The organism is Flavobacterium cupriresistens (assembly GCF_020911925.1).
Classification (GTDB): Bacteria; Bacteroidota; Bacteroidia; order Flavobacteriales; family Flavobacteriaceae; genus Flavobacterium; species Flavobacterium cupriresistens.
In genome coordinates this window covers 4,670,233-4,727,903 of record NZ_CP087134.1, presented here as the reverse complement: position 1 = coordinate 4,727,903, position 57,671 = coordinate 4,670,233, and the positions used below count along the sequence as shown (strand labels likewise).

47 protein-coding genes, 1 other RNA gene and 1 pseudogene (2 of these 49 only partly in view) are annotated in these 57,671 nt (G+C 34.3%); 28 read left to right on the top strand and 21 right to left on the bottom strand.

Translation table 11 applies throughout. The features are described 5' to 3' along the window. Positions 1-2,660, bottom strand: the 5' end (the start) of a protein-coding gene (locus LNP23_RS18955) for an HYR-like domain-containing protein (RefSeq protein WP_230002417.1). The gene continues 13,279 nt to the left of window position 1, outside the view; the window shows 2,660 of its 15,939 coding nt (coding positions 1-2,660); it begins with the start codon at positions 2,658-2,660; its stop codon lies beyond the left edge, outside the window. 624 nt (positions 2,661-3,284) lie between these two features. Here LNP23_RS18955 and LNP23_RS18950 point away from each other — a divergent pair. The 7 genes from LNP23_RS18950 (at position 3,285) to LNP23_RS18920 (ending at position 10,168) form a co-directional block, all read left to right on the top strand. After that, the gene (locus LNP23_RS18950) at positions 3,285-3,776 is read left to right on the top strand and encodes a SixA phosphatase family protein (RefSeq protein WP_047779003.1); all 492 of its coding nucleotides are present in this window, start codon (positions 3,285-3,287) and stop codon (positions 3,774-3,776) included. Continuing rightward, positions 3,776-5,857, top strand: coding sequence for a polyphosphate kinase 1 (ppk1, locus tag LNP23_RS18945; protein ID WP_230002416.1), 2,082 nt, complete (start codon positions 3,776-3,778; stop codon positions 5,855-5,857). The genes LNP23_RS18950 and ppk1 overlap by 1 nt, the downstream gene beginning before the upstream one ends. Positions 5,858-5,895: 38 nt before the next feature. Further along, positions 5,896-6,786, top strand: a complete 891-nt coding sequence (locus tag LNP23_RS18940) for a Ppx/GppA phosphatase family protein (RefSeq protein WP_047779005.1) — start codon at positions 5,896-5,898, stop codon at positions 6,784-6,786. Positions 6,787-6,974: 188 nt separating this feature from the next. After that, complete coding sequence (locus tag LNP23_RS18935; RefSeq protein ID WP_230002415.1) at positions 6,975-7,571, top strand: TMEM175 family protein; 597 nt, start codon at positions 6,975-6,977, stop codon at positions 7,569-7,571. A gap of 348 nt (positions 7,572-7,919) precedes the next feature. Beyond that, complete coding sequence (locus LNP23_RS18930; protein ID WP_230002414.1) at positions 7,920-8,480, top strand: Crp/Fnr family transcriptional regulator; 561 nt, start codon at positions 7,920-7,922, stop codon at positions 8,478-8,480. A 59-nt stretch (positions 8,481-8,539) separates the two neighbouring features. Next, positions 8,540-9,583, top strand: coding sequence for a saccharopine dehydrogenase family protein (locus LNP23_RS18925; protein ID WP_230002413.1), 1,044 nt, complete (start codon positions 8,540-8,542; stop codon positions 9,581-9,583). A gap of 6 nt (positions 9,584-9,589) precedes the next feature. Further along, complete coding sequence (locus LNP23_RS18920; RefSeq protein WP_230002412.1) at positions 9,590-10,168, top strand: NAD(P)H-dependent oxidoreductase; 579 nt, start codon at positions 9,590-9,592, stop codon at positions 10,166-10,168. Between the two features lie 577 nt (positions 10,169-10,745). On the opposite strand, the gene LNP23_RS18915 is transcribed toward LNP23_RS18920, so the two are convergent. Next, a complete protein-coding gene (locus LNP23_RS18915) occupies positions 10,746-11,162 on the bottom strand; it encodes a hypothetical protein (protein WP_047779010.1) in 417 nt (138 codons plus the stop codon). Between the two features lie 16 nt (positions 11,163-11,178). Between LNP23_RS18915 and LNP23_RS18910 the strand changes: the two genes are divergently transcribed. After that, positions 11,179-11,385, top strand: coding sequence for a hypothetical protein (locus LNP23_RS18910; protein ID WP_230002411.1), 207 nt, complete (start codon positions 11,179-11,181; stop codon positions 11,383-11,385). A gap of 28 nt (positions 11,386-11,413) precedes the next feature. Here LNP23_RS18910 and dnaX read toward each other — a convergent pair whose 3' ends face one another. Continuing rightward, positions 11,414-12,499, bottom strand: coding sequence for a DNA polymerase III subunit gamma/tau (gene dnaX / locus LNP23_RS18905; RefSeq protein ID WP_047779012.1), 1,086 nt, complete (start codon positions 12,497-12,499; stop codon positions 11,414-11,416). 412 nt (positions 12,500-12,911) lie between these two features. Here dnaX and LNP23_RS18900 point away from each other — a divergent pair, with 412 nt between their 5' ends. The 4 genes from LNP23_RS18900 to LNP23_RS18885 all read left to right on the top strand — a co-directional run bounded on the left by LNP23_RS18900 (position 12,912) and on the right by LNP23_RS18885 (position 15,109). Then, positions 12,912-13,307, top strand: a complete 396-nt coding sequence (locus tag LNP23_RS18900; protein WP_230002410.1) for an NIPSNAP family protein — start codon at positions 12,912-12,914, stop codon at positions 13,305-13,307. Between the two features lie 9 nt (positions 13,308-13,316). Next, a complete protein-coding gene (locus LNP23_RS18895) occupies positions 13,317-13,760 on the top strand; it encodes a GNAT family N-acetyltransferase (protein WP_230002409.1) in 444 nt (147 codons plus the stop codon). 13 nt (positions 13,761-13,773) lie between these two features. Then, positions 13,774-14,487 carry an endonuclease/exonuclease/phosphatase family protein gene (locus LNP23_RS18890; RefSeq protein ID WP_230002408.1) on the top strand — a complete coding sequence of 238 codons (714 nt, stop codon included), beginning with the start codon at positions 13,774-13,776 and terminating at the stop codon, positions 14,485-14,487. A gap of 112 nt (positions 14,488-14,599) precedes the next feature. Then, on the top strand, positions 14,600-15,109 hold the full coding sequence (locus LNP23_RS18885) for a hypothetical protein (protein WP_230002407.1): 510 nt from the start codon (positions 14,600-14,602) through the stop codon (positions 15,107-15,109). A gap of 400 nt (positions 15,110-15,509) precedes the next feature. On the opposite strand, the gene LNP23_RS18880 is transcribed toward LNP23_RS18885, so the two are convergent. Beyond that, positions 15,510-15,803: a hypothetical protein gene (locus LNP23_RS18880; protein WP_047779017.1), complete on the bottom strand. Its 294-nt coding sequence runs from the start codon at positions 15,801-15,803 to the stop codon at positions 15,510-15,512. A 124-nt stretch (positions 15,804-15,927) separates the two neighbouring features. Between LNP23_RS18880 and rnpB the strand changes: the two genes are divergently transcribed. The 3 genes from rnpB (at position 15,928) to LNP23_RS18865 (ending at position 18,635) form a co-directional block, all read left to right on the top strand. Further along, positions 15,928-16,243, top strand: an RNA gene (gene rnpB, locus LNP23_RS18875) — RNase P RNA component class A. Between the two features lie 31 nt (positions 16,244-16,274). Continuing rightward, positions 16,275-17,525: a cation:dicarboxylate symporter family transporter gene (locus LNP23_RS18870; RefSeq protein WP_230002406.1), complete on the top strand. Its 1,251-nt coding sequence runs from the start codon at positions 16,275-16,277 to the stop codon at positions 17,523-17,525. Positions 17,526-17,705: 180 nt separating this feature from the next. Beyond that, the gene (locus tag LNP23_RS18865) at positions 17,706-18,635 is read left to right on the top strand and encodes a ketopantoate reductase family protein (RefSeq protein WP_230002405.1); all 930 of its coding nucleotides are present in this window, start codon (positions 17,706-17,708) and stop codon (positions 18,633-18,635) included. Positions 18,636-18,763: 128 nt separating this feature from the next. Here the strand turns inward: LNP23_RS18865 and LNP23_RS18860 are convergent, their stop codons facing one another. Next, positions 18,764-19,453, bottom strand: coding sequence for a response regulator transcription factor (locus LNP23_RS18860; protein ID WP_230002404.1), 690 nt, complete (start codon positions 19,451-19,453; stop codon positions 18,764-18,766). A 10-nt stretch (positions 19,454-19,463) separates the two neighbouring features. Then, the gene (locus LNP23_RS18855; RefSeq protein WP_230002403.1) at positions 19,464-20,822 is read right to left on the bottom strand and encodes a sensor histidine kinase; all 1,359 of its coding nucleotides are present in this window, start codon (positions 20,820-20,822) and stop codon (positions 19,464-19,466) included. A gap of 137 nt (positions 20,823-20,959) precedes the next feature. Between LNP23_RS18855 and LNP23_RS18850 the strand changes: the two genes are divergently transcribed. Next, entirely contained in the window at positions 20,960-23,074 is a 2,115-nt protein-coding gene (locus LNP23_RS18850) for an outer membrane beta-barrel family protein (RefSeq protein ID WP_230002402.1), read from the top strand. 234 nt (positions 23,075-23,308) lie between these two features. On the opposite strand, the gene LNP23_RS18845 is transcribed toward LNP23_RS18850, so the two are convergent. Continuing rightward, the gene (locus tag LNP23_RS18845; protein ID WP_230002401.1) at positions 23,309-23,914 is read right to left on the bottom strand and encodes an RsmD family RNA methyltransferase; all 606 of its coding nucleotides are present in this window, start codon (positions 23,912-23,914) and stop codon (positions 23,309-23,311) included. Continuing rightward, a complete protein-coding gene (locus tag LNP23_RS18840) occupies positions 23,911-24,732 on the bottom strand; it encodes a DUF3822 family protein (protein WP_047779024.1) in 822 nt (273 codons plus the stop codon). Before LNP23_RS18840 ends, LNP23_RS18845 begins: the two co-directional genes overlap by 4 nt. A gap of 253 nt (positions 24,733-24,985) precedes the next feature. Between LNP23_RS18840 and LNP23_RS18835 the strand changes: the two genes are divergently transcribed. Next, entirely contained in the window at positions 24,986-26,410 is a 1,425-nt protein-coding gene (locus LNP23_RS18835; protein ID WP_230002400.1) for an ATP-dependent DNA helicase, read from the top strand. Between the two features lie 75 nt (positions 26,411-26,485). Here LNP23_RS18835 and LNP23_RS18830 read toward each other — a convergent pair whose 3' ends face one another. Next, positions 26,486-27,838, bottom strand: coding sequence for an outer membrane protein assembly factor BamB family protein (locus tag LNP23_RS18830; protein ID WP_230002399.1), 1,353 nt, complete (start codon positions 27,836-27,838; stop codon positions 26,486-26,488). Positions 27,839-28,009: 171 nt separating this feature from the next. Here LNP23_RS18830 and kdsB point away from each other — a divergent pair, with 171 nt between their 5' ends. After that, on the top strand, positions 28,010-28,744 hold the full coding sequence (kdsB, locus tag LNP23_RS18825) for a 3-deoxy-manno-octulosonate cytidylyltransferase (RefSeq protein WP_230002398.1): 735 nt from the start codon (positions 28,010-28,012) through the stop codon (positions 28,742-28,744). A gap of 344 nt (positions 28,745-29,088) precedes the next feature. Next, entirely contained in the window at positions 29,089-29,862 is a 774-nt protein-coding gene (locus LNP23_RS18820) for a carbonic anhydrase family protein (RefSeq protein ID WP_230002397.1), read from the top strand. A gap of 182 nt (positions 29,863-30,044) precedes the next feature. On the opposite strand, the gene LNP23_RS18815 is transcribed toward LNP23_RS18820, so the two are convergent. The 8 genes from LNP23_RS18815 to LNP23_RS18780 all read right to left on the bottom strand — a co-directional run bounded on the left by LNP23_RS18815 (position 30,045) and on the right by LNP23_RS18780 (position 44,850). After that, positions 30,045-32,456: an alpha-ketoacid dehydrogenase subunit alpha/beta gene (locus tag LNP23_RS18815; protein ID WP_047779029.1), complete on the bottom strand. Its 2,412-nt coding sequence runs from the start codon at positions 32,454-32,456 to the stop codon at positions 30,045-30,047. 188 nt (positions 32,457-32,644) lie between these two features. Beyond that, the gene (locus LNP23_RS18810) at positions 32,645-35,395 is read right to left on the bottom strand and encodes a gluzincin family metallopeptidase (protein WP_230005168.1); all 2,751 of its coding nucleotides are present in this window, start codon (positions 35,393-35,395) and stop codon (positions 32,645-32,647) included. 306 nt (positions 35,396-35,701) lie between these two features. Continuing rightward, positions 35,702-36,430, bottom strand: a complete 729-nt coding sequence (locus tag LNP23_RS18805; RefSeq protein WP_047779031.1) for an LOG family protein — start codon at positions 36,428-36,430, stop codon at positions 35,702-35,704. A 346-nt stretch (positions 36,431-36,776) separates the two neighbouring features. Then, complete coding sequence (uvrA, locus tag LNP23_RS18800; RefSeq protein ID WP_230002396.1) at positions 36,777-39,608, bottom strand: excinuclease ABC subunit UvrA; 2,832 nt, start codon at positions 39,606-39,608, stop codon at positions 36,777-36,779. Positions 39,609-39,709: 101 nt separating this feature from the next. Next, complete coding sequence (locus tag LNP23_RS18795; protein ID WP_230002395.1) at positions 39,710-40,663, bottom strand: Fic family protein; 954 nt, start codon at positions 40,661-40,663, stop codon at positions 39,710-39,712. Positions 40,664-40,724: 61 nt separating this feature from the next. Continuing rightward, a complete protein-coding gene (locus LNP23_RS18790) occupies positions 40,725-42,509 on the bottom strand; it encodes a chloride channel protein (protein ID WP_230002394.1) in 1,785 nt (594 codons plus the stop codon). Between the two features lie 74 nt (positions 42,510-42,583). Next, complete coding sequence (gene ggt, locus LNP23_RS18785; protein WP_230002393.1) at positions 42,584-44,269, bottom strand: gamma-glutamyltransferase; 1,686 nt, start codon at positions 44,267-44,269, stop codon at positions 42,584-42,586. Next, positions 44,266-44,850: an acyl carrier protein phosphodiesterase gene (locus LNP23_RS18780; protein ID WP_230002392.1), complete on the bottom strand. Its 585-nt coding sequence runs from the start codon at positions 44,848-44,850 to the stop codon at positions 44,266-44,268. Before LNP23_RS18780 ends, ggt begins: the two co-directional genes overlap by 4 nt. 207 nt (positions 44,851-45,057) lie before the next feature. Between LNP23_RS18780 and glmM the strand changes: the two genes are divergently transcribed. Then, complete coding sequence (gene glmM / locus LNP23_RS18775; protein WP_230002391.1) at positions 45,058-46,446, top strand: phosphoglucosamine mutase; 1,389 nt, start codon at positions 45,058-45,060, stop codon at positions 46,444-46,446. A gap of 170 nt (positions 46,447-46,616) precedes the next feature. On the opposite strand, the pseudogene LNP23_RS18770 reads toward glmM, so the two are convergent. From LNP23_RS18770 to LNP23_RS18760, 3 genes and pseudogenes are all read right to left on the bottom strand, one after another. Then, positions 46,617-46,721: pseudogene (locus LNP23_RS18770) on the bottom strand (transcriptional regulator); the annotation flags it as partial. A gap of 66 nt (positions 46,722-46,787) precedes the next feature. Further along, positions 46,788-47,525 carry a DUF3108 domain-containing protein gene (locus LNP23_RS18765; RefSeq protein ID WP_230002390.1) on the bottom strand — a complete coding sequence of 246 codons (738 nt, stop codon included), beginning with the start codon at positions 47,523-47,525 and terminating at the stop codon, positions 46,788-46,790. A 301-nt stretch (positions 47,526-47,826) separates the two neighbouring features. After that, positions 47,827-48,702 carry a lysophospholipid acyltransferase family protein gene (locus LNP23_RS18760; RefSeq protein WP_230002389.1) on the bottom strand — a complete coding sequence of 292 codons (876 nt, stop codon included), beginning with the start codon at positions 48,700-48,702 and terminating at the stop codon, positions 47,827-47,829. A 112-nt stretch (positions 48,703-48,814) separates the two neighbouring features. On the opposite strand from LNP23_RS18760, the gene LNP23_RS18755 reads away from it, so the two are divergent. The 3 genes from LNP23_RS18755 (at position 48,815) to LNP23_RS18745 (ending at position 50,676) form a co-directional block, all read left to right on the top strand. Then, positions 48,815-49,453 carry a rhomboid family intramembrane serine protease gene (locus LNP23_RS18755; RefSeq protein ID WP_230002388.1) on the top strand — a complete coding sequence of 213 codons (639 nt, stop codon included), beginning with the start codon at positions 48,815-48,817 and terminating at the stop codon, positions 49,451-49,453. Positions 49,454-49,505: 52 nt separating this feature from the next. After that, on the top strand, positions 49,506-50,201 hold the full coding sequence (locus tag LNP23_RS18750; RefSeq protein WP_047779040.1) for an SIMPL domain-containing protein: 696 nt from the start codon (positions 49,506-49,508) through the stop codon (positions 50,199-50,201). A gap of 187 nt (positions 50,202-50,388) precedes the next feature. Beyond that, positions 50,389-50,676, top strand: a complete 288-nt coding sequence (locus LNP23_RS18745) for a hypothetical protein (RefSeq protein ID WP_230002387.1) — start codon at positions 50,389-50,391, stop codon at positions 50,674-50,676. Between the two features lie 312 nt (positions 50,677-50,988). Here LNP23_RS18745 and LNP23_RS18740 read toward each other — a convergent pair whose 3' ends face one another. Then, the gene (locus tag LNP23_RS18740; RefSeq protein WP_047779042.1) at positions 50,989-51,519 is read right to left on the bottom strand and encodes an AidA/PixA family protein; all 531 of its coding nucleotides are present in this window, start codon (positions 51,517-51,519) and stop codon (positions 50,989-50,991) included. A gap of 376 nt (positions 51,520-51,895) precedes the next feature. Between LNP23_RS18740 and LNP23_RS18735 the strand changes: the two genes are divergently transcribed. The 5 genes from LNP23_RS18735 to LNP23_RS18715 all read left to right on the top strand — a co-directional run. Continuing rightward, positions 51,896-52,372 (top strand): hypothetical protein, encoded by a 477-nt coding sequence (locus tag LNP23_RS18735; protein ID WP_230002386.1) that lies wholly within the window; start codon positions 51,896-51,898, stop codon positions 52,370-52,372. 21 nt (positions 52,373-52,393) lie between these two features. Further along, complete coding sequence (locus LNP23_RS18730) at positions 52,394-54,229, top strand: tetratricopeptide repeat-containing sensor histidine kinase (protein WP_230002385.1); 1,836 nt, start codon at positions 52,394-52,396, stop codon at positions 54,227-54,229. Positions 54,230-54,256: 27 nt separating this feature from the next. Beyond that, positions 54,257-54,889 carry a response regulator gene (locus tag LNP23_RS18725; protein ID WP_047779045.1) on the top strand — a complete coding sequence of 211 codons (633 nt, stop codon included), beginning with the start codon at positions 54,257-54,259 and terminating at the stop codon, positions 54,887-54,889. Positions 54,890-55,831: 942 nt separating this feature from the next. Then, complete coding sequence (locus LNP23_RS18720) at positions 55,832-57,514, top strand: sensor histidine kinase (protein WP_230002384.1); 1,683 nt, start codon at positions 55,832-55,834, stop codon at positions 57,512-57,514. A gap of 89 nt (positions 57,515-57,603) precedes the next feature. Continuing rightward, positions 57,604-57,671, top strand: partial view of a response regulator transcription factor gene (locus LNP23_RS18715; protein WP_047779047.1) — the 5' portion only. It continues 583 nt past the right edge of the window; the window shows 68 of its 651 coding nt (coding positions 1-68); its start codon is at positions 57,604-57,606; the stop codon falls past the right edge of the window.

Here is a 57,671-nt window from a genome sequence, read left to right as displayed (position 1 = left end):
ACGGTTAAAGTATAAGTTCCAGCAGGAAGATTTGATACTGTTGCTGTTGTTCCTACTACTGTATTAGAGCTGTTTTTCCAAGAGAAAGTTACTGTTCCAACGGAGTTTGTCACCGCACCCGCAGTTATTGTTCCCGTACTCGCTCCGAAACAAACGACATCAGTTTTGGAGGAAGCTGCTAATGCCAAAGCTGCACTCGGTTGTCCGATAGTAACAGAATTAGTTTTAGAAGAGCAAGAATCTGTAACAGTTAAGGTATAAGTTCCAGCAGGAAGATTCGAAACTGTTGCTGTCGTTCCTACTACTGTATTAGAACTGTTTTTCCAAGAGAAAGTTACAGTTCCAACGGAATTTGTAACCGCACCCGCAGTTATAGTTCCGGTACTGGCACCAAAACAAGTAACATCTGTTTTAGAAGAAGCTGCCAAAGCCAAAGCCGCACTCGGTTGCCCGATGGTAACGGAATTGGTTTGAGAAGAACAAGAATCTGTAACAGTTAAGGTATAAGTTCCGGCAGGAAGATTTGAAACTGTTGCTGTTGTTCCTACTACTGTATTTGAGCTATTTTTCCACGAGTACGTTACCGTTCCAACGGAATTTGTCACCGCACCCGCAGTAACTGTTCCGGTGCTTGCGCCAAAACATGCTGCATCCGTTTTAGATGAAGCTGCTAAAGCCAAAGCTGCACTCGGTTGTCCGATGGTAACTGTATTGGTTTTAGAAGAACAAGAATCCGTTACAGTTAAAGTGTAAGTTCCCGCAGGAAGATTGGACACTGTCGCTGTCGTTCCTACTACTGTATTAGAACTGTTTTTCCACGAGTACGTTACCGTTCCGACGGAGTTTGTAACCGCACCTGCAGTTATAGTTCCGGTGCTGGCACCAAAACAAGCTGCATCTGTTTTAGATGAAGCTGCCAAAGTCAGAGCGGCAGTCGGTTGCCCGATTGTAACGGAATTGGATTGAGACGAACAAGTATCTGTAACAGTTAAAGTATAAGTTCCGGCAGGCAAATTTGATACTGTTGCTGTTGTTCCTACTACTGTATTAGAGCTGTTTTTCCAAGAGTACGTAATAGTTCCAACTGCGTTTGTCACGGCGCCTGCAGTTACGGTTCCGGTGCTGGCACCAAAACAAGTAACATCTGTTTTAGAAGAAGCTGCCAAAGCCAGAGCGGCATTTGGCTGCGTTATAACTACAGAAATAACACCTTTACATCCGCTTGCATCTGTTACAGTTGCTTCGTATGTTCCAACTCCTAAGTTGGTTATGGTTTGAGTTGTTCCTGCAAATGCAGCTCCATTTTTTTTCCATGAATAAGTATAAGGAGCAACACCACCGGTAGGATTGTTAAGTGTAATAGCCCCCGTGCTTTGCCCAAAACATTTTACATCAACATGTGAAGCAACGTTTTCTGTTACAACAATATTACTAACAGTTACCACTACAGGTTTAATGTCTGAACAACCTGACACAAGGTTTTGTCCTTTAATATAATAAGTACCTGCAGTTGCTGCAGTAGGAGTAGTGTAAGGAATTGTAGCAGCTGCATCTCTCCAATACGTATAGGTTAGTCCGGCAGTGCTTCCTGCAGTTACTGCCGCAGCAGTAATATTTACGGTGTTTGGAGAACATACACCTGCAGGATTTGTAATTACTAAAGTATTTGTGGCAAAACTTCTTGCTTTTAGAAATACACCTGCATCATATAATTGATCTGATGCATCGGCGATAGCCATTTTAATTTTATAAGTTTGACCAGGTGTAACCGGATATGTTGCGGTAAGAACTGTTGTAGATCCATCATACTCCATTACTAGTGAAGCAGGTGGATTGTTTAGGTAATAAGCGACATTTTTATCAGGGAAAGCAACACCGTTCACATTAACTCCGGAAGAGTGAATGTTGTTGATCGTAACGGTATCACCATTTGGTAATTGAGAAAGGTTTACAGCATTATTGGTGTAAGTTCCGGCTATTCCGGGTCCGCTTAAGAAAAAACCAAAAGCATCGTTAAATTGCGTATTAACATATTCCAGATATTCCTCTGAGGCAAAAACAAATTTGAACTCAACCAAATTTCCATCAGGAACAAAATTAAATTCCAATATAGCAGCATCACGCATGGTCTGACCTGATATATTAGTTAAATCAGGATCGCTGGCCTCGCTAACCATTGAATCTGATTTATTTGTAAACGTATTAGGCCCCATAGCAGAGCTTATTTTTCCTGTTGCAATTAAAAGACCTTCATCAATAGGAAATGTCGAAGTAGATTTATTAAAGTATCCCAATTGTCGGTCACCGGCGGTTGAAGACCACGTATGATTAGTCCAATCCCAATTGTTTCCATTTTTTTTATAATAACCGAATCGGACATTGCTAATGCTTAAACAGCCCGAAGTTAGTATGTTACGCACTAATCCATCTGCAGTATAACCATTATTTCCGGCAGCGGGATTTGCTACATCTATAGATCCAACTGCAGCCAGTGCCGCCAACGCAGTCGCACTACTTTTAGCAGTTACATTACTCTTAGCAGCAGATTTATTTTTGGTAATAGTATTTCCGATTCTGATAGGAACATTTATTTCTTGGGCAGATAGCTCTGTAAAGAAAAATAGTAATCCCAAAATAGTGGTTAAAGTAATTTTTTTCATGGTCTTTAATCTTTAATTTCAAAAATTGTTTGTTCCTCTACAGTACTATTTTTAGTAAAATTTTATTTCGGCTCTTTTATAAGTATAATTTGCTATCTCTATTACCTACGATTTTTGAGCCTCCATAGATTTGACTTCGTATTTTGTGAAATTTTTATAGTTTTAACAGAATCAAAGTTATATAGTCTCTTTTTAATAGATTTTTTTTCTCTGTAACTAACCTAAAAACTCGTTGAAATGTCTTTTTTTGGTCAGAATTTGTGAAAATAGGGGGTGTTTTTTGTAGTTTTTGGCAAAAATTAATGTACGATTTCTTTGCTTTTTTGGTTAAAAACATAAAAAAATAACCTTTAAAAATATTCAATAATCAATTAATTGGCTGATTTTATGTGATATGTATAATATCGACTAAGTGACAGTTTTGACGGATGAAGTGCACTTTTTGTTAAAGGGAAAAAGAAGCATGTTTTTTCTATGATGGATTTAACTGATTTTTTTTCGTGTTAAAATTTTCTTCAAATGTTAACAGAATTAAAAAAAAGTTAGTGTTTAGAATTTCTTTTGTAAATTAGAACTTCAATAAAAATGAATCTCTTTTTATGATGTTTGTAAATCCTTCCGCTTATGAAAAATTTAATTTTGATACGACATGCAAAATCCAGTTGGGAAGCTCCTTTAAAAGATTTTGACAGACCTTTAATGAAAAGAGGAATTTTAGATGCTCATGAAGTATCTGGAATTATTTCTAATTTTTTGCCCAAGACTTATATTATTTGGAGTAGTACGGCCGCTCGTGCTTCTGAAACGGCTCTAATTTTTGCTCAAAACATCTCCTATCCCATAGAAAGTATCGTGTACAAGGACGATCTTTATACTTTTGATGATAAACAACTTGAAAAAGTGATCAAATTGTGCGATAATAGTTTCGAAAGTGTTATTCTTTTCGGACATAACGAGGCTATTACAAATTTTGTTAATAAATTTGGGGATGTTTTTATAGAAAATGTTCCCACCTCAGGATTTGTATCGCTAAAGTTTGATTCAGAAAGCTGGGATACGATCAATAAAGGCAGAACACATAAAACAATTTTCCCCAAAGATTTAAAAAAAATATAGTGTACGAACAGAAATATATCGATAGAGAAAAAAGTTGGTTAGCGTTTAATGCAAGAGTACTTCAGGAAGCAGGAGATAATACCGTTCCACTTTTAGACAGGTTGCGTTTTGTTGGAATTTTTTCGAACAATTTAGATGAATTTTTTCGAGTTCGTTATGCCGCAATCAGAAGACTAAGTCTTTCGGGTATTTCTGGTGAAAAATATCTAGGCGGAGTCTCTGCCCATCAGTTAATTAAGGATATCACTGAAATTGTAATTCAGCAACAATCAGAAAGTTTACGCATTTTAGGAAATATTGAAGCCGAACTGGAAGCCGAAAATATCTTTATTATCAACGAAAATCAGATTACAGAAGCACAGGAACATTTTCTGAGAGACTTTTTCACTCAAAAATTAAGCCCCGAATTAGTTACTATTATCCTGAATGATTTAGCAGAGTTTCCGGTTTTGAAAGATACTTTAGGGTATTTGGCCATTCGTTTAGAGATGAACACCAATGATGAAGTTCGATATGCGGTTGTTGAAATTCCTAAAACGATAAACAGATTTGTGGTATTACCTTCCAATGACGATAAACAATATGTGATCTTAATCGATGATGTAATCCGTCATAACCTGAGTAATATTTTCAATATTTTCGATTATAAAAGTGTCTCTGCCCACATGATCAAAATTACGCGTGACGCGCAATTAGACATCGATAGTGATTTGAGCAAAAGTATGCTCGAAAAAATTGCTACATCGGTAAAAGACAGAAGAATAGGAGAACCGGTTCGTTTTATTTACGATAGTTTAATCGAAGACGATACATTACGTTTCTTCTTAGATAAAATGAAAATTGTGGAAACAGACAGTATAATTCCCGGTGGAAGATATCATAATCGCCGTGATTATATGAGTTTTCCAAATCTCGGAAGATATGATTTGTTGTATAAAACCAATGATCCTTTGCCCATTCCGGGATTGAGTCTTGAAGGAAGTATACTGCAGAAGATTGGTAAAAAAGATTATTTGTTGCACGCTCCTTATCAGTCGTTTTCGTATCTGACTAAATTTTTGCGTGAAGCCGCATTAGACCCAAAAGTAGTAAGTATAAAAATTACGTTATATCGTTTGGCTAAGAATTCGCAGATTATTAGTTCCTTGATCAATGCGGCAAAAAACGGTAAGAGAGTAGTAGTACAGATTGAACTTCAGGCTCGTTTTGATGAGGCAAGTAATATCTCGTACGCCGAACAAATGCAGACGGAAGGCATCGAACTTATTTTCGGTATCAAAAGTCTTAAAGTGCACAGTAAAATATGTGTCATCGAGAGAGTTGAAGAAGGTAAAACCCGTCGTTACGGATTTATTTCTACCGGAAATTTCAACGAATCGACGGCAAAAATTTATACCGATGTAACGTTGTTTACCTGTCATCCCGGTATTTTGAAAGACATTTCAAAAATATTCGAATTTTTTGATATCAATTACAGAGTTCACCGATACAAACATTTAATTGTATCACCACATTATACAAGGACAAAATTTATAAAATTGATAGACCGTGAAATTTTACATGCGTTAGCCGGTAGAAAAACACATATCAAGTTAAAAATGAATAGTTTGTCGGACTTTAAAATGATCGATAAATTATACGAAGCAAGTAATGCAGGTGTGAAAATTCAGCTTCAGGTAAGAGGAATTTGCTCATTAATACCGGGGATTCCGGGAATGAGTGAGAATATCGAAGCAATCAGTATTGTAGATAATTATTTAGAACATTCAAGAGTTTATATTTTTGGAAATGCAGGATTAACAGAGGTTTACATTTCATCAGCAGATTTTATGACCAGAAACCTCGATGGACGAGTAGAAGTAACTTGTCCGATTTATGATCTTGAAATCAAAAAAGAACTAATTGATAATTTTAATATTGCCTGGAAAGGAAATGTAAAAGTGAGATATCATTCCTATAAACTAGACAATAAGTATAAAGCTCGTAATCACCATGCTCCATTCAGAGCACAGCTTGAAACCTATAAATATTACCAGCACAAAATTGAGAAAATCGAAAAAATTCCGCAAAAAATTAGTTAACACAAAACACAAAAACAATTTCAAATCATAAAGGGAGCATGATTAGTATAAAAAAATACGCAGCGATTGATATTGGATCGAATGCCATGAGGCTTCTGATATCGAATGTTGTAGAACAAGATGGCAAAGAACCACAATTTAATAAAAGTTCGCTTGTTCGTGTTCCGATTCGTTTGGGACAGGATGCTTTTACAGTTGGAGAAATTTCAGAACAGAATATAGATCGAATGGTAGATGCTATGAAAGCATTTAGTCTTTTGATGAAAGTACATAAAGTAGAACGCTATATGGCGTTTGCAACTTCGGCAATGCGTGAGGCCTATAATGCCAAAGAAGTTGTGGCTTTGATTAAGAAAAAAGCCGATATAAAAATCGAGATTATAGACGGTAAAAAAGAAGCAGCCATAATTGCTTCGACAGATTTGCACCATTTATTAAAAACAGATGAAACCTATCTTTTTGTAGATGTGGGCGGTGGTAGTACAGAATTCACATTATTTTCTGATGGAAAAATGATTAATTCAAGATCATTCAAAGCAGGAACCGTTCGTTTGCTGAATAATATGGTTTGCGATGTCGTTTGGGATGAAATCGAAAAATGGATCAAAACCAATACCGAAGGTTACGAAGAAGTTACACTTATCGGATCCGGTGGAAACATCAATAAATTGTTTAAAATGTCCGGAAAGCAACAGGAAAAACCGCTTTCGTATATTTACATCAATTCACAATACGCCTTTTTAAATTCATTAACGTACGAGCAGAGAATTGCAGAATTAGGATTAAACTCCGATCGTGCCGACGTAATTATTCCCGCAACAAGAATTTATCTGAATGCAATGAAATGGAGTGGTGCCCGTCAAATCTATGTCCCAAAAATCGGACTTTCTGACGGAATCGTAAAAGCAATGTACTACGGTAAAATTTAGTGCGTAATAGGTCAGTTTTTTTAAAAAAAAAGACGCAAGTAAAAAGAAGTAATAGTATAATTTAGAAAATGCCAATTTGTAAAAATTGGCATTTTAAATTAAACAAAAAATTAGTGTAAATTCGCGAAATTCGTGGCGAAATTTTTAAAAACATCAGTAAAATAAGATAACCCAAAACCTATATGGCAATGAATAAAACAAGACTGGAAGCTTTTAGTGATGGTGTGCTGGCCATTATTATAACGATTATGATTTTGGAAATTAAAGTTCCCGCTGGCCATGAGTTTGCAGATTTAAAACCACTTATTCCAAAGTTTTTAAGTTATGTTTTAAGTTTTATCTATGTCGGAATTTATTGGAACAATCATCATTATTTAGTGCATGGATTGTCGAAAGTGAATGGAAAAGTGCTTTGGAGCAACCTGCATTTGCTTTTCTGGTTGTCATTGATTCCGGTTTCAACGGGTTGGATGGGAGAACATAATTTTGCAAAAGCTTCCTTAGCATTATACGGAGTCATTCTGATGCTCTGTGCGATAGCGTACAACATACTTCAAAATAATATCATTCAGGTAGAAGGAAAAGATTCTTCGTTAAGTAAAGCGCTGGGAAAAGATTTAAAAGGGAAAGCTTCTGTAGTTTTATACTTCATCGGTATAGTTTCTTCGTTTTATAGCGAATGGATTTCCGGAGGGTGTTATCTGACGGTAGCTTTTTTATGGTTGATTCCGGACAGAAGAATTGAGAATGTTTTTAACTCAGCCGAAAAAACAATAGACTCATAACGCCTGTTTAAATTTTATTAGAAAGAACTTTAAACTCGCTTTAATTCGTGTCTTCGCTATAACGAATCTGTTTAATCCATGTATAAAATTAAGTGGCAACAGCTGTTTGAATTGGACGCGGATCATGCGGATTTGCAATGGTAAAAACGCTGATAAAAACGGATTTTTTGTATTTAAAAAAAGATAGAGCTCATTTTGTAATATAAACATAGATGCCATTGTTTACCTGAAGAAAATCTGTTTAATTTTGATCAAAATCAACTGTAACTTTTCTGTAATTTGAAACTTAAACAGACCAGCAAGCGTTGATTATTTTTTAGGAAAATCTTTTACTCACAATTCGATACCATGAAATCAACATTTCAATCTCTTCAGATTTTACCGCTACACGAATTGGACAAGCTGGACGATTTAATTACCAAAAAAAGATTAAAAAAGGGAGACTTTTTAATTCAGGAAAATCAAATTGCTAAAGAAATTGTTCTTATAAAATCAGGAGCTTTACGCTCGTTTTATATCAACACAGAAGGTGAAGAAATCACCAATTGCATTACATTCGAGAATGAATTTATGACTGCTTTTACCAGTCTTATTACGCAGCAACCAACAGAAGAAAATATTCAGGCCTTATTTGATACTGAACTCGAAGTGATAAGTCACGATACTATAGAACAGCTTTATGAAAATAGTATTCATTGGCAAAAAGTCGGACGCATTATTGCTCAAATGCAGTATATAAGTTTAGAACAACGCATTTTATCTTTTCAAAAACTTACCGGAAAAGAGCGTTACGAAACACTTTCTAAAAACCATCCCAATTATATCAAGTTAATTCCATTACAGTATTTAGCTTCTTTTTTAGGAGTTACGCCAAGGCATTTAAGTCGCATTCGGAAAGCGGTTTTATAGGACATTTGTCCAGTAGATGAGGTATAGTTCGCCATTATTTTTGTTCAAAACAATAAGTAATGATGAGAAAAAACATTTTAGTAATTGGTGGAACAGGATTGGTAGGCAAAGTTATACTGCGCATTCTTCAAAAGAGAAATCCTGATTATAACCTGTTTGTAGGAAGCCGCCAATTAGGAAATACCACGCAGGATTTGGTTATTGATGTGACCAATCCAAAAACTTTTAAATGTGTTCTGGATAATAAAATCGATTTGATTGTATTGTGTACAAAAGATCGTAACAATGAAATTTTAAAGTTTGCAATAGCAAACAAACTGGATTACATTGATATTACAAAACCAACTCCGGATTTAATTGTGGCGCATGATTTAGCTCAAGACGATAACCAAAATACAAATAGCCATATTGTTTTTAGTTCCGGCTGGATGAGTGGAATTGTGGGGAGTTTAGTCGATTTTATAGCGCCGGATAAGCGTGAAATCACAGAAGTAAATTTGTATATTTATTATTCCATAAAAGATTTAGCTGGGAAAAGTTCTGCCCATTTTTTGGCTGAAAATGTATGTAAGCCATTTACTTCTTATAAAAATAATGAACCTCAAAAAGTCAAGCATTTTCTGGATGCTGAAAAATTTAATTTCTCATTCGGATTAGGAAAACGGATGGTTTATAATCTGGACGTTCCGGATTTGTTTATCTTAAATCAAATCGAAAAAATACCAACCGTTTCCGTAAAAATGACTTACAGTTCTAAGTTTGTTACCAGTTTAATGGGGTATTTTCAATCGCTAAAGATTTTTAACATCCTGTCTTTAAAAGAAAGACAATTGCTGTTTGGATCTAGTGGTAACGGAGATCAAACTGTTTTTGAAATCAATGTCCGAACAAATACCGGAACAAATACCGGAACAAAAAAAGTCAGTTTGCAAAGTGTTAAAGGTCAGGCCGAGTTGACTGCATTTTCTACCGTTTTACATATAGAAAAGATGTTGAGTACCGCTTTGCCCAATGGAATTTACTTTAGTCATCAAATACATTCGCCACAAGAAGTTTATGAGGCATTACATAATTACAGTACAATTAATATAAAAATAAGCTAATCAAAGATGAAAAATATACTTATTATCAACGGACACCCCAATTCCAAGAGTTTTAATTTTGCAATCGCCGATGCTTACGAAAAAGGAGCGTTACAATCTCAAACTTCAGTAGAAACCATTACAATTGCCGATTTAAAGTTTAATCCAAACCTGCAATTCGGTTATCAGAAAAGAACCGAATTAGAACCGGATTTACTCGAAGCCTGGAAGAAAATTCAAAAAGCAGACCATCTGGTTTGGGTACATCCTGTTTGGTGGGGAGGTTTACCTGCGATCACAAAAGGATTTATTGACCGATTGTTTTTGCCGGGAATGGCTTTTCAATACAAAGAAAATTCCGTTTGGTGGGATAAACTCCTAAAAGGGAAAACGGCACATATCATCACAACTCTGGATCAGCCGGGTTGGTATTACCGCTTGTTTTACGGAAGACCAAGTGTCAATCAGTTGAAAAAATCAACACTGGAATTCTGCGGAGTAAAACCGGTAAAAGTTACTTATATAGGAATAGTAAAATCTGCCAATGAACTTCAAAGGGCAAAATGGCTCCAAAAAGTTTATGATTTAGGAGTTAAGAATAGATGATTTGGGTTTAGAGGAAAAAGGTTTGACACGAATTTCACGAATTAGCACTAATTTTTTTGCTTATGAAAATTACACGAATTTGCGCTAGTCTTTTACTCGAAAAGAGGAAGAAATAATTCGCGAGAATTGGTGTAATTCGTGGCGAAAAAGTCTAACAGATTTCTATATTTAGCAAATCTACTGAGTTTGACACGAATTTCACGAATTAGCACTAATTTTTTTGCTTATGAAAATTACACGAATTTGCGCTAATCTTTTACTCGAAAAGAGGAAGAAACAATTCGCGAAAATTGGTGTAATCCGTGGCGAAAAAGTCTAACAGATTTTTATATTAAGCATATCTATTGAGTTTGACACGAATTTCATGAATTAGCACTAATTTTTATACGTAAAGATTAAAAAAACAATTCGAGGAAATTGGTGTAATTCGTGGTGAAAAACCTTAACGGATTTTTACATTAGGCATATCTACTGAGTTTGCCGCGAATTTCACGAATTAGCACTAATTCTTATGCGCAAAGATTAAAAAAAAACAATTCGTGAAAATTCGTGAAATTCGTGTTCAAAAAAAAATATACTAAGTGTGTAAATCCAATCCAAATGTAGAACGTAAAAGTTCGATGTTTGGGTTTATTTCTAATAAACGATTGTATCGATCCTGATCGTTAAAACTACGTTTGCTTTCGATTGTTTCGTTTACTACAACTTCAATTGTAATATCGTGATTGTGTAGATGTCCTTTTAAATGCCCTAAAAGCCCATGAATCTGACCTTCAAAATCTAATTTTGAACCTTCGTTAGGCAATTCAAGCGTAATTACTGTTCCGTTTAAAGTCGGATCGTTAATTAACAATAACGATTCCATGATTTTAAGACCTTTACTACCCAAACGTTCTGCATATTTGTTCCAATGCAATAACATTTCGGTTTCTGTGAATTCTTCTGTCGGTAAGGTTGTAGAAGGTTTTACATAAGATTTACTGCTTTCTTCCATTTCCTTTTTCTTGCGAATGCTGGATAATGAAAAAGCAGAAACTTTAACTTCAGTGTTGGCCTCCGTTTTCGGAACTACAGGAGGTGTGTTGGCAGTATTGCCTTCAGCTTTAGGAGTTTCGATACCAACAGTGTCAGTGCCAATTTTCTCCTCAGAATTTGGAATTTGGGATTTATTATTTGGAATTTCAGCCTTAGCTGATGGAACTTCAACAATAGAATAACCTCCGTTTTTAAAGTAAACGGGTGGAATTATGAATTGCTCAGCTTTTTTTTTTCTCCATCAAAGTTGATAGAGGCCAATTGCATCAAGCATAATTCAACTAAAAGACGTTGATTCTGACTTAGTTTGTATTTTAAATCACAGTCGTTTGCAATGTCAATTCCTTTTAATAAAAAGTCCTGAGAACATTTTTGAGATTGTACGCCATACATTTGTTGTGCCTGTTCACCCACTTCAAGTAAAGCGATGGTAGCCGGAGTTTTACTTACCAGTAAATCTCTGAAATGCGAAGCCAATCCCGCAATAAAATGATGTCCGTCAAAACCTTTTGCAAGGATGTCGTTGTAAGCTAATAAAAGTTCCGGAATCTGATTCTCTAAAAGTAAATCGGTAATCGAAATATACGTTTCGTAATCTAAAACGTTTAGGTTTTCGGTTACAGCCTGACGTGTTAAATTCGTTCCGCAAAAAGAAACCACACGGTCAAAGATAGATAAAGCGTCACGCATTGCACCATCTGCTTTTTGAGCAATAATGTGCAAAGCATCATCTTCAAAATTGATTCCCTGACTTGCGGCTACTTCTGCTAAATGTTCTTTGGCGTCTTTAACCGTAATTCTTTTGAAATCAAAAATCTGACAACGCGATAAAATCGTTGGAATGATTTTATGTTTTTCAGTTGTTGCTAAAATAAAAATAGCATGTTTTGGGGGTTCTTCTAATGTTTTCAGGAAAGCATTAAAAGCTGCCGAAGACAACATATGAACCTCGTCAATGATATAGACTTTGTATTGTCCGGTTTGTGGCGGGATTCGAACCTGATCAATCAGACTACGAATATCGTCAACCGAGTTGTTTGAAGCCGCATCTAACTCAAAAACGTTAAAAGCAAAATCTTCGTTAGGATCATCATATCCGGGCTGATTGATTTTTCGGGCCAGGATACGGGCGCAGGTTGTTTTACCAACTCCACGTGGTCCGGTAAACAATAAAGCAGAAGCTAAGTGATTGCTTTCTATGGCATTCAGCAAAGTGTTGGTAATGGCTTTCTGTCCCACAACATCCTTAAATGTCTGCGGACGGTATTTACGAGCCGATACTACAAATTGTTCCATATTCCTTTATTATTCGATAGCAAATATAGGGTATAATTTAATGATTTAAAAATTTAAAAATTGAAAGATTTTAAGTGTTTGAACGACTGTAGGTTTTATCATTTGTCAGCAAGCGAATTAGATAAATTCAAGTTTGTTTTTAGAGGTAAATTCAGTTTTACAAGATTAAAAGCAATGTTTTTTTGAATAGCCGTTGGTTTTAACCTAACGGAAAGGAGATGAAAGAATTCTTGGCTTTAGCCAAATTTTCGAAAGCGAGATTTAGGAAAAGCTGGAGCAACTTTATTTCTAAATCAGTTGATTATGGTGGGCAGTAATTCAAATTTGGATTTGTTATTGTAATGAAAAAAGGATTAATTTTATTGTCTAATAGCCCGGGTTGTTTTAGAAACTAAATTTTAATAAGAACGAAATGAAACTACATCTTTTGATTTTAGTATTCCTGATCTCTTTTGGAGTAAAAGCACAAAAAGCAAATGCAAGTCCAATTTACCAATTGCGTGTTTATGAAATTTTTGAAAAAAATAAAAAAGATTTTCACGATCGTTTCAGAGATCACGCGATGGTGATTATGAAGAAATATAATTTTAAGATCAATTCAATCTGGGAATCAAAATCGGATAGTAAAACCGAATTTGTTTATCTTTTGGAATGGCCCGATGAAGCTACAATGAAAAAAGCATGGGAAGGTTTTAAAGCCGATAAAGAATGGATTGAGATAAAAAAACAAACCAGTGCTAAGTTTGGAGATTTACTCGGAAATATTGAAGACCGGACGATGGTAAAAACAAGTTACTCGCCCAATTAATGTTTTTTTATGACAGATAGATTAAATATTATCGAATTCAGGAAAGGGGATTTAGACGCATTACGCCAATTATTTATGAAAGTGCGTCAGGAAACTTTTGTTTGGGCCGATCCCGAAACATTCGATTTATTGGATTTTGATGCTCAGACGAAAGGAGAATATATTTTGACTGCCTTGTACGACGAAAAAGTAATCGGATTTATTTCGGTTTGGATGCGAGACAATTTTATTCACCATTTATATATCGATGTGGCATTTCATAAACTTGGAATCGGAAAAAGACTTTTGAATGAAGTGGTAAAGAAAGCCAAATTTCCACTTGTACTAAAATGTCTGGAGAAAAATACTGAGGCAATTTCGTTTTATAAAAAAGTAGGGTTTGTTGAAAAAGCTTGGAATGAGAACGAAAACGGACCTTATATTTTATTTGAATTGAATCAAAAAATAGAATAAAAACAAAGTTGAAATGAAAATCATAACCTGGAATTGTAATATGGCTTTCAGAAAAAAAGCGGAATTTATTTTGGTTCATCAACCGGATATTCTGGTAATTCCCGAATGTGAAAATATCGAAAGATTAAAATTTCCCAAAGACGTTCCGATTCCGACTGATATACTTTGGTACGGTACAAATCAACACAAAGGACTTGGCGTTTTTTCGTATAGTGCGTATAGATTTGAATTGCTGGATTGTCATAATCCTGATTTCAAAAATGTGTTGCCCATTGCAGTTACCAAAGGAAAAGTAGATTTTGTTTTATTTGCTGTTTGGGCAAACAACCCCCAAGATAAAGACGGGCAATATGTAACTCAGGTTTGGAAAGCGATTAATTATTATGAAAAACTATTGTCTGGAACCAAAACGATGTTAGTTGGAGATTTTAACAGCAACACCATTTGGGATAAACCAAGAAGAGAAGGGAATCACTCAGCTGTTGTGAGTAAATTGGCTTCCAAAAATATATTTAGCGTATATCATAAATTCTTTAATCAGGAACAGGGAAAAGAAATACATCCGACTTTGTTTTTGTATCGTCATGAAAATAAACCGTACCATCTGGATTATTGTTTTGCTTCGAATGATTTTATAGAAGTTTTAGAAAGTGTTGAAGTAGGAAGTTATGAAGATTGGAGAATGTATAGCGATCATAAACCTTTGATTGTGAAGTTTGGGGTATGATTTTTTTAAGAGATGTAGTATTTGTAGCTAGACAAAAAAGTAAATGTAGTTGTCATGCTGAGCGAAGTCGAAGCATGGGTTACCATAAATTAACTAAAAAAAATATTTTTAAATGAAAGTTGTATTAGAGCGTAATTTAGATTTCAAGCAATTTCAAAATTTGATTATTCTAACTTTTTGTTGTGTAATGGTTTTGCTTGTAATGCTTAATTCATTGCAGTTAGGAAGTTACGTTTATGGAAAAGTTGCTTTGTTTCTTTTCATTATTTTATTCTTTGCCCTGTTGCTTACAAGGAAAGGCTTGTACATAAAAAATAATAATTTGTATACAGCGATCTTTTTGTTTGGGTTGGTTTTAAAGGGAGAATTATTGCAAACAGCGGAAGACGATGGATTATCAGTAAGAGAAGGAAAGCTTTCAACGAGCTATAATTATTCGAATAGAAGAAGGGGATTAAATAATTGGGAGCCAAACTTAAATTATTCCGTCGCTTGTTTTACGATTAATATGATAGATGAAAAAGGAGATTTTAAAAAGAAAATTATAAGATTGACAAAACCGGAAAAAGTTAAAATTGCAATTGATTTTATTATTGAAAATTTAAGTTTGAAGTATAATTGAGTTAAATAGAAATTTTGGTTTCATGAGCCTTCGACTTCGCTCAGGGTGACACTTGTGTAGTGGTGTAGTTGGAGTTAAAAAAAAAAGATCTGATTACTGATTTTTACATTTCGAATTTTACTCTTGATCTTCAACTTTTGATTTTCAACTTTTAATTTTTTGCATTACCACATTCTCACATTGCCACATTGACTCATTCGCACATTGCCACATTTTACGTCCCTTGCGAAATCTTCGTGCTCCTTGCGGTTTAAATAACTATACAAAAAACTTTTTCTCCTGAAAACAAGAAGCCTTAGCCCTGATGGGAGCGGCATCCTTTTGTGGCGGGGTTCGACACAAAAGATACAGCAGACAGCGGGAATAGCTTCTGAAAATTATAATAATGGTTCTTTTAAAATCACCTGCCTTTTATGCTTAAATCGAGTAAGATCTGTACGGTTTCGGAATCGGAATCCGCCGAAAACCCGGATACATATACTCCTTTTTTACCTGAATTTGATTTTATTCCGTAAACAACTGCCTCATCGCCCGGGTCAGATTCCCCTTCGTATCGATACACATGTACAATTTCAAATTTTTCAGGATTTTTTTTAATTGCGTCTGAGTTTAGATTAAAGTCAAAGGTGAATCCTTTTTCATTCAATTGATCTAAAGCTTTTGAAACAGTTGCGTAATGATACATTCTAATCATGATAACTGAATTTAAAAATTATGGATTTTAAAGATAACCAATTTAAAATTAAAACATTGTGAATTTAGTGTGAAAATCTAAATTTTAAAAGCGGGATTCTTCGATTATAAATCGCTACTTTTGCCCCGCAGACCGCCTTATCGTCGCTCGCTTAGGTGAGGGGAGGAAAGTCCGGACACCACAGAGAAGCATAGCGGGTAACACCCGTCGGCGTTAGTAATAACGTTAGGACAAGTGCAGCAGAAAGTATGTACAGGTAATGCTGTAGTGAAAACAGGTAAACTCTATGCGGTGAAATACCAAGTATATCAGCATTTAAGGGCTTCTCGTCCGTTGTTGAAGGGTAGGTAGCTCGAGCTTATGAGTAATTGTAAGCCTAGATAAATGATAAGGCTCTGATTTATCAGAGACAGAATCCGGCTTATAGGTCTGCATTTTTTATATATTTGTGAAACTATCTAACTAAACTTCATGAATATAATTACTCCGAATCTTCCAAATAAACCTAAAAAAAGTACTTTTTTTGCCATTGTAACCAATCTGACCTTTTGGGTTTTGATTGCCATTATTGCCGGAGTTTTACTCGGTCATTTTTCACCGCAAAACGGAATGAAAATGGAAATTGTCGGCAAGACTTTTGTCGATATTATTAAACTTTTTATAGGTCCGATTATATTTTTGACGATCGTTTTGGGGATTTCCGGAATGGGGAATCTTAAAAAAGTCGGTCGGATTGGTGTGAAAGCATTAGCTTATTTTGAAGTAGTTTCAACCGTTGCTTTGGCCATTGGTGTTGCGATTGCTTATATTTTTAAACCGGGTAAAATAGATAAAACCGGATTGGCTTTGCAAGATGCAAGCCAGTATACCAATCATGCGGCGGAAAACTTTTCGTGGTTAAAATTTTTCCTTTCAAATTTCACACTTCAGGTTTTGGTAGCTGCCATTGTTTGTGGTATTGCCTTGAATTTTTACCAAAAACGCGAACAGACCATTTTGGTTTTAGAACGATTTTCAAAAGTAGTTTTTACCGGTTTGAAATATGTGATGTATCTCGCTCCGCTAGGGGCTTTTGGAGGAATGGCATATACAATTGGTAAATTTGGATTACAAACGCTGATCCCGCTTGGGAAGTTGATGTTGTGTGTTTATACGACGATGTTTTTATTTGTGTTTTTGATTTTGGGGAGTATATTGAAATATTATAAAATCAGTATTTTATCAATTTTAAAATACATTAAAGAGGAACTTTTATTGGTTCTTGGAACTTCGTCTTCGGAGGCTGCTTTGCCTAGTATTATGGTTAAACTGGAACGAATGGGTTGCAGTAAATCGGTGGTAGGATTGGTGATTCCGACGGGATATTCTTTTAATCTGGATGGGACTTCGATTTATTTGTCGATGTCTGTAATTTTTTTGGCGCAGTTGTACGATGTTCATTTGAGTTTCTTTGAGATTCTGAGCGTTATCGGTATCCTGATGATTACGTCTAAAGGTGCTGCCGGAGTGACCGGAAGTGGTTTTATCGTTTTGGCATCGACGTTGACAGCGATTCATAAAATTCCGGTGGAAGGGCTGGCTTTTTTGCTAGGGGTTGATAAATTTATGAGTGAAGCCAGAGCGATTACTAATTTAATCGGGAATACGGTGGCAACAATAGTGATTTCTAAGAGCGAACGTGATTTTATGGAGTTGAATTTGGAGCCTTTTTTGGAGGAATGATGATGGGACGCGGATGAGGCTGATTCGCTGATGCGAAAACGCGGATTTAGTACGGATTTTTTTCTTTCTTTTTTCTCATTCTTTTAATTTTGATAAAGGAAAGTTTACGGTAAGCGTTAAGTGTTATTTGGAATTTAATTCGTTTAATTAGTGCAATTCGTGGCATAAAAACAAACAATAATGAAAACAAGAATTGGAATTTTAGGACTGGGTGGTGTAGGAGGTTATTTCGGGGGACTTTTGGCGAAAGCGTATCAGGACTCTGAAGAAATAGAAATAGTTTTTATTGCCCGTGGAGAAACACTTAGAGTAGTGGCGGAATCGGGATTGAAAATTATTACGAAGGAATCTGAAACGGTTGTTTTTCCGAAAGTGGTCTCCAATGATCCTGAGCTTATTGGCAAACTGGATTATTTAATTTGCGCCACAAAGACTTATGATATTGAAGAAAGTCTTCTGGCTTTAAAAAAGTGTATTACTAAAAACACCGTTATTCTTCCCTTGTATAATGGTGTTGATGCTCCGGAACGCATTAGTGCTCTTTTTCCGGACAATGAAGTTTTGGAAGGCTGTGTTTATATTTTTTCGATGATTGTTTCGCCCGGTGTTGTTCAGAATGTTGGCTCTCTGCAAAGATTGCTTTTTGGTTCTTACAGTGTTTCTGTTTCTAAAATGAAAGCCTTACAGACGATCTTTAAAAACGCGTTGATAGACAGTCATTTGGTTGAAAATATTGAAGATGCCGTTTGGGAGAAGTTTGTGTTTATTTCGGTATTGGCTTCGGCAACCTGTTATTTAGATTACAATATTGGACAGATTTTAGAAAACCGCGAAGCAAGAAATATATATGTCTCCCTGATGAATGAAATTACAATGATAGCAGCGGTAAAAGGACTAAATCTGCCGGATGACATTATCATGCAAACCATTCTGAAACTCGAAAAAACACCACCAGATACTACTTCCTCTATGCATCGTGATTTGCTTGCCGGAAGAAATATAGAATTGGCTTCATTGACTCAATTTGTAGTAGATGAGGGTTTGAAATATGAAGTTGAAACACCAACCTATCAATTGGTTTTAGATAAATTATCCAATCTAATGAATTAAAAAAAAGAAACAGAATTAACTTTTATGAAGTAGCTTATTCGAGAGCTTAAAGATGTCGATATCACAGGCATATACGGACTTTTAATTCATTTGTATTTTGGTGTAAATTGACTTAAATAGCGTTTAAATTAAGATTTTTCTATTTTAAATTCCAAACCAATATTACGAACACTTTCAATTTTGATTTTTGGATCTGAATTAAAATATTTTCTTAGTCTGCTAATAAAAACATCCATGCTTCGACCGGAGAAATAGTCGTCTTTTTTCCATACAGACATTAAAATTTGATCTCTCTTTAATAACTGGTTGTGGTTTAGATATAAATATTCAATAAGAGACGCTTCTTTCTCTGTAAGCTGTTGAACATGATTTTTATTATTGAGAGTTAAGCGTTCGTTATCAAAAATATACGAGCCAATTTCGATAACATTATTTCCGTCCAGGCTTCTCTTTTGTTCGATCCTCTTCAATATATTCTGCAAACGCAAGATCAATTCGTCTACTTCAAAAGGTTTCGCGATGTAGTCGTCTGCGCCTAGTTTCAATCCGATAATTTTGTCTTCTGTTAGCTTTCTTGCAGTTAAAAAAATAAATGGAGTTTCGGGATTGATTGTAACTATTTTTTCTGCCAGAGAAAATCCGTCCAATTTTGGCATCATTACATCCAGAATACAAATGTCAAAAGTTTGGTTTTTAAAATAGTTTAATGCTATTTCGCCATTTTCTGCCCAGGTTACTTCAAATTGATGCAGTTCTAAATATTGTTTTAGAATCGCAGCAAAATCAAAATCGTCTTCAGCTAAAAGTAGTTTTTTCAAAATATGGTAATTAAGCTTTTAATAAAATAGTAAACACAGCGCCTTTTCCTAAATCGCTAATAACGTTAACAGAGCCCTGGTGTGCTTTTATAATCTGATCTACGTAATACAAACCCAATCCGAGGCCTTTTGCGTTGTGCAAATTTCCCTGTTCGACTCTGTAAAACTTTTCAAAAAGCAACGCTTGTTTGTTTTTAGAAATCCCAATTCCGTCATCTTGAATACTTAACGAAAACTCATTTTCTATATTTCCGGTTTTTACCAAAATATGGCTGGAACCGTATTTTACAGCATTTTCTAAAACATTTAAAATTGCGGTTGTCAAATGAAATTTATCTAAAACTAAAACTGTTTTTTGCATTTGAAAATCAGTTTCAATCGTAATTTTTGGATATCCGATTTTAAAATCTTCGATAATCGAAAGCAGAAATTCTTCGGTATTTATTTTTTCTTTTTGTAGTTCGATTTCATTTTCTGCCAGAGAATTTGCCAAAACCTGATCGATCAAACTTTGTAAACGATTGTTCTGACGTGAAATCGTATTGACAATTGCATTGAAATTCTCATCGTTTTCCCGAATGTTTTTCTGTTCTAAAATTTTGGTCGAAATACTCAAAGTCGCCAAAGGAGTTTTGAGTTCGTGTGTAATATTATTGATAAAATCAGTTTTAACTTCGTTTACTTTTTTCTGTTTAATTAAAGCTTTAATGGCAATGACAAAAAGGGTAATCAGGGTAAGAATAGAAAACAACGACAATAGTAACACACCGATCATTCGTTTTAAAATAATCATTTCCCAGTCGATTACCGAAATGTACATCGAATCTTCGGTCAGCAATTTATAATCCTGATTTTTGTACAATCCGTTTGTTGTCCCGACATAACTCCGAACTAGAAAAGCATGGTTTAACGAAGCCAGATTACCGTATAATTTGTTTTGAATAAAAGGCTTTTCCGAGAAAATAGTATCCGCATTTTTGGTGTTCTGATACAATATAAATTTATTCAGTACAATCGCAAAATCAATTTTTAGATTGGGTAATTCTCTTTCGAATTTGCGTTGAATTTTCTGTGTTAAGGCGTCTTGATATTGATTTCCAAGAATACCGTTTTTGATTTCAAATTTGGTCTTTTTTCCTTGAATATAATTTTGAGCTAATCCTTTGTAAAGTGCTTCTTTTTTACTGACAATAACGGAGTCAATATCACTGTAATTATTTGAAATCCGAGCGATTTCATTCTTGATTTCGGTGTGAAACTGCGCTACTTTAAAATCGTAAGTGGTTTTGACCAAATAACATTGTACCGCCGATAAAACGAGCAGGGCGACAACAGAAAGTGTGATTAATAAATTGATTCTTTGTTTCATACAGAAGGGAATTCGAATCAAAAATAAAGCTTTTGTGCTACAATTTCAGCATTAACGCCGCATTAACCTCCAATTAACTTTCAGAACGCCGTATTAGAAGCACTTTTGTAGCTCTTAAACCAAAATCTTGTTAACGAATGAAAATGTACCTGTTCTTAAAAATTATTTTATTGCTATTGCTTTTTTGCCTTTCGATGGCCGGATATGCACAAACGGAAACTCCGAAGGATACTATTTCTAATAAATTAGATGAAGTTGTTATCGCTCAAAACAAAAAAACGTTTACTAATGCAAACGGAAATATAAAAGTAGACGTTGCCAATTCGGTTTACAATTCGATTCCAAATCCTGTTGATTTGCTTTCAAAACTTCCAACAGTTCAAGTAAGTGCTGATCGCGAAAGTATTTCGATTGTTGGTAAAGGAACGCCGCTTATTTATATTGACAATCAAAGAGTAGGAATGAATGATTTGAATGCTTTGGCTGTCGACGATATCAAAACAATTGAAATTATTAAAAATCCTTCTTCAAAGTATGAAGCTGAGGGGCGCGCCGTAATTTTAATTACTCGTAAACTAAGCAGAAAAGAGGGGTTTAAAACGGATATTTCTGAAACAGCTTCTTTTAAAAAGAATTACAATAATTATATCGGTTTTAATTCCAGTTTTAAAAAGAATAAGTTAGAATGGAAAGCCAACTTCAATTACAACCGAAGAAATCCGTGGGAGAATCATAGCATTGCTTATCAAATTCCGCAGGCAGCTATTGTTTCTAATTATGATGTTACAGCAATTTCTCGTGTGAAAGAATATATTTTTGGTACCGGTTTGTTTTATAAAATAAATGAAGAGGATTATTTCTCAATGAATATAAATGGAAAAATGAAAGCAGATGCTTTTGATATCAATACGTTTACTTTTAACCAAAATCAAGATCAGCAAAATAATGTTTTTACACTTAGTGATAATTCCAGCGAAAAGAATTTTATTAACTCATTTATGAATTATTCAAAAAGACTTAAAGCGATTGACACAAAGTTATTTGTTGGTATTCAGGGCTCCAATTTTAATCAGCATTTATGGAGTTTAGTCGAAAATAATTTTAATGATTCGGAGCTGGAATTATCACAAAATAGGAATCAGAGATTTAATGTTGATGTTTTTTCGGGGCGCATTAATTTAGAAAAAAAGTTTAAAAATGAAATGACTTGGGAATACGGTGGACTTTATTCTGCAGCAAAATCGAAATCTAATTATGATGTATTTGATTATGATGAAAATAAAACTACGACTTTCGATTATAATTTTAAAGAAATCAATTCAGGTGCTTATTCACAGCTTTCAGGAAAAATTAAAAAAATCGATTTTTCGATTGGATTGCGAATGGAAAACACAAATGTCAAAAGTAAATACAGCACAGACAATTCATCGTTAATAAATAAAAACTACACAAATTTTTTCCCGAAAGCGCTGTTTTCTTTTTCAATAGACAGTACAAAAAGTATAAGTGTAGATTATTCTAAAAGTATTTCGAGACCCAATTATTCTTCTTTGAGTATGATTGCAACCTATATTAACCCGTATTTTATTTATAGCAATAATATCAATTTAGGACCAACTTTTATCGATGTAATTTCGACGGTTTTTCAGTATCATGATAAATCTGTAAAATTGACTTTATACCAAAACAAAAATCCAATTTATGCTGATTTTATTTTTGATAATCAAAACAATGTTTTGACTTTTACGGAGAAAAATTTTCAAAAAGAATCAGGTTATACTATTGAATTTACAGTACCATTTACCTATAAAATTTGGACAAATACAAATTCTTTAATTTTCGCGACAAATAAAATAGAAGACCCTGCGGCAGTGTTTAATTCTACAAAAACCTATTTGTATTATTACTCGAATAATACTTTTAAACTTCCAAAAGATTTTACATTAGTTCTGTCCTTTTGGGGTGCAACAAAACAAAAAGAGGGCGTTTTTGAGCGAGGGGCAAATTTAATTTTTGATATGTCGCTCGCAAAAGCGTTTGGTAAAAACTGGAATTGTACTTTAAATTATAATGATATTTTTAGAAATACGATTTATACAGAAAGATTTACGATTAATAATATAAGTTCGAGAGCACGGTATTTAGTTGATGCTAATGAAGTTTCGATTACACTTAAATATTCTTTTGGAAAAATAAAAGAATCAGAATTCAAGGAAAAAATCGTTAATGAAAATTCAGATAGGATTAGATAAAAGAAAAAGCCCTTGTGAGTCAAGGGCTTTTTTATGTTTAAAAAGTTGAATGTGAAATGTGAAACTTGATAAAAATCAACAATCAATTCTTTTGTTGTCGTACTTACTCAAAATTAAATTATCCCACGAGTGTCACCCTGGGCGAAGTCGAAGGCTTATGAAACTAAAATAAGCTTGAATTTCTTTTATAAAATGTAAAATGCAAAAAACAAAAATCAAATGTTTTGTTCTCGACTATCCTTCGTCTTCTTCTGTAATTTTATTGGAGGAATCATCAACGAGTTCTTCGTCATCATCCGTAGAATTCAATTCGAAGAAGGTGAAAAAAGAACCTCCGTAGCTTTTCTGAAAAGAGAAATTGCTCAAATGCTCTAATTTGGTATACTTAGAATGTTCAATAATCATCATTCCGTCGTCGTGAAGCAAATCTCTTTCGAAAACCGTTAGTACTATTTTTTCAAAAGTAGCCTGATCTAAACCGTAAGGGGGATCAGCAAAAATAATATCGTAAGAGGTTTTGCAGTTTTCAAGGAATTTAAAAACATCACTTTTTGTTGCTGCAATTTCAAAATCGTATTCCGATGAAACTTGTTTGATGAATTTTACACAACCGAAATCTCCGTCAACAGAAGTAATTGGAGCACTTCCGCGTGAAGCGAACTCGAAACTGATATTGCCGGTTCCTGAAAATAAATCCAGCACCTTTAAGCCCTCAAAACTAAAATGATTGTTCAAAACATTAAATAATGCTTCTTTACTCATGTCAGTTGTGGGTCTTACCGGAAGGTTTTTTGGTGGAAAAATGCGGCGTCCTTTGTATTTTCCTGATATGATTCTCATGATTGAAATAGAATATAATGTTTTTGATTCTGAGTGGTAGAAAAGCTGTTTCTCTCTTGTAATGTGCTTACATCTAAAAAGGCAACATTACGAATGTATTTATACGCAATGGTATAAAAAGGATCATTTTTAGTTATCGTTCCTAATAATTCAAGGTGAAAACTTTCGGGATTTAAGCTCAATTGTTCTGCTGTAAAAAGTAAATAGTATATAAAATCTTCCGGTGTCTGATACTCGAAAGAATTGAATAGTAGTAATCTCTGGTTTTGTACCACGATCAGTTCGAAGTGATCGGGATTAAAATTAACGATCATTTTTTTATCGTCGTTATTTTTAGAAGCTTCCAGTATTTTTTCGATTAGAATGCTGTTCGAATGTTTGTAATCAAAAGAACCAATCTGATCGATCAAAAAGTTATTGATGTTGACATACGGGATATAAATGGTGTTCATTTCGTAATTTGAAATCTGATCATAGGTAAAAAAATCAGTTTCAAAAACCTTGGTGTTGTATTGTAAATAACTGCCCAGATAATTTTCGTCAAACAAAGCAGTAGGCACAAAAGTAGAAAGATTGTTGTTGTGTATCACCACAATATCATCATAGGCGTCTTTTAGTTCCGTGTGTTTCTTAAAAGCATCGCCATACAATTCTTCTATTTTGGACCCTTTTTGTGTAGGCGTAAATTCGACTTCATTAAACGAAGTAATGGTATTATTAAGCGTATCAAAACAACAAAATGAAAATCCGTTCAGAGAAACCTGAATAGAAAGTTTTTTGTATTTTTTTGATGTTATATTAGTGTTTTGAAATGGCATAATCTGATTTACAATTCGTTACCAGTTGTAGTGTCAAGAAAGAATTTAATTAAAAGACAAACTTACAAATTAAAAAGCAACAATAATAATTGCAATTTCAAAAAACAACATTTTGTTAAAGTTACGGCCTTGTTATATTTTAATTAAGCCTTGTTTTTTGTTTTGCTCTTTTTGAAAACTTTATGACCGAAATCGAGTTTAGACATTGGCATTGACTGTAAAAAAACCGTACTTTGTAGTTCAAATTTTTCCTATGAATTCAGCACAGTTTTACGGTGTTTTGCAAAAAAGATTTCCGTTTGCGCCAACTTATAAACAAGATATATTTTTTCAAAAAATCGCTATTTTCCTAACAGAACCGGCCAATGATACCATTTTTGTATTAAAAGGGTATGCCGGAACAGGAAAGACAACCGTGATCTCAACGATTGTAAACAACTTGGGGGATATCAATAAAAAATATGTTTTATTGGCGCCAACAGGACGTGCAGCAAAGGTTATTGCAAATTATTCGAATACACCTGCTTTCACGATTCATAAAAAAATCTATTTTCCTAAAAAGGCTTCAGGTGGGGGAGTAGCATTCACCAAACAAATCAACAAGCATAAAAATACTATTTTTATTGTCGATGAGGCCTCGATGATCTCAGACAGCAATTCGGATTCGAAATTGTATGATAATGGATCGTTATTAGACGATTTAATCTCTTATGTATATTCGGGGACCAATTGTAAAATGATTCTTCTTGGAGATACCGCTCAGTTGCCTCCGGTAAACTTAGATATTAGTCCGGCACTTGATATACATACTTTGGGTGCTCATTACGACAAAGAAATTGAACATATCGAACTTGATGAAGTAATGCGTCAGGAAGAAAGTTCAGGGATTTTATACAATGCTACCGAATTACGTGAATTATTAAAAGAATCATTTTTGACCGAATTTAAATTCAACGTAAAAAAATTCAAAGACATCGTCAGACTTACGGATGGTTACGATATTCAGGATGCTATAAATACGGCGTACAGCAATTATAGTATTGAGGATACGGCCTTTATAGTGCGTTCCAACAAAAGGGCGAATCAGTACAATGAACAGATTAGAACCCGGATTTTGTTTAAAGAAAGCGAACTTTCGGTTGGAGATTTCCTGATGGTGGTAAAGAACAATTACTTCTGGCTCAAAGAAACCGATGAAGCCGGTTTTATTGCCAATGGTGATATTATTGAAGTGCTGGAGCTTTTTGGAATCCGAGAGTTATACGGATTCAATTTTGCGAAAGTAAAAATCAGAATGGTCGATTATCCGGATCAAAAGCCTTTTGAAACCGTTTTAATTTTGGATACTATTAAAAGTGAATCTCCTTCATTAACCTATGAAGATTCAAATCGTTTGTACGAAGAGGTGATGAAAGATTATGAGGAAGAAACCACCAAGTACAAGAAATTTCAAAAGGTAAAAAACAACGAATATTTTAATGGTTTGCAGGTGAAATTCTCGTACGCCATTACCTGTCATAAATCGCAAGGAGGGCAGTGGGATACGGTTTTTATAGAGCAACCCTATTTGCCAAACGGAATTGATCGCGATTATATCAGATGGTTGTATACTGCTATGACACGTGCTAAAAATAAACTCTATTTAATTGGTTTTAAAGACGAGAGTTTTGTAGAATAGTTTAATTTATTTTTCAAAATCATACCTGACAGATTTTTAAAACCTGTCAGGTCTATAATTATAATTATTTAAAATTTATTTACTTTTCTGTAAATGATACGCATATAAATAACCATCAGCACTGCCAAAGTAAACGGTTTTATTACTTATAAACGGGGATGAAACTATGGAGCCAAGTTTGTAAAATTCATCCATAACCTTTTTGTTTTCGCTGTAAAGAGATAAATCGGCACCCTTAGCCGCATAGACAGCATCTAATTTATCGTCTTTTAAAATTTTGGCAGCGTTTTCTTTTCTGCTTTCAGTACTTATGGAGCTGAATTCTTTTCCGGAAGAAAGTAGGTTAAGCGCAAAGAAATTCCCTGTAAAATCCCCGAAATAGGCCGTGTTGCCCGCTATTGCAGGTGTTCCATACACATACCCTTTGGTTTCAAAGCGCGATAATTCTTTTCCTGTTTTTGAGTCTAAAGCCAGCAAAGCATAGGTGTCAGACGTTCCTACGTAAAGAATGTTGTTCAGAATCACAGCCGTACTTAATATCCAGGAGTTTTCCGCGTCATATTTCCATTCTAATTTTCCGGTTTCGGCGTCTACGGCAAAAATGTAAGGGTCTCTGGCGCTAAGATAAACCATGCCATTGGCAACGGCAACAGAAGATTGGATGCCTTTGAAACCTACTTTTTTTTGAGTTTCGAATTTCCATTTTTCTTTTCCGGTATCACAATTTAGGGCATACAAATCAGCGTCCCAACTCCCAATATATAAAGTGTTTTTGTTTATAACCGGCGTACTGTGAACAGCAGCATTGGTTTTGAATTTCCAGTTTAGATTTCCTTTTTTGGCATCAACGGCATAGACATTTCCGTCGCTGCTTCCGAATATAACCAAAGTTGATTTATTGTTTTTATAGACAACCGGAGATGACAAATAAAAATCCCATAATTCATCCATTACCATATCGTGTGGTTTCAACCCCAATATTCCCATTTCCTGGTACCAATGTTCGCCTGCTGTTTTAAATTTCCAAAGTTGTTTTCCGGTTGTTAGATTTACGGCATAATAATAACCGTCAAAACTTCCAAAGTAGATGGTATTTTCATAAATACTTGGTGAACTGTGAACAGCGCCATTGGTTTTAAATTTCCATTTTTCTTTTCCGGTTTTTTCATCAAGCGCATAAAAATTGCCGTCCTCACTGCCAACGTATACAATTCCATTTTTTGTAATTGGAGAGGAGAAAATTTTGCCTTCCGTTTTAAATTTCCATTTGAGATCACCAATGGGCTGATAACCTTCGCCTTTAAAGACACGATCTGAAAATGAATTTAAGATTGGAGAGTTTGTTTTTTGTGAAAAAACACTGGTACTGATCAGAAAGAAAGAAAATAAAATAAAACGGAATGTTTGTGTCATAATTTTTTTTTGCATAAAAATAATTATTTTTTGCATGCGAAAATTTATTTTGTAAGATATTAAATGATAATTGTTTAGGGAATTTGTTAGAATTTTTTGAATAGTATGTTGTAAATATATTTTTAAAACCTGCGACCGAATAGGTATATTTGTTTTCTATATTCCAACCTAAATTACAAGATCAAAATGAAAATAATAGCAGTTATTCCGGCACGTTACGCTTCTACACGATTTCCAGCCAAACTAATGCAGGATTTGGGAGGTAAAACCGTTATTTTAAGAACTTATGAAGCCGCAGTTGCCACTCAATTATTTGAAGATGTTTTTGTGGTGACCGATTCGGATTTGATCTTTGATGAAATTGTTTCTAATGGTGGGAAAGCCATTATGAGCATCAAAGAACACGAATCAGGAAGCGACCGAATTGCAGAAGCGGTAGCTAATCTGGATGTAGATATTGTGGTGAATGTGCAAGGGGACGAGCCTTTTACGGAAGCAGCGCCTTTAGAGCAGGTTTTAAATGCTTTTAAAAATGATCCCGATCGTAAAGTTGATTTGGCTTCATTAATGCGTGAAATTACAGATGAGGAAGAAATCAATAACCCGAATAATGTAAAAGTGGTGGTAGATCAATCGCAATTTGCCTTGTATTTTTCGCGCTCTGTGATTCCGTATCCAAGAGATAAAGATGTTGGGGTACGTTATTTTCAGCATATTGGGATTTATGCGTTTAGAAAGCAGGCTCTGTTGGATTTTTATAGTCTGCCAATGAAATCTTTAGAAGCTTCTGAGAAACTAGAACAGCTTCGTTATCTGGAATTCGGAAAACGAATCAAAATGGTAGAGACGACTCATGTTGGTATTGGAATTGATACAGCCGAAGATTTAGAAAAAGCCAGAGCTATTTTGAGTGCCAAATAGTTTTTTGTTGTAAGAAACTAAATTAAAAATAAGGAAAACTAAAAATGAAGTTTTGAGTGTAATACTCATTCTATCATACAGCAATAAATATCCAGAAGGTAAAGTAGAAGAGTCGCAAGACTTTTTCTGCTTTTACTAACTTCTACAATTCTGTACCTCTTCAGTTTTGCCCCTTCAATCTTAAGAATATCTCTCACAAGCTTTTTGAAATTTAAAAACCTAAAAATAGAAATATAAAAAACATAAAGACAGTTGTTAATTAGATATAAACAGTTGTATGTTTTTGTTAAGCTTAATGAAGCATTTTGTTTTTTTTCGTATCAAATAAATACAAATATTTAGATATGAAAAAAATAGCCTTACTTTTATTAGTAACAATTACTTTTGTTTCTTGCAGCAAGAGTGACGATCATTTGGAGAATTTTGTTAAAGAGTTTCCGGAGAGTTTAGTGAATCAGGATAAGCCATTAGGTACAGCTAATATCGATGGACAAACTCCCATTAATATAAATGCATCTTTTACCGAGAAGATAAGTACATTAGATCCTGTTATTCATTATGGCGCAATAACTTTAAGTAATATAGAGAATACAGAAGACAATTTAAAAGTAAATTTATCACAGGCAGATAAGACAGATAATTTTATAACCATTAAGGGGAATAAATATGAACTGCAGCAATTCCACTTTCATTATCATAGCGAACACAGTATTAATGGAGAATATGGTGTAATGGAAATTCATTTTGTTCACAAATCTTCAAAAGGTGCTTACGCAGTTTTAGGAGTGCTTGTTAAAAACGGAAAAGCAAATACTTCGCTTCAAACTTTATTTGATGGCTCTCCGAAACTTAAAGGGACTAATGCGTTGTCTAATCTGTTAAATTTGAATACACTATTGCCTGTTGATACGAATAAATATTATGCTTATAGTGGTTCATTGACAACTCCTCATTTAGATTTTACTTTAAACGAAGGCCCTTTAACTTGGTTTGTGTTTAAAAACCAGATTGAAATGACAAATGATCAATTTAAGAACTATCAAGGAAATTACAGTAAAGAAAATTTCCGTGTCATACAGCCATTAAATAACAGAAAAATATTTGAAAATATAAGATAATATTTTCATAAAAAAAATGCAGAGGAAAAAATGCGTTTTTAGTTACTGGTAAAATGTAGACCTATTTTTGACTGATTGAACTTTTGGTAAGCAGTAAATAGGAGAGTTAGATGCCAAAAAAAAGATAAAAAAATACCCGACTGGTTTTTTAAAACTTGTCGGGTATTTTTTTAATATAGGTCCTAGTATAAATTAGGATATTTAGAAGGATTAACTTCATTCATCATCGTATATACCTTTTCGAAAATATCTTCGGCAGAAGGTTTAGAGAAATAATCCCCATCTGTTCCGTAAGCAGGTCTGTGTGCTTTTGAAGCTAAAGTCTGTGGTTTGCTGTCCAGATATTTGTAGGCATCCTGTTCTTCCAGAATTTGCTGTAAAATAAATGCTGAAGCACCACCTGGAACATCTTCATCGATTACTAAAAGACGATTTGTTTTGGCGATACTTTTTACAATATCTTTATTAATATCAAACGGAAGTAAAGACTGAATATCGATTACTTCACAATCAATACCTAATTCTAGTAATTCAATTGCAGCTTGTTCTACCAATCTCAAGGTAGATCCGTAAGAAACTAAAGTAATATCTGCCCCTTCTTTTAGTGTTTCAACTACTCCGATTGGTGTTTTGAATTCTCCAAAATTAAGTGGTGTTTTTTCTTTTAAACGGTACCCATTCAAACATTCGATCACTAAAGCAGGTTCGTCACATTCTAAAAGAGCGTTATAGAAACCGGCTGCCTGAGTCATGTTTCTTGGAACCAAAACGTGAATTCCACGAATTGCGTTGATAATCATTCCCATCGGAGAACCAGAGTGCCAGATACCTTCTAAACGGTGTCCGCGAGTTCTGATAATTAATGGGGCTTTTTGTTTTCCAACCGTTCTGTATTGTAAAGTTGCCAAATCATCACTCATGATCTGAATAGCGTACAATAAATAATCTAAATATTGAATCTCAGCAATCGGACGTAAACCTCTTAAGGCCATTCCAATTCCCTGACCAATAATGGTTGCTTCTCTAATACCAACATCGGCAACACGAAGTTCACCGTATTTTTCCTGCATACCTTCTAAACCTTGGTTTACATCACCAATGTTTCCAACATCTTCACCAAAGATCAATGTTTCCGGATATTTACTGAATATAGCATCGAAGTTGTCACGAAGAATCATTCGGCCATCTAAGTCCGCTTTTGAATTCTCATCATATTCAGGAAGTACTTTCTGTACTGAAAATACATTTTCGGCAGAATCAGAATGTAAATTACTGCTGAATTTTACTTGTGTGGTTTTGATATAATTGGTAATCCAGTCAGACAATAAAACTTTACTGTTTGGAATCTCAATAAAACGCAGAATTTTTCTGGCGATTACCAGCATTTCCTTTTTCAAAGGAGATTTTATAGCACTTAATTCAGAGATGTATTTCTGAATTTTATCTTTATGATTGATACTGGCACTTGAAATTTGTTCCAATAAAACCAAAAGATTTTTTTGATCTTCAATAATTGGATTAATAAAAGAATTCCAAGCATCTTTTTTAGCGTCAAGGATTTCTTTTTTAATTTCAAAATCAATTTCAGCTAATTCTTCAGGAGAAGCAACATTGACAGCAATCATCCATAAACGCATTTGACGAATACAATCGAAATCTCTTTCCCAAGCCAGTCTTTCGGCATTTTTGTAACGCTCGTGTGATCCTGAAGTAGAGTGTCCTTGAGGTTGTGTTAATTCATTTACGTGAATTAAAACCGGTACATGTTCTTCACGTGCAATTGCTGCGGCTCTTTCATAAGTCGAAACCAGTTCGGCATAATCCCAGCCTTTTACTCTGAAAATTTCATATCCTTTTGCATCTTCATCACGTTGGTATCCTTTTAAGATCTCAGAAATGTTTTCTTTAGTGGTTTGATGTCTTGCGTGAACCGAAATTCCGTATTCATCATCCCAAACACTCATAACCATCGGAACTTGTAAAACTCCGGCAGCATTTATAGTTTCAAAAAATAAACCTTCAGAAGTACTTGCATTTCCAATTGTTCCCCAGGCTACTTCATTACCATTAACAGAGAATTTGTCTTTGACAGTGATTCCGTCAACGTTTCTGTAAATTTTTGATGCTTGTGCCAAACCAAGTAATCTTGGCATTTGCCCTGCAGTAGGAGATATATCTGAACTTGAATTTTTTTGTTTTGTTAAATCTTTCCAAGAGCCGTCTTCGTTTAAACTGTGTGTTACAAAGTGACCACCCATTTGCCTGCCCGCAGACATTGGATCAAAATCTATATCAGTGTGACCGTATAAACCGGCAAAAAATTGTTTTGGAGTTAATTCTCCAATAGCCATCATAAAGGTTTGATCGCGATAGTATCCGGAACGGAAATCACCGTTTTTAAAAGCTTTGGCCATAGCAAGCTGTGGAACCTCTTTTCCGTCACCAAATATTCCGAATTTGGCCTTTCCTGTCAATACTTCTTTACGCCCTAAAAGACTACATTCGCGGCTGGTTACAGCAATTTTGTAATCGTTTAACACCTCAGTTTTGAAATCTTCGAAAGTCAATGTAGAATTGTTTTTTTCTTTAATCATAATCTGGAATGGGTCATGTTAGGCGACAAAATTACTTAAAAAGTATCAATAATCATAATTCATTAAAGTAAATATAATTTAATTATTAATAATTAAATTGCTAAAACACTAGGGTTTTTTTATTGAATGTTTAATGATTTTGTGATTTTAGTGGTAATAATTTATGTTTTTATTTAAAATTTATTCAATTAAAACCATTTTCGGGTAAAAAGATTGACTAATGTTTTGGGAGAAAAAGTAACAACAAATCGTATTTTTTCGTCATAATTTTTTTGCGCAACCTCCCAACCATTATTAGAATAGATCGGAAAATACAATTCGAAGTAATCCGGAACCAGATTTAAGCGGATTCCACTATCATATGCAAAGTCTGTGGTTTGATGTTTGTTTTGCATGAAACCGATGTCACCGTAAGCCTCAATCCAATTCCAAATCGAATAACTTGCATTTAGCGTCGCCATCCATTGATTTGCGTATCGTGGTTCTATTTTAGATTTAAAACCACCTTCGGCTATTACGTATTGTTGGCTGAAAATTCCGGTACTTTCAGAACGGCCTAAAAAATTATAATCAAACATATAATCGGTTGGGCGGTCTAATCCAAAACTAAAATAATCAGAATCAGTCCTGTTGTATAAGAAGCTTCCGGCATATACACGTAAGTTTAGCTTTCGATTATTTTCAAATAATCTTCTGTATTCGATTTCTCCGGCCAGTTTTCCGAATCCGCTTGAAAATTGAACATCGGTCATAAAACTAAAATGATCGACCAATTCTGTTTTGGTATTCATATAACGAGCGTTAAAAACAGAATAATTCGGATTTGAATTATCAGTAATGTATTTACTTGCTTCGCGATTTACAATAACTTGACGAACCAGAATAAGTTGTTTTCGGTTGTCTCTGAAATTTTCTTCACGAATTCTAAGCTGTACCATCGGATTTAATCTGAAATAAGTGGCATCCGGTGCGTAATGAAAATAATTTTGGCTAATGGAATATCTAACATTATAAAGTGTACTGTTTCGATAATAATGATTTAACGAAAAAGCAGAAGAACCGGATAAAGTACCGGCATTAATAGAATAAGCCGGATTAATGTCGAAGGTAAACGGTTTGTCTAAAATGGTTTTGTTGTGAAAACGCATTCCGGGCGTTAGACCATCATAATAATTATAGGTAAGCGTTGGAACATATAAAATCTGATTGTAATACGGATCTTCAAGATCTTTTGCGAAATTAAATTTTATTGGACGGTTGGTGATCACCAGACTTTTTAGAGATTTCCAGTTGTTTCTTAAGTTGTATTCTGGAACCTCATTGTCATAATTCAAAACTATTTTGTCGGCTTTGTTTCTGTTAAAATGATAAATCGAGTCGTTACTTGAAGGCTCAATCCATTTTTTGAAAACAACTTCGTTTTTTTTAATTCCATAAACCGGAATTGGGACAAAGTTGCCTGTTCGGTTTCTTATCGAAAATTGTATGCTGTCTTTGGTTCTGGTGACATTCGAAAATTTGTAATCAATAATATCACGGGAATCAATAATGGTTTTGAAAAACCAATCGATTTTTTTAGGACTGTTTTGAGTTAGTATTTTTTCGAAATCAAATCTGTTAACTTGTTGTTTTTTATTTAAATCATAAAATTCCTGAACACTTTTAGGGACAATGTCATGATTTAGATAGTTGTCTAAATAACTTAAACTTAAACCCGCGCGATATTTACTGGCAATCTGCTCGTTGAATTTTATCAATGTATTTTTTGGGTCTCCAAGTGGCTGATCCAGATTTTTACGAGCCATCAGCATATAATAATAGCTGTATTGCTCGTTAAAAGTCAGATTAGCAATATTGTAACTCTTAAAAAGTCTCATGTTCGAAAGACTTCCAAGCATTTTTTGATCCATATGGTTTTCGTCCATGTATTTCATCATGGCATAGATCTGAATACCGTCCTGAATCCAGTTGTCTTTTCTGGAGTCTAAACGGAGACTATTCTTGAGATAATTGTTTAAATAAGTCTTTAAGAAGGTGATCTCGAAGATAAATTCATCTGAAAATGGACTGATAAAAGACGGTAACTGATTTAACCCGTAAAAAGGATTTCGGTCATAATCGGTTTGAGAAACGGTGATTTTTTGATGTGGATAGGTGCCAATAAAGTTGTTTGCAAAAGTGACTACCTTGTTTATGACAATCGCTTTTTGGATATCGTTAAGTTTTTTGTTTTTTAGATTAGAAAGAATTTCAATGGAGCCATTCTCATAGCTTTTGAAACTATTTTGCTTTTCGATAAACAAATTAAAATCAGTTCTGTTGGTTCCGGAAAAAGTATAGGTAGTCGATTGTGGATTTGTAAGATCTGTAGTAATCGAATTTAAGTCGGTTGTAATCGAATACGTATTCGGAATTTTTATTGCAATTTCATAAGCACTAGCAGCATTTACAATATCATCCAGATTAAAATTATTGTATTTTATAAAAGTGTGATTTTCATATCGGGCGGGACTCAAAAACCAGTTTTTAAGGTTCATTCCACCATTTTGATCAAAACCATAATGAGTGAATTTATCGCTTGGAACCTTAGAAATATAACTAAGATGAAGCTCAACTTTTTGATTCGGGAGTAGTTTTTGCTTTAGTTTCACCACGATAAAGTCAGGATTTCTCTCGGTTCTTTCCCATTCAAAAGCCATGTCATTAGCATCGAGTAAATTCAGAATTGTAGTATTTCCCCTTTCTTGGTCGTTGGCCAGATGAAAACCACGATAAAATTCATCAGAAAATAGCCTGGCAAGTGGCGTGTTTTTATTAGAAAAAGCATTATTCCAATCATTTAAAACAATTGAATCTAAAGTGTCATTGGAAGTATTGTAAAAAACAATATCCTGTTTTACATTTAAAGTTTTTAGTTCAAGGTTTACAGCCACTTCCATCTTAGATTGATGTTGCGCATATTGTTTTACTGAATTGAATAAAACTAAAACGAAGAAAATTCTTTTATAAAATGATCTCAAGTTGGCTTAAATTTTTTTAGCTGTTTCTTTAATTTACGAGCGTAGATTTTTTTTTGACTTTTGTAAAAATAGTATAAAAAAAAGCTGTTTAAGAAAACAGCTTCATTTTTTTTGCATTTCGTAATAAATTTTAACCATAAAAGCGATGTAAATTCATAATAAATTAATCTTCGTTAAGCTTGTTTCTCAAATGCGCTTACATTACTTATGTGGTTAAGAAAAAGTTTAGAAATTCGGGCTCAAATCGTATTTCTTATAGAATTTGTCCAGAACATCTACTACTTCGTCTTCAGTATCTACAATTTTGAATAAGTTTAAATCTTCCGGGCTTACTGTTTGCATTTTTTCTACAAGTACCGTTTTTACCCATTCAATCAATCCTGACCAGAATTCAACTCCAACTAATATAATTGGGAATTTTCCAATTTTTTTAGTTTGTATTAAGGTGATAGCTTCAAACATTTCGTCTAAAGTTCCAAAACCTCCAGGCATTACTACGAAACCTTGAGAATATTTTACGAACATTACCTTTCTAACAAAAAAGTAGTCAAAATTAAGGTTTTTGTCGTGATCAATATAAGGGTTAAAGTGTTGCTCAAAAGGCAATTCGATATTCAGACCAACTGAAGTTCCTCCGCCCAAATGCGCGCCTTTGTTTCCAGCTTCCATTATTCCGGGACCACCTCCTGTGATTACACCATAACCTGCTTTACTAATTTTAAAAGCAATTTTTTCTGCCAGTAAATAATATTTATCATCTGGCTTTGTTCTTGCAGATCCAAAAATCGATACACACGGACCAATACGTCCCATGCTTTCATATCCATTTACAAATTCAGCCATGATTTTAAAAATCGCCCAGCTGTCGTTTGTTCTGATTTCATTCCATGTTTTTTGCTTCAAACGATCTTGGATAATTTTATCCTCATCGTTGTCAAAATCTTCTAATCTCATTTTTTGTGTATTATTAATTTATTTTTCAGGAGCTCGTTCCTGCTGTACATTCTAATCTCTTGTGGTCCCCAATAGTTATAGGGATCAAAGCAATAAGATTTCCTCTTTCACTGGAGCTAAGGCATCAGTTTTTGATTCAGCTTTATCTTTTTATCGATTAAAGTTGATTTTTTTTGATTAAAAAGGGATACTAAATTAACTCTTTTTTCGAGAGTTGGTGCAAAAAAACTTATTTATTAACCAAAATATAGCGATGGAAACAAGTTTTTTAAATTTTGTTTCTCATTATCAATTAATTAAAGTAATCGTTATTGTGGGGTGCGTACTATAATTTTAATTTAGAATGTTAGATAAGTTCTTTTTTCAAAAACTTAGCCGTAAAGCTTTTTTTACTTTTAACTACTTCTTCAGGTGTTCCTTTTGCGATAAGTTCTCCACCACCTTTTCCGCCTTCCGGGCCAATGTCTATAATATAATCCGCGAGTTTAATAACGTCCATATTATGTTCGATTACCAGTATGGTGTTTCCTTTATCAACCAGTTTATTGATTACGTCCATCAAAACTCTGATGTCTTCAAAATGTAAACCTGTTGTAGGCTCGTCCAGTATATAAAAAGTATTTCCGGTATCTTTTTTAGACAATTCCCCAGCTAGCTTTATACGTTGCGCCTCACCACCTGAAAGCGTTGTGCTTTGTTGTCCAAGTGTAATATAGCCTAAACCGACATCCTGAATTGTTTTTACTTTTCGATATATCTTTGGAATGTTTTCAAAGAATGGCACCGCTTCATCCACTGTCATATTCAATACATCTGATATAGATTTTCCTTTGTATCGAATTTCTAAAGTTTCTCGGTTAAAACGTTTTCCCTGACAGGTTTCACATTCCACATAAACGTCAGGTAAAAAGTTCATCTCAATTGTTCTTACACCGGAACCTTCACAGGTTTCACAACGTCCGCCCTTTACGTTAAAGCTAAAACGTCCGGCTTTATAACCGCGAATCATACTTTCGGAAGTCATAGTAAACAGATTTCTGATTTCTGTGAAAACTTCGGTGTAAGTCGCTGGATTCGAACGTGGTGTTCTCCCAATCGGACTCTGATCAATATCAATTACTTTGTCAATATGTTCAAGACCTTCGATCTTTTTATAAGGTTGTGGTTTTTTTACGCCATTAAAATAATAAGCATTCAGAATCGGGTAGAGGGTTTCGTTTATCAAAGTCGATTTTCCACTTCCGGAAACTCCTGTAACACAAATTAGTTGGCCTAAAGGGACTTCAATGGTTACATTTTTTAAATTATTTCCAGTCGCTCCCGAAAGTTTCAAAAACTTACCGTTTCCTTTGCGTCTTTCTTTTGGAATCTCCAACTTCATTTTGCCATTCAGATATTGAGCGGTAATCGTGTCAGATGCCAAAGTTTCTTTCGGAGTTCCGATACTGATAATTTCGCCACCGTATTTTCCGGCTTTTGGCCCGATATCAATCACATAATCGGCTGTTTCGATCATGTCTTTGTCATGTTCAACCACAATAACCGAATTTCCTATATCGCGTAACTGTTCTAATGAACGAATCAGTTTTTCATTGTCTCTCTGATGAAGACCGATACTTGGTTCATCTAATATATACAAAACACCCACTAGTTGTGAGCCAATTTGTGTTGCCAGTCGAATGCGTTGCGCTTCACCACCTGATAGTGATTTTGAACTTCGACTTAAAGCCAGATAGTTCAAACCAACATTCATTAAAAAATTCAGACGGTCTTTGATTTCTTTTACCACTTCAGAAGCAATCAACAGTTGTTTATCTGATAAATGGTTTTCTAAATCTAAGAACCAGGCTGTTAAATCAGAGATGTCCATATCACACAATTCGGTGATGTTTTTGGTATTGATTTTAAAGAATAAAGCTTCTTTTTTCAAACGTGAACCTTCACAAACCGGACAGTTTACTTCGTCCATGAAATCTTTGGCCCAACGTTTTATGGTTGTAGATGGACTCTCGTCATATTGATTTTTGATAAAATTTGAAATACCTTCAAAATCAATTTTATAATCGCGAGTAACACCTAAATCTTTTGAGTTTATGGTAAATTTATCTTTTCCGCCATGTAAAATCATGGTCATAGCTTCTTCCGGAATCTTCTCGATTGGATCTGTTATCTTAAAACTGAATTTTTCTCCAATGACTTCTAATTGCTTAAAAATCCAAGAGGATTTGTATTCTCCAAGTGGTGCAAAACCACCGGCTTTAATAGATAATTTAGGATTCGGAATAATCTTTTTGACATTGATTTCATGTACTGTTCCCAAACCATTGCAATGCGGGCAAGCTCCTTTTGGGGAGTTAAAAGAAAATAAATTAGGCTCCGGATTTTGATAAGAAATACCAGTTGACGGACACATCAGATTTCTACTGAAATAACGTACTTCATTGGTGTCTTGATCTAGAATCATCAATACATCTTCACCATGATGCATTGCAGTATTAATGCTTTCTGCCAATCGTTTTTGATTGTCGGCAGTGTCTTCAATTAACATTCGGTCTACTACAATTTCAATATCATGGGTTTTGTATCGGTCTAATTTCATTCCCGAAACTAAATCCTGTACTTCGCCATTGACGCGAACTTTCAGAAAACCTTGTTTTGTAATTTGTTGGAATAATTCGGCATAATGTCCTTTTCTGGCTTTAATAACCGGAGCAAGGATATTGATTCGTTTTCCTGTAAAATCCTGAATAATTAAATCCTTGATTTGTTCATCAGAATACGAAACCATTTTTTCGCCCGTATTATAGCTGTAAGCATCTGCTCCACGTGCGAAAAGTAATCTTAAGAAATCATATATTTCAGTAATGGTCCCAACAGTTGAACGAGGGCTTTTACTGGTTGTTTTTTGTTCAATCGCAATTACGGGAGAAAGTCCGTCGATTTTATCAACATCAGGACGTTCTAAACCGCCAAGAAATTGTCTCGCATAGGCAGAAAAAGTTTCTACATAACGACGCTGACCTTCGGCGTAAATAGTGTCAAATGCCAAAGAAGATTTTCCCGAACCTGATAAACCGGTAATAACAACCAGTTTTTCACGCGGAATCGAAATATCTATATTTTTTAGATTATGAACTCTTGCACCAAGAACTTCAATAGTATTGTCTTTTTCTAACATATATTTTGAGCAAAAAGCAAAGTTACCATTTTGATTTATTCTTTTTATACTACGCTGCAGAAGTTTATGTTATAAATTGTAACAAAAAACGCTAATAAAAATTAGCGTTTTCTTTTTCGGGTAGCCATATATTCTTCTATAGCTTCTTTGGTAGTATACCAGTTTCGGCCTTCTTTGTAAGCGTCTATTTTGCCTGTTCTGGCAAGTAAACTTACATATTCCTGACCATAAGGTGTCTCTGGCTCGCTAACAATATCAGCTATTTTTTGAAAGTTGGTATCGCTGTCCGGCATAGCATTTAGATAAATATTGAGCGTACGTTCTAAAGCCTGACACATCAAAAGTATTAGTTTTTGATAGTTTCCTGTATTAGCCTGATTTAAGGCTTCGTAATACTTTTTCCTGTCATTTTTAAGAATAATTGCAGGTGGAAACCCACAACGCATCAATAGTAAATTCATGCTTAAACGCACAGTACGCCCATTACCATCAAAGAAAGGATGAATCCAGACTAATTTATGATGGTAAATAGTAGCCAGTTCTATATCATTAAGTCCTAAAGGGTTTGTATTAATAAAATCAATTAGTTCGTCTAGATAGTCAGAAACCTTGTTTGCATTTGGAGGCATAAAATTGGCACCGGAAATACGGACCCCCCCATTGCGTAAACGTCCTGCAAAATCGTCTTCAATAGAGCGTAAAACCAAACCATGTATAGAGAGTATATCAATACTTCTAAGTTTGTAAGTATCATCAACAATAGAGTACAGGTAATCAATAGCCTTGTCATGGTTATGAGTTTCAAAGTGTTCTCTTAAAGATTTGCCTTTTATGGTAATCCCTTCCTGAATAACCATTTGGGTTTCTCGCAAACTCATAGTATTTCCTTCTATACTATTGGAGTTATAGGTCCATTCTAAAGAAAGGCTTTCACGAATTTTATGCAAAGCGATGTTTGGCAAGGGTCTGCTGGTTTGCAAATCCTGCCTTTTCTGATACAATCGTTCAAAGGTTGATTGAAATTCGTTTCTATATATTAGGTCTATATTCCACATAACCACAAAGATACTTTTTATTATCGGATAATAAAATTTTTTAACTTATCCGATATTAAGCTTACTCGATGGTCATAGCTCTTAGCTTAGTTCGATAGGCTTCAAGTGCTATGGATTTGGAAATAAAGCCGTAATATTTTTCATTTCGTACGACTGGAATAAAAGCTGTTTTAGTTTTTTCAAATTTACTCATAACAATTTCCATGCTGTCATAAGAGGATATGGTAGCAAGTGGAGTTTTCATGACGTCTTTTATCAAGGTGTATTTTACACGGTAACTATTAAAGATGATTTCTCGAATATCATTAAAGTGAACCACACCAACAAGATCTTTTTCGTTATTCACAACGGCAAAAACAACTTGATTAGAGTGGGAAATAAGATCGACGAGTTTGGTTAAATTCTCATCAGGATGTACGGTTAAATAATCTGTCTGGATAATAGAATCAATATCAAGAGTCGATAATATGTTTGAATCTTTATTGCTGGTAAAAGCATGTCCTTTTTTGGCTAATCCTTTTACATCGAGGGAATGTTTTTCGAATCGCTTGGAGATAGCAAAACTAATGGAGGATATAATCATCAAAGGAATCATTAGTCCGTAACCTCCTGTTATTTCGGCGATTAAGAAAATGGCTGTTAGAGGCGCATGAAACAAACCGCTTAGGATTCCGGCCATTCCGACCATCGTAAAATTACTAACTGGTAAGTTTGTAAGCCCAGTCATATTAACTAATTTGGAGAAAAAATAACCAAGATAAGAACCTAAAAAGAGGGCAGGAGCAAAATTACCTCCATTTCCACCGCTTCCGATAGTTAAACCGGAGGCTAAAACTTTTATCATTAAGGTACATCCAACAAAGATGAGGAGCACCCAATTATTGTCTCGGTATTCACTAAAAAGGGTATTGTCTAATAATTTTCCGGGATCACTTTCTGATAGCGTTTTTATACTTTCATAACCTTCTCCAAAAAGAGTAGGGAAAATAAAAATCAGAACAGCCAGCATAGAAGAACCTATTAAAGCCTTTTTATAGGGGCCCATTTCCAGTTTTGAAAAGTAATGTTCAACTCTCTGAAAATTTCGAGAATAATAAATAGCAGCAAGACCGGTAAGTACTCCTAAAATTACATAAAAAGGAGTATTGTGATAATTAAAAGTTTGTTGTTGTTTAAAAGATAATAAGATGCTTTCATCCAGTAAAATAGCAGAAACAATTGCCCCTGTTGCAGCAGAAATCATAATAGGGGTAAAAGCAGAAATACTTACGTCTACCAACAAGACTTCAATAGCAAAAAGAACCCCGGCAATCGGAGCGTTAAATGCGGCCGAAATCCCGGCAGCTACACCGCAGCCAATAAGTAAGGTTCTGTCTTTATAAGGAAGTTTATAATTTTGAGCAAAATTAGATCCAAAAGCAGCACCTGTAATTACAATTGGACTTTCCAAACCTGCAGAGCCTCCCAAGCCAACAGTTAGGGAGCTAGTAATAATTTGAGCATACATTTGTTTCTTAGGGATGATACTTGCTTTTTTGGCAACTGCATAAAGGATTTGTGAAGTTCCTTTTTGTATGGTTCCGCTTAGTACTTTTTTGACAACTAAAACGGTTAGCAAAATTCCAATAATAGGAAGTAAACTATTGATGAAACTCAATTTAAGTATCCCATTGATATAAGTGGCAAATGAAAATACGCTATGGGCAAATGTTTTTAAAACAATTACCGCAAGAGCACAAGAAATACCAATTAAAACACTTGATAAAAAAATAAATTGCTTTGGTGTCATTAGCGATTGCCCCAAAGCAATTATGCTTTCTAGTCTTCTGAAATATTTTTTTAGCATTCTGTTTTAAAAATTATGGATACTACAAATTTAAGTTATAATCTTTAAAAAACCAGTAAAAAAAGGGAACTAAATTAAAACCCGGCTGCTTTATCGTCACCACGGAAGTCAGCGCCACCCTCTAAATTTTTATTTGGCAATACCAGAATAGCATCCACTTTTCCAATAATTGGAGTAGATTTTTCGTTGATCAAATAGTTTTTAGATTTTAGTTTTTCGATGGTCTTAGTATCGAAAGTATCAGGTTCAAAAGTAATAAGATCAGGTAACCACTGATGATGAAAACGAGGTGCATTTACAGCTTCCTGCATGCTTAAGTTGTATTCGTAAACATTTAGAATGGTTTGTAAAACAGAAGTTATTATCGTAGACCCGCCTGGAGTACCTACTACCATAAATAGTTTACCGTCTTTCTCAACAATTGTTGGAGTCATAGAACTTAACATACGCTTTTGAGGTGCAATACTGTTGGCTTCATTTCCCACCAAACCAAACATGTTCGGGGAACCTGGTTTAGCACTGAAATCATCCATTTCATTATTCAAAAAGAAACCTAATTCATCGCAATAGTATTTAGAACCATAAGCATCGTTAAGGGTTGTAGTCGCAGCAACAGCATTTCCAAATTGATCTACAATCGAATAATGTGTTGTTTCGGTACTTTCATTATAGGTAATTTTCCCCTCTTTTATTTCGGAAGATAAACTGGCTTTTTCCGGATTAAAAGTTGACATTCTGTCTTTTAAGTAAGAACTATCCATTAAAGCTTTTGTTGGAACTTTTACAAAATCCGGATCACCCAAGTATTGACTTCTGTCTGCATAAGCTCTTCTTTCAGCTTCAACAATGATTTGAATAGATGCATCAGAATTATGTCCTAATTTAGATAAATCATAAGGTTCGATCATTTTTAAAATTTGTGCCAGACAAATTCCGCCACTGCTGGGTGGTGCCATAGAAGTGATCTTTAAATCTTTATAAGTAAATTGAAGTGGTTTTCTCCATTTTGCTTCATATTTCGCCAAATCCTCAAGGGTTATAATTCCACCTTTTTTCTGAAGATAATCGACAAGAATTTTGGCAGTTTCTCCTTTGTAGAATTCATTTCTTCCATTTTTTTGAATCCTTTTTAAAGTTTTCGCTAAAGCGGAATATTTAATAGTATCGTTCTCCTTGAAATTTCCCGCGAGTAGTGTTTGCTCTCCGTTTATTTTGACAATACTTTCATGATAATTTTTTAAGTTTTTTTCTTGTTTTTGCGTTACAACTACCCCTTTTTCAGCAAGAGCAATTACGAGTTTTAGAATTTCGGACATAGGCAGTGTTCCTAGCTTTTTATGAACAGCAAAAACACCGGCAACAGTACCCGGTACTCCAATAGCAAGAGCAGTTTCCGTACTTTTTCCTTTAATTACATTTCCGTCTTTATCGAGAAACATATCTTTTGTGGCTGCTAATGGCGCTTTTTCACGATAATCCAACGATCCGACTTCGCCATTTGCTTTTCGGTAAACCATAAACCCGCCGCCGCCGATATTTCCGGCAAACGGAAAAGCAACGGCAAGCGCTAATTCAGTACCAACCATGGCATCAAAAGCATTACCGCCTTTTTTCATGATTTCAACACCTATTTTGGATGCTTCTTCACGGGCAGAAACCACCATTGCTTTGGTAACGACTAATCCGGTTGGTTTTGCTGGAGTCTGTTGTGCTGAGCAGCTAATATATAATAAGGTAAACAGTAGTGTAACTTTTCTCATAATAAGAGTAATTTTTGTTTTGAATGTTCTTTTATATCTTCAAAAAAGAGCGTAAATTCCTGCTCGAATTCAGTATAAAATTCTTTTAATTCGGCACTGGCATACTGCATTTTTGATTCGTTTTTTGACCTTCGGTCCATTTGGGTTAAAATCTGATGGATTCCTTCAACCGTCTGATAACTTAAAAGCCAGTTTCTCTGAATCATATAAGGCATTAGATCCTGCGTTTTTTCAGTGAGAATAGCATAGTTTTCGTGTAACGATCGATAAAATCGGTTAATGAAAGTTTCCAGTTTTTCATCTGAATATTTCGTCCAGTTTTTGGCTAAAAAATGATCGTAAACAATGTCTACAATCACACCCGAGTAATGGTGGTATTTGTCATGTAACCTTTTGGTACTCTGTCTGAAAACAGTATGCGAATCGGTATAAGTATCAATCGATCGGTGCAGGATAATTCCTTTTTGGACATCCTCCGGAAAATGTTCAAATTGTTTTCCACGAATTCCATCGGCCATAAAATTGCCGATTTTTATTAAATCATTGTCTCCTGACAGATAAATGTGTGCTAGGAAATTCATGCTTTTTTGAGTTAGTATCATTTCGATGTTTCGAAAGCGATACGTTTATTTTAGTAAATGTATAAAAACTTTTTAAATCATTTTGTTATAAAACTTAGTATGTAATAGTAAGGATGCTTTAATATTATTTTAAAATCTTAGCACTTAAGCATCTTAGTTACTCGGCAACTTTTTTATATTTGTAATAAATAACCATATCTCAAAAAAATGACTTTAATAAAATCTATCTCAGGTATACGTGGAACCATTGGAGGAAAAGTGGGAGACAACCTGACTCCTGTTGATGCGGTAAAGTTTGCTTCGGCTTACGGAACCTTTCTTAAAAATAATACTTCAAAAGAAAAATTAACAGTTGTAATTGGTCGTGACGCCAGAATTTCTGGTCCAATGATTCATAATCTCGTAGTAAATACCTTAATTGGTTTAGGAATTAATGTAATTGACCTTGGACTTTCCACTACGCCAACTGTAGAAGTTGCTGTGCCTTTGGAAAAAGCAGACGGTGGGATTATCCTGACGGCTTCTCACAATCCAAAACAATGGAATGCATTGAAATTATTGAATGAAAAAGGAGAATTCTTAAGCGGAGCAGAAGGAGCTAAAATTCTTGAAATTGCCGAGGCAGAAGCTTTCGATTTTTCAGATGTGGATAATCTGGGAGAAATTACGATCAATGATGCTTATATGGATATTCACATCGACGAGGTTTTAAATTTGCCTTTAGTTGATGTTGAAGCAGTAAAAGTGGCAAAATTTAAAGTAGTTGTTGATGGAGTAAATTCGTCAGGGGGAATTATTATTCCTAAATTGTTAGAATTAATGGGCGTTGAAGTAGTAAAATTATACTGCGAACCAAACGGACATTTCCCTCATAATCCGGAACCTTTAAAAGAACATTTAACCGATATTTCAGAATTGGTTGTAAAAGAAAAAGCCCATTTAGGAGTTGTAGTTGATCCAGATGTGGATCGTCTGGCATTTATTTGTGAGGACGGAGAAATGTTTGGAGAAGAATATACATTGGTAGCTTGTGCAGATTATGTATTGAGTAAAACTCCCGGAAATACAGTGTCAAATATGTCTTCTTCACGTGCTTTGCGTGATGTAACAGTAGGACACAAAGGAAACTACGAAGCGAGCGCAGTAGGTGAGGTGAATGTGGTTGAATTGATGAAGAAAAATAATGCTATTATTGGTGGTGAAGGTAACGGTGGAATTATCTATCCGGAATCACATTACGGGCGTGACAGCTTGGTTGGTGTGGCTTTATTTTTAACGCATTTGGCAAATAAAAAGATGTCAGTTTCAGCATTGCGTGCTTCATATCCGGAGTATTATATGAGTAAAAATAAAATCGAATTAACACCACAAATTGATGTTGATGCGATTTTAGTAGCCATGACAGAAAAATACAAAAGCGAAGATATCTCAACAATCGACGGTGTAAAAATTGATTTTGCGACCGAATGGGTACATTTAAGAAAATCAAATACAGAACCTATTATTCGTATTTACACAGAAGCTCCGTCTCAGGAAAAAGCAGACGTTTTAGCGCTTCGAATTATTGATGAGATTAAGGCTATTGCAGGGATTTAATTTCTTTTTTGAAGATTTAGAGATAAGATTTTGAAGACAATAAACGTACATAAATCTGAAAATCTGTGTGAATTTTGAGTTTTATCCTTGTGACAAAACCCAATAAAACAACAAAAAGGCTGTCCGAAAGGGCAGCCTTTTTAGTTTGAATTAATATCTTTTATAAAAGTTTATTTGGCTTTTAGTAATTTCTCTAAATATTCAACTTTATCTTTTTCCACTTGAACTAAGCGTTCGTATATTTTTTTATTTTCATCGATAGATTCATATGTCTTTTTTAAAGAGAACAAATCTTTGTGTTCCTTGCTAACTTTGCGTTTAAGCCTTTTAATCAGTAAGGCCTAATCTACCAATTCCATTAACATTTTTCTACCACCAAAATCGATTTCCTGTTTCAATATTTCTCTTGTCGATTTGTCGATATAATAGGTACTTATAGCCGTGTTATTTGAAATATCATCAGTGGTTTCAACTTTCCAGACTTGTTTTTTCTGTCCTTTAAAAGTGATAGTTGTCTCTTGAGTATTTTTAATTGTTGCGTTAATAGCTCCAATTTTGGCTGCAGGATTATAATCAAAAATCGAAATGGTGTTTGAATAACCTTCTTTCAAAGGAAGTAATCGTATCAATTGTGGATAGAAATTACTGTCAAAAAAAGGCTTATGTACTTCTTCGGAAATGTTTGTTTTAGTTCCTGTTTTTTTGTCTAAGTAATATCCCGTGATTTTTTTTCCAAATTTCAATACCATGTCTCTTTGTTGATTAAAGGAGGAATGATAGACCGGTTTAAAGTTTTGTGTTTCAACAATGGTGCTATCAACCCATTTTGTAGTTGATTGTTTCATATCTACTGTTGTGATAATGTAGATTTTCTCTTTCTTTTTCTGAATTTGGGTTTGTACCTTTCCTATTTGTACTTTAAGAGTATCCTTAAGCATAAACCAATTCATTTCTGAAGTTTCAGACTTGAGAAGACTTTTGTCGGCGGGATTATTTAATGGACTTAGAGGCTTTTCTTGGCTATGAAGTTGAACAAAGGTTCCAAAAATGGCTAGTAAAATGAACAGTGGTTTTTTCATGTGTTTAGAGTTTTTACTTCTATTAGTATTGAAAATCAAACTTTTGTTACTTTTTTTAGTGTTGTGTGCAAAAGGTTCATGTAAAAATAGTGGAGATATCGAAACAATAAACTTTCCGTTGTTTAGGATCGACTAGCCAAAGAAAAAACTCAAATGTGCTTACATTACTTATATGGTGAAGAAAATTATTGACCTAAGACTTCAATGTTTTTCCTAAATCTAAATTCTGCGCTATCAGTAAATTTCAAAAAAAAAATCCAAAAAACAAATATCGTTTTTTGGATTTATACTTTAGAGAAGATTATCTCTCAACCCTATGTTTCCATCTTTTGTGTGTCCACAAATAATATTCCGGAGCTTCAAGAATTTGTTTTTCTACTTCTTCCAGATACATTTCTGTGACTTTGAAGTCTTCATAATCCCGTGGATTGTCGCAGATCGGAATGAAAGTACCTTCGTAATACCCACGTTTTATCTTTTTTACTTTGAAGAAAATAACGCTTAAATCGTATTTTTTAGCCAGCATTTCTGATCCGGTGTGAACAGGAACTTCAATTCCCATAAAAGAACTCGAGTGAAAAATACGATCCAATTTTGGTGACTGATCACTTGCCAAACCATAAAGACTCAGAATTCCGTCTCTCTGGTTTTGGGCCATAAGCGGAATTGTTTTTCGGGTTTCTACTAATTCAGTATCGTATTTAGATCTGATTTTTCGAACCAGTTTATCAAAGTATGGATTGGCGATTTTTTTATAAACACCGACACCTTTAAAGAGTAATTTTTTGTTAATCGTCAGAATCCATTCAAAACTGGCATAATGAGACGTGACCAAAATGGCACTTTTGCCCTTTTTTTCATATTCTCTAATGACTTCCATATTGGTTACGGTAAACCTTTTCTCCATTTCTTCAGGAGAAATGCTCATGGTTTTGATCATTTCAAGAAACATATCGCACATGTGCTGATAAAATTTCTTTTCGATTACTTTTCTTTCCACATCACTTAAATGGGGTAATGCTAAAGCCAGATTCTCGCGAACCACTTTTCTTCTGTATCCTAAAACATAATAGACCAGAAAGAATACAAAATCAGAAAACCAATAAAAGATTCGAAAAGGAAGTATAGAGATAAGCCAAAGAATAGGATAGGCTAAAATATAAACGAGGAATTGCATGTAATTTTTTTTTACAAATATAAAAGAAAAATGAATAACGACCGATATTTTGGTTTCTTACTCACTTATGTTGAAGAATGATTATATTTACATTTCACAATAAACATTTTTTATGAATACCATTTTGATTGGGATAATAGTTGCCAACGTACTAATAAGTTACAAGGGGTTTAATGATTTTGCATTTTTTAGAAAATACGAATTTCACGTCGGAAGTATTCGTTCCGGAGAGCAAATCAGAATGCTTTCATCAGGTTTTTTACATGCCGATATGATGCATTTGATTTTTAACATGCTTACACTTTGGTTTTTCGCTCCTGTAGTTTTAAATTGGTTAGGCAATTTTTCTTTTATCTTAGTTTATTTTGGAAGTTTAATTTTCGGAAGTTTACTTACCATGTTGTTTCATAAAAACGATTACAGTTACCGTGCCGTTGGTGCCTCGGGAGCAGTAACGGGTGTTTTGTACTCTGCGATTTTATTACAGCCGGATATGATGTTGGGAATCTTTTTTGTGATTCCTGTACCGGCTTATCTTTTTGGAATTTTATATTTATTATATTCAATTTATGGAATGAAGGCCAAGAATGATAACATCGGACATACGGCTCATTTTGGAGGTGCAGTAGGCGGTTATTTAATCACTTTAATAAAAGAACCTGCTTTATTAGTAGATCATACGCTAATGGTTATTTTGTTGGCAATTCCGATTATAGTACTTTTTGGAATGGCAAAATTAGGAAAGCTGTAAAGCTGGCACAACTTTTGAAAAGCAATTAACAAATAATTTAAAAATCACGAAAATGAAGAAACTAGTATTATTATTAACAATTATGTTTATGACTATGTCTTACGGCCAAGAAACCAAACAAATTCCTCAAATCAATGTAAATGGGGAAGGAAAAGTAAAAGTAGCACCCGATCAGGTTTGTATTTCAGCTACGGTTGAAACAAAAGGGAATAATGCTAAGGATGTCAAAAAGCAAAATGACGAAAAAATGGACGCGGTTTTAAAATTCATTAAAAAAATGAATATTCCAACAGCAGATTTCAAAACAAAACAAGTAGCTCTTAATCCACAATACGATTACGAGAAAAAGAAAACAAGTTACAATGCCAATCAGACTGTAGAAATTGTATTAAAAGATTTGTCTAAATACGATGAGTTAATGGAAGGTTTGGTTCAACAAGGAATTAATCGTTTAGATAACGTTTCTTTTGAATCTTCTAAATTAGCGCAACACGAATCAGAAGCTAGAAAATTGGCGATTAAAGATGCTAAAGCAAAAGCAGAAGATTATGTATCTGTTTTGGGTCAAAAAGTAGGTAAGGCAATTACAATTTCTGATAATTCACAAATCTACCGTCCACAACCTATGTATGCAGCGATGAGAAAGTCAGAGTCTGCAGATGCAATGGGAGGAGCTTCAAATGAAACTCTTGCAATTGGTGAAATCGAAATTACAGCAAACGTAACAGTTAGTTTTATTCTGGACTAAATCAGACTAAATTTCAATATTTTAAAATCCAAATTCCAAATTTATTTATTGGGATTTGGATTTTTTTTTGTTTTAAAATTTAATGCTAATGTTTTGATAAAAAACGGGTTATCAATTATAGTGTTGAAAATAAAAGCTAAATTTATAGTGTACATAAAAAAGGGATAACAACTAAAAGCAAAAAATCATGAAATTTTTCACAGAAACAGCAGAATTAATAGAGAGAAAAAACGTTGTTGGTTTTGGAGGAACGGAGCAGGAAGAAATAACGATTAAACTAACATTAAAAGGACGCGCCAATACTAAAGAATTTTCGACCTGGGAAATTTTGAAGATCATAAAAGAGCGTTTAGAGCAGATCAAATCTGATAATGGAAAAGCAAATAACTACAATGATGTAAGTTTTGCCAGAGATAATTTGATGGATGTAATAGATTGTTTGGTTAGTGAAAGTACTTCTGAGAAAAATAATTAATTCAAATGGCTGATTTTATTAACCTAAAATCAAACTAGGTCTGCCTTATTTTCGGAATTAGAATAATGTGAATTTCTTGCAAAAGTTATAAGGTTTTGCAACAGCTTAGTATAAATATTCCGTATCCGTTTTCAAAAACCCGAAGTCAGATCGGACACAATTATTTATTAAGAGGCTACTAGTAGAAATTGTATTTGATGGAAAAAAGGATAGACAGACGGGTTGAAGTCCCGTTCTAAATACCAAAAACTTCAATTGGCTAGTGCTAATTGAAGTTTTTTTGTGTAATAAAGGTTTGATTCAGGGGCATTCTTATCCCTGATTTACATCGATGAATGGATCCCATGAAAAGTAACCTATTACATTTCCATTAGCATTGTTTACCAACTGAAATGAGAGGGTATACTGGATTTTTACACCAACCTGTATAACTGTACCTTGAGCAAGATATACATTGTTGGTAAACTCTTGCAAAGTACCGCTGTTGTTTGGAAGATGTTCTGCTGTCTGTGAATTAAAGTAAAGTAATCCGCTTGGAAGAATTGCACCTGAAGGACTAAATGATCCTGCATACAAAAATGCGGTATTATCTACGTTATTTCCAAATGTGGTCATTGCCCACTGAACGGTATCGCCGGAATTCGCCGAAATTTTTAATTCAGACTGTCCTTCGTTGTTTACAACATTATTGTGTTGTGAAATCATTGCAATATACACATCTGATTGTGACCAAGCTCCTAATGAAGTTGGTGAAGTTTTGGTCCCTGGCTTGATTTTGCCATTAGCAACTTGTTCTGCCAGTTGCGTTCCGTCTACTGCTACTAAAATGTTAATTAATCCCATGATTTTGTAATTTATATGGTTTGTTTTCCTACTCTGTTGAAGGCTTTTCAGATTACGCCTTGTCTTAGTTATCGATATATTTGATTTGAAGACATGACAAAGTTGTGAAAGTTATGAGCCTGATTTGTAAGCCAAAAGAGTGATTTTTTTTAATACCCCATAGTAGGTAGCGGGGCAATTAAGTGCTACTTTTTTATAGTAATACAATACGGAATAGATTACCAAAAGCAGTATCGTTATTTGTGAAGCAAAAAAGCTTTCGTAACGGAGATTACCGAATAAGTACTATATTTTGGCAAATACCTCTTTTGGGGTATCACACCTAAGAAATTTCTAGTTAGATTTGTTAAAAATAAACCTACAAAATAAATCAGCCATGAAAAAAACAAGAAACATTTTTATTCAGATCGATACAGATCGTGTTATTAAAGAATCGGGTTCTAATTTTAAAGAATTTAATTTTGATTTGTCTATTCCACCAGTGAATGTCAGTGAGAGTTCATTTATTTGTGAACAGGGATTAATGGCAATGGGTGATGCTGAAAAAAGTTTTTGCATCGATACTGAAACAGGCGAAACTATTTTTTTTACGATTGTACCACTTCGTCTTTATTCGTATCACAAAATATATTTTACTGAATTTAAGATTCTTAATGATAATAATGAAATAATTACTACATCTTCACTGACTGATAAGCAGGTAAGTTTTGATGTATATATTAAAAAAGCGAATCAAAATAGCAACGTGGCCTTTGATCTTTTGGCTGTTATAGAGTTTAAGAACGTTTTGGGTGAAACGGTGAGTCTTCCGATACTAATTGATCCTGTATTGAGAGCGAACCAAGGCAACTGATAATTATTAAATTTCATTCAAATGAATAAAGGCAGGATAGTAGCTATCTTTTGTTTTTTATTGTTTGGCATCAGCTACGGAGTCATGGCGCAAAACCAGGCCAGAGCTGACAGCCTTAAATTACTGTTGGTTAAAACAGATACGCTTTCGTCGAAGGCTAAAATGGGGATTTATGCTAAGATAGCTGCGCATTCTTCTTCGCCGGACGAGGTATTATTGTATGCCAATAAATTGTTGGAGATGGCTTCAATAGATAAGCAGTTCACTTATGTAATTGAAGCCTATCAATCTATAGGTGTAGCATACAGGTTAAAGGGTAATTTAAAAATGGCTTTAAAGAATCTTTTTAAAAGCGCTGATCTTGCAATACAGTATAAGAACGACAAGCTGCTAACGAGTGATTATCTGGAAATAGCCAATACCTATATGTCCAATAACGACTTTAAAAATGCAATTGTCTATAATAAGAAAGCCATAGCCGTTATACGATTGCATGGAAATAAAGAACAATTGGCGATCAACCTGCTCAATACAGGATTTAGTTATTACAGGCTCAACGAACTCGATTCTGCTTTATCGCTTTATAACGAAGCGGCACCTATTTTTGATGAAATTGATCTTGAAATAGGCAAGGCCTATACCATAGGGAATCGTGCACTAGTTTACTGGAAACAAGGAAAATATGCTATTGCCGAACAGGATCTTCTTCGGGCTATTAAAATGCTTGATTTACTTGGTGATACATTTGGTATGGCCGATTATCACAACCAGTTGGGACGCATTTATTCTGAGCTGAAACAGACCGAAAAAGCCATTAATCATACGCTTAAGGCGCTCAATATGGCGAAAGTTCTTGATCTGAAAGAGCAAATCAGGGATGCGGCTTTGCTTTTGTCAGAACTATACGAGGTCGAGAAAGACTATCCGAAAGCGTTCACATATCAATCCCAATATATTGCTTACAAAGACAGCATCGAAAATACCGAAGCAACAAAACAACTTGCCAATCTTCGTACCGATTTTGAAGTAACTCAAAAGGAAAAAGAAATCGCACTGCTGGAAAAAAGACAACTTAGCAACCGGATTTATATTATTGTGACTGTTTTTCTGTTGCTTTTTGCCATTTTGTTGTTACTGTATTTCCGACAACGGTTTAAAAACACTAGGCTGATGGCCCATAATGAGCGCAATCAGCATGATGAAAAAATAAAAAAACTGCTAAATACGCAAGAGACCAAGACGCTCCAGTCGATGGTACAGGGACAGGAAAATGAACGCAAACGTATCGCACGGGAACTGCACAATCATTTTGGAAGTTTGCTGGCTACCATAAAAGTAAACCTGAATGCAATCGACGAAAAAAGTATTTCCAACCACCAGACGCTGACTATATTGGTAGATCAGGCCTGCACCGATATCCGAAATTTGTCGCATGAACTCAATATGGGAATCTCGGATAATTTCGGATTGGTACCGGCCTTAAAAGAATTGACCGCGCATTTACAACAAGTCAATGGTCTTGAAGTAGAGTTTAAAGCTGCCATGTGTCAGGAACAAATGAGCTCTGAAAATGAAATAATTGTATATCGTATCGTGCAGGAACTCGTGAGCAATGTATTGAAACATGCAGCAGCCACAAAACTATCCATATTACTGACTTGTTTCGATGATGAAAACCTCATTAATATACTTGTACAAGACAATGGAAAGGGATTTAATGTAACCGAAAAATCAAAAGAAATTTCCGGAATGGGGCTCAAAACCCTTAAAGAAATAATTTTCAATTTACAGGGAGACATTAAATTTGACAGCAATCCGGCAAGCGGAACTACTGTAAATATTGATTTGCCTTTTTAGTATCACCTAACTGAACAATTACGGATTATGATAAAAGTATTGATAGTAGACGACCACCATCTGTTTGCCGAAGGCGTAAAATCGATGTTCAAACCGGAAGATGGTATTGAAATAGTCGAGCATACAAAAAACGGAAATACTATTCCGTCTATCCTGGATACGATGACAATTGACACTATCCTGATGGATATAGACATGCCAATACTGGACGGAATTGCCAGCATGGAATTATTAAAAAGCAAGGGGTATGATGTGCCGATATTAATGCTGACCATGCACCAATCCATGAAACAAATTAAGAGCGCCCTCGAAAAAGGCGCCCAGGGTTATATTCTAAAAGATGCTTCAAAAGCCGAGCTTGTACAGGCGATTATCGATACCAGTCAGCGCAAGAATTATTTTCACAGCAAAATCAACGAGCAACTGTTTAATTATTTCCGTGGAAAAAACTTAAATAAGAACAACATGCAGGAGCTTTCGGAACGCGAAAAAGAAATCATAAAATGCGTTGCCGACGGAATGAACACCAAAGCCATATCCGGTATCCTTTTTATCAGCGAACATACCGTAAAAACACACCGTCGGAATATCATGCACAAACTACAGGTAAAAACTTCGCCTGAACTCATTAAATTGGCCATTGAAAAAGGTATTATCTGAGAGGATTTATCTTAAGATACCTCATGTGTTTTTAAGTTCTAAATGAGTATGTTATATGTTCAAGATGTTTCTTTTGTTTATGCTAAGAAACCCCACAACTTTTAAACTTAATTTTTTTTTAAGTCAATTAGAATGACTTAGGCATCAAAAATTTTGAATCTGCCATACGAAGATTGAGTGGAATCGAAATCGTACATACAGTAAGAAAGAATAAGAGGGTTAATTCTGAAACAAAAAGGTTCAAATTATGCTGTAAATTGACTACATAATTTTCATATCTTTAGTTTATATTTTTTTTGATTCACCAGATGTGAGAGAATCTAAGTGTTGGGGCATTAGATTTGTTCCATATCAAACGATTTCGTAAATAATCCGGCGTATTTTTTTAAAATTAATATCTTTGTAGTAAGAAAACTGTAGTATAAGCAATGATTAAATTGTAGAACAAGTTCTACAGACTGTTGCAGAATGTTCTACAGTCGGTTTAATCCCAGCATGCTATTTTTGTTTTTTATTAAGAAAATAGAAATAAGTAAATTTTTATAAACGGAATAAGAATATGTTTATCCTATAAAGTTTATTTATTCAATTAAAAAGATCCCCCAAATCTCTTTTAATAGCTGTTGTGTTGTAGTTAGTGCTGATAAATATTGTTGTTCTTTAAACAAAGAAACAGTATCTTAGAGAGAGTAAAATCTGTTATCCGTATTAAAATTGAATTAGTGACTGCTAATTTTGACTATAGAACAATATTTATTTAAAATGTAGTACATCATTCAGGATGTTCTTCCGATACCTAATTAAAAAAGTTGTGTGAGTTATTGATTTGATTCTTTGACTCCTTATTTTATTTTTCATTTTAAAATATAAATTTTGATTAGAAAACAGCCCCAAAATAGCCCCTTTAGTTTCTTTAGACTAAAGTTCAAACACAGAAAAATAATGCACTATACTTTAATAGCCTGTGTTATTTTTTTACAAATAACTGCAATAGTTATTTGGTACAACGAATCGTCTAATGATTCGGAAATGTCAAAAACGATGAATTCAATGGATTCATTGAATCGAATAACACATTTTACGAACAACATAAACAACTCCTTTGTTGATTCTCAAAAAAGCTTTAATAATTATAGTATTTATAAAGACAAAGAATCGCTCAATGCGTACACCGCCAGCTTAAACGATATCAGTCGTTTGATCGACAGTTTAAGCTTAATTACAAAAGACAATAAAGAGTTCATGAAGGTGTTGCAGGAAAAGAACCAGTCCGAACATTCTGTTGAGTCTCTAAAATCCAGTATCGATTCAATAATTGAATCACAGGTCAATCCGGATAAAAATAATTTGTCCCGACCGTTTAAACTAAATAAGTTTGAGTACAAAAAAATCTTAGACAGTATCAAAACGGATTCTTATATGACGATAGACAGCGTGTCTAAAAAAGGATTATTCTCCAGATTGGGAGCTGCTTTAGCCGGAAAAGTGGACATACAAAAAGAGCAGTTGAAGATCACCGTTACAATGAAATATAATAATAAGATAGTGACCGGGAGTATCGAAGAACAATTTGCAAATCTGTTTAATACTACTAATAAATATTACGAAAATCAGTTTATAAACTTAAAAAAGTCATTCGACAATTTAAAAGATCAGGAAGCTAAACTAAAGAGGTTTAATAACGAACTATTGAACTTAGAGGCTGAGGTGATGCCTCATTATAACAATTCATTGAAAGTACTTCAGGACAATACCCAAAAACAGTTGCAGAAGCAGTACGATTCGAATAAAATAGTAAGGAATTATACCATCGCAATTTTGATTCTGCTGATGTTTATCATATCGCTTGTACTTTTTGGTTTCACAAGACTGGCTTTTCAATATGAAAAGAGACTTACAATGGCTCAGACGAAGATTCATGAAAGCCTGAATTTTAAGAATAGAATTATGGGGATGGTCAGTCATGAAATCAGGTCTCCTTTAAGCATTATCTCGATTTACAGTAAAATGATTGGCTCCTCTATAAAAGATCCCGAGATAAAAGATACTTTTAAATCGATACAATTTACTACGAACTCATTGCTTCTTTTAGCCAATCAGATTTTGGAGTACTCGAAAGATGAAAATTATGCGCCTAAACTAAACAAAAAGAAATTTCACCTTAAAGAGGAAATTCATCAGATTGTGAATTCGATGACTTCACTGGTTGAAAGCAAAGGCAATAAAATAGAAGTGAATTCGAATCTGATTTTAGAACTTGATGTCGATTCGGATGCTGCAAAAATTCACCAGCTTTTTTATAACATTATCGGTAATGCGAATAAGTTTACTGAGAACGGATTGATAAAAGTAAAGATAGACCTTGAAAGAACCTCGGATAAGAAAGTAAATTTAAAAGTTGAAATTGAGGACAGCGGAATTGGAATTGCTAAAAATGATCTTAAAAATATATTCGAGCTTTATTATCAGGGAACGGTTTCAGATAAAGTAAACAATCTGGGGGTAGGTTTAGGACTTAATTTATGTAAAGAAATAGTAGAATTGTTTAACGGAAAAATAGACGTTCAAAGCGAGGAAGGAAAAGGGACTAAGATTATTTTTAACCTGCTTATAAGTTTGGTTTAAAATAAGGTCCGATAAGTATACTTTAAATGTATAAAGTTAAAAAGATAATTTGTTAGAGAAAAGCGCTTAAATAATTCTAAATTAGGTAAATGAAAATGAAATCACCATCCAACAACTATAGTTTTTTAGTCGCTGATGACCATACTGTGGTTCGACA

Coding starts and splice junctions, on each gene's coding strand:
- LNP23_RS18850 (WP_230002402.1), top strand. CDS start 20,960: ATGAAAATGTACCTGTTCTTAAAAATTATTTTATTGCTATTGCTTTTT.
- LNP23_RS18820 (WP_230002397.1), top strand. CDS start 29,089: ATGAAAAAAATAGCCTTACTTTTATTAGTAACAATTACTTTTGTTTCT.
- LNP23_RS18925 (WP_230002413.1), top strand. CDS start 8,540: ATGATGAGAAAAAACATTTTAGTAATTGGTGGAACAGGATTGGTAGGC.
- glmM (WP_230002391.1), top strand. CDS start 45,058: ATGACTTTAATAAAATCTATCTCAGGTATACGTGGAACCATTGGAGGA.
- LNP23_RS18755 (WP_230002388.1), top strand. CDS start 48,815: ATGAATACCATTTTGATTGGGATAATAGTTGCCAACGTACTAATAAGT.
- LNP23_RS18735 (WP_230002386.1), top strand. CDS start 51,896: ATGAAAAAAACAAGAAACATTTTTATTCAGATCGATACAGATCGTGTT.
- LNP23_RS18765 (WP_230002390.1), bottom strand. CDS start 47,525: ATGAAAAAACCACTGTTCATTTTACTAGCCATTTTTGGAACCTTTGTT.
- LNP23_RS18795 (WP_230002395.1), bottom strand. CDS start 40,663: ATGTGGAATATAGACCTAATATATAGAAACGAATTTCAATCAACCTTT.
- LNP23_RS18855 (WP_230002403.1), bottom strand. CDS start 20,822: ATGAAACAAAGAATCAATTTATTAATCACACTTTCTGTTGTCGCCCTG.
- LNP23_RS18930 (WP_230002414.1), top strand. CDS start 7,920: ATGAAATCAACATTTCAATCTCTTCAGATTTTACCGCTACACGAATTG.
- LNP23_RS18780 (WP_230002392.1), bottom strand. CDS start 44,850: ATGAATTTCCTAGCACACATTTATCTGTCAGGAGACAATGATTTAATA.
- LNP23_RS18910 (WP_230002411.1), top strand. CDS start 11,179: ATGCTGGATAATGAAAAAGCAGAAACTTTAACTTCAGTGTTGGCCTCC.
- LNP23_RS18900 (WP_230002410.1), top strand. CDS start 12,912: ATGAAACTACATCTTTTGATTTTAGTATTCCTGATCTCTTTTGGAGTA.
- LNP23_RS18845 (WP_230002401.1), bottom strand. CDS start 23,914: ATGAGAATCATATCAGGAAAATACAAAGGACGCCGCATTTTTCCACCA.
- LNP23_RS18885 (WP_230002407.1), top strand. CDS start 14,600: ATGAAAGTTGTATTAGAGCGTAATTTAGATTTCAAGCAATTTCAAAAT.
- LNP23_RS18740 (WP_047779042.1), bottom strand. CDS start 51,519: ATGGGATTAATTAACATTTTAGTAGCAGTAGACGGAACGCAACTGGCA.
- LNP23_RS18920 (WP_230002412.1), top strand. CDS start 9,590: ATGAAAAATATACTTATTATCAACGGACACCCCAATTCCAAGAGTTTT.
- LNP23_RS18805 (WP_047779031.1), bottom strand. CDS start 36,430: ATGAGATTAGAAGATTTTGACAACGATGAGGATAAAATTATCCAAGAT.
- LNP23_RS18835 (WP_230002400.1), top strand. CDS start 24,986: ATGAATTCAGCACAGTTTTACGGTGTTTTGCAAAAAAGATTTCCGTTT.
- LNP23_RS18745 (WP_230002387.1), top strand. CDS start 50,389: ATGAAATTTTTCACAGAAACAGCAGAATTAATAGAGAGAAAAAACGTT.
- LNP23_RS18890 (WP_230002408.1), top strand. CDS start 13,774: ATGAAAATCATAACCTGGAATTGTAATATGGCTTTCAGAAAAAAAGCG.
- LNP23_RS18790 (WP_230002394.1), bottom strand. CDS start 42,509: ATGCTAAAAAAATATTTCAGAAGACTAGAAAGCATAATTGCTTTGGGG.
- uvrA (WP_230002396.1), bottom strand. CDS start 39,608: ATGTTAGAAAAAGACAATACTATTGAAGTTCTTGGTGCAAGAGTTCAT.
- kdsB (WP_230002398.1), top strand. CDS start 28,010: ATGAAAATAATAGCAGTTATTCCGGCACGTTACGCTTCTACACGATTT.
- LNP23_RS18935 (WP_230002415.1), top strand. CDS start 6,975: ATGAATAAAACAAGACTGGAAGCTTTTAGTGATGGTGTGCTGGCCATT.
- LNP23_RS18880 (WP_047779017.1), bottom strand. CDS start 15,803: ATGATTAGAATGTATCATTACGCAACTGTTTCAAAAGCTTTAGATCAA.
- LNP23_RS18895 (WP_230002409.1), top strand. CDS start 13,317: ATGACAGATAGATTAAATATTATCGAATTCAGGAAAGGGGATTTAGAC.
- LNP23_RS18865 (WP_230002405.1), top strand. CDS start 17,706: ATGAAAACAAGAATTGGAATTTTAGGACTGGGTGGTGTAGGAGGTTAT.
- LNP23_RS18725 (WP_047779045.1), top strand. CDS start 54,257: ATGATAAAAGTATTGATAGTAGACGACCACCATCTGTTTGCCGAAGGC.
- LNP23_RS18815 (WP_047779029.1), bottom strand. CDS start 32,456: ATGATTAAAGAAAAAAACAATTCTACATTGACTTTCGAAGATTTCAAA.
- LNP23_RS18810 (WP_230005168.1), bottom strand. CDS start 35,395: ATGGAAGTGGCTGTAAACCTTGAACTAAAAACTTTAAATGTAAAACAG.
- LNP23_RS18940 (WP_047779005.1), top strand. CDS start 5,896: ATGATTAGTATAAAAAAATACGCAGCGATTGATATTGGATCGAATGCC.
- ggt (WP_230002393.1), bottom strand. CDS start 44,269: ATGAGAAAAGTTACACTACTGTTTACCTTATTATATATTAGCTGCTCA.
- LNP23_RS18840 (WP_047779024.1), bottom strand. CDS start 24,732: ATGCCATTTCAAAACACTAATATAACATCAAAAAAATACAAAAAACTT.
- LNP23_RS18915 (WP_047779010.1), bottom strand. CDS start 11,162: ATGGAAGAAAGCAGTAAATCTTATGTAAAACCTTCTACAACCTTACCG.
- LNP23_RS18730 (WP_230002385.1), top strand. CDS start 52,394: ATGAATAAAGGCAGGATAGTAGCTATCTTTTGTTTTTTATTGTTTGGC.
- LNP23_RS18720 (WP_230002384.1), top strand. CDS start 55,832: ATGCACTATACTTTAATAGCCTGTGTTATTTTTTTACAAATAACTGCA.
- LNP23_RS18760 (WP_230002389.1), bottom strand. CDS start 48,702: ATGCAATTCCTCGTTTATATTTTAGCCTATCCTATTCTTTGGCTTATC.
- LNP23_RS18870 (WP_230002406.1), top strand. CDS start 16,275: ATGAATATAATTACTCCGAATCTTCCAAATAAACCTAAAAAAAGTACT.
- dnaX (WP_047779012.1), bottom strand. CDS start 12,499: ATGGAACAATTTGTAGTATCGGCTCGTAAATACCGTCCGCAGACATTT.
- LNP23_RS18950 (WP_047779003.1), top strand. CDS start 3,285: ATGAAAAATTTAATTTTGATACGACATGCAAAATCCAGTTGGGAAGCT.
- LNP23_RS18830 (WP_230002399.1), bottom strand. CDS start 27,838: ATGCAAAAAAAAATTATGACACAAACATTCCGTTTTATTTTATTTTCT.
- LNP23_RS18750 (WP_047779040.1), top strand. CDS start 49,506: ATGAAGAAACTAGTATTATTATTAACAATTATGTTTATGACTATGTCT.